Origin of the sequence: Microbulbifer weihaiensis (genome assembly GCF_048323715.1) — a bacterium.
In the GTDB taxonomy this organism is placed as follows: Bacteria; Pseudomonadota; Gammaproteobacteria; order Pseudomonadales; family Cellvibrionaceae; genus Microbulbifer.
Genome location: NZ_JBLWFL010000004.1, coordinates 171,600 through 229,270, shown reverse-complemented (window position 1 = coordinate 229,270; position 57,671 = coordinate 171,600). Strand labels below are relative to the sequence as shown.

General features: G+C 53.7%; 43 protein-coding genes and 1 pseudogene (2 of these 44 cut by a window edge). 16 read left to right on the top strand and 28 right to left on the bottom strand.

The genetic code is table 11. The features are described 5' to 3' along the window. From ACNKU7_RS05675 to ACNKU7_RS05660, 4 genes are all read left to right on the top strand, one after another. Positions 1-1,341 carry the 3' end of a UvrD-helicase domain-containing protein gene (locus tag ACNKU7_RS05675; protein ID WP_418295995.1) on the top strand. Its footprint begins 1,887 nt before the window's first position, so the window shows 1,341 of its 3,228 coding nt (coding positions 1,888-3,228); its start codon lies beyond the left edge, outside the window; the stop codon is at positions 1,339-1,341. After that, complete coding sequence (locus ACNKU7_RS05670; RefSeq protein ID WP_418295994.1) at positions 1,338-2,594, top strand: exonuclease SbcCD subunit D C-terminal domain-containing protein; 1,257 nt, start codon at positions 1,338-1,340, stop codon at positions 2,592-2,594. Before ACNKU7_RS05675 ends, ACNKU7_RS05670 begins: the two co-directional genes overlap by 4 nt. Positions 2,595-2,605: 11 nt before the next feature. Beyond that, on the top strand, positions 2,606-5,881 hold the full coding sequence (locus ACNKU7_RS05665) for an AAA family ATPase (protein WP_418295993.1): 3,276 nt from the start codon (positions 2,606-2,608) through the stop codon (positions 5,879-5,881). 126 nt (positions 5,882-6,007) lie between these two features. After that, complete coding sequence (locus ACNKU7_RS05660) at positions 6,008-7,363, top strand: RWP-RK domain-containing protein (RefSeq protein ID WP_418295992.1); 1,356 nt, start codon at positions 6,008-6,010, stop codon at positions 7,361-7,363. A 48-nt stretch (positions 7,364-7,411) separates the two neighbouring features. Here ACNKU7_RS05660 and ACNKU7_RS05655 read toward each other — a convergent pair whose 3' ends face one another. The 8 genes from ACNKU7_RS05655 to ACNKU7_RS05620 form a co-directional block, all read right to left on the bottom strand. Continuing rightward, positions 7,412-8,530 carry a hypothetical protein gene (locus ACNKU7_RS05655; RefSeq protein WP_418295991.1) on the bottom strand — a complete coding sequence of 373 codons (1,119 nt, stop codon included), beginning with the start codon at positions 8,528-8,530 and terminating at the stop codon, positions 7,412-7,414. Between the two features lie 215 nt (positions 8,531-8,745). Beyond that, on the bottom strand, positions 8,746-9,117 hold the full coding sequence (locus ACNKU7_RS05650; RefSeq protein ID WP_418295990.1) for a hypothetical protein: 372 nt from the start codon (positions 9,115-9,117) through the stop codon (positions 8,746-8,748). Between the two features lie 3 nt (positions 9,118-9,120). Then, positions 9,121-10,047, bottom strand: a complete 927-nt coding sequence (locus ACNKU7_RS05645; RefSeq protein WP_418295989.1) for a hypothetical protein — start codon at positions 10,045-10,047, stop codon at positions 9,121-9,123. Beyond that, the gene (locus ACNKU7_RS05640; RefSeq protein WP_418295988.1) at positions 10,040-12,118 is read right to left on the bottom strand and encodes a tyrosine-type recombinase/integrase; all 2,079 of its coding nucleotides are present in this window, start codon (positions 12,116-12,118) and stop codon (positions 10,040-10,042) included. The genes ACNKU7_RS05645 and ACNKU7_RS05640 overlap by 8 nt, the downstream gene beginning before the upstream one ends. Beyond that, positions 12,118-13,995, bottom strand: a complete 1,878-nt coding sequence (locus ACNKU7_RS05635; protein WP_418295987.1) for a site-specific integrase — start codon at positions 13,993-13,995, stop codon at positions 12,118-12,120. Before ACNKU7_RS05635 ends, ACNKU7_RS05640 begins: the two co-directional genes overlap by 1 nt. Further along, positions 13,946-14,458, bottom strand: coding sequence for a phage integrase SAM-like domain-containing protein (locus tag ACNKU7_RS05630; RefSeq protein ID WP_418295986.1), 513 nt, complete (start codon positions 14,456-14,458; stop codon positions 13,946-13,948). Before ACNKU7_RS05630 ends, ACNKU7_RS05635 begins: the two co-directional genes overlap by 50 nt. Positions 14,459-14,749: 291 nt before the next feature. Continuing rightward, positions 14,750-15,043: a hypothetical protein gene (locus ACNKU7_RS05625; protein ID WP_418295985.1), complete on the bottom strand. Its 294-nt coding sequence runs from the start codon at positions 15,041-15,043 to the stop codon at positions 14,750-14,752. Between the two features lie 114 nt (positions 15,044-15,157). Then, entirely contained in the window at positions 15,158-16,027 is an 870-nt protein-coding gene (locus ACNKU7_RS05620) for a DUF2279 domain-containing protein (RefSeq protein WP_418295984.1), read from the bottom strand. Positions 16,028-16,436: 409 nt separating this feature from the next. Here ACNKU7_RS05620 and ACNKU7_RS05615 point away from each other — a divergent pair, with 409 nt between their 5' ends. The 3 genes from ACNKU7_RS05615 to ACNKU7_RS05605 all read left to right on the top strand — a co-directional run bounded on the left by ACNKU7_RS05615 (position 16,437) and on the right by ACNKU7_RS05605 (position 20,461). Further along, positions 16,437-17,387 (top strand): phospholipase A, encoded by a 951-nt coding sequence (locus ACNKU7_RS05615; protein ID WP_418295983.1) that lies wholly within the window; start codon positions 16,437-16,439, stop codon positions 17,385-17,387. 262 nt (positions 17,388-17,649) lie between these two features. Beyond that, positions 17,650-19,188: an FMN-binding glutamate synthase family protein gene (locus tag ACNKU7_RS05610; RefSeq protein ID WP_418295982.1), complete on the top strand. Its 1,539-nt coding sequence runs from the start codon at positions 17,650-17,652 to the stop codon at positions 19,186-19,188. A 31-nt stretch (positions 19,189-19,219) separates the two neighbouring features. Continuing rightward, positions 19,220-20,461 carry a cation:proton antiporter gene (locus ACNKU7_RS05605; RefSeq protein ID WP_418295981.1) on the top strand — a complete coding sequence of 414 codons (1,242 nt, stop codon included), beginning with the start codon at positions 19,220-19,222 and terminating at the stop codon, positions 20,459-20,461. A 347-nt stretch (positions 20,462-20,808) separates the two neighbouring features. Here ACNKU7_RS05605 and tdh read toward each other — a convergent pair whose 3' ends face one another. The 5 genes from tdh to ACNKU7_RS05580 form a co-directional block, all read right to left on the bottom strand. After that, positions 20,809-21,834, bottom strand: a complete 1,026-nt coding sequence (gene tdh, locus ACNKU7_RS05600) for an L-threonine 3-dehydrogenase (RefSeq protein WP_418295980.1) — start codon at positions 21,832-21,834, stop codon at positions 20,809-20,811. Between the two features lie 71 nt (positions 21,835-21,905). After that, on the bottom strand, positions 21,906-23,105 hold the full coding sequence (locus ACNKU7_RS05595; RefSeq protein ID WP_418295979.1) for a glycine C-acetyltransferase: 1,200 nt from the start codon (positions 23,103-23,105) through the stop codon (positions 21,906-21,908). A gap of 149 nt (positions 23,106-23,254) precedes the next feature. Next, positions 23,255-23,470, bottom strand: coding sequence for a hypothetical protein (locus tag ACNKU7_RS05590; RefSeq protein WP_418295978.1), 216 nt, complete (start codon positions 23,468-23,470; stop codon positions 23,255-23,257). Positions 23,471-23,754: 284 nt separating this feature from the next. Beyond that, the gene (locus ACNKU7_RS05585) at positions 23,755-25,188 is read right to left on the bottom strand and encodes an aldehyde dehydrogenase family protein (RefSeq protein ID WP_418295977.1); all 1,434 of its coding nucleotides are present in this window, start codon (positions 25,186-25,188) and stop codon (positions 23,755-23,757) included. Between the two features lie 27 nt (positions 25,189-25,215). After that, positions 25,216-26,838, bottom strand: coding sequence for a 5-guanidino-2-oxopentanoate decarboxylase (locus ACNKU7_RS05580; protein ID WP_418295976.1), 1,623 nt, complete (start codon positions 26,836-26,838; stop codon positions 25,216-25,218). A 230-nt stretch (positions 26,839-27,068) separates the two neighbouring features. On the opposite strand from ACNKU7_RS05580, the gene pdxH reads away from it, so the two are divergent. From pdxH to ACNKU7_RS05565, 3 genes are all read left to right on the top strand, one after another. Beyond that, positions 27,069-27,707, top strand: a complete 639-nt coding sequence (pdxH, locus tag ACNKU7_RS05575) for a pyridoxamine 5'-phosphate oxidase (RefSeq protein ID WP_418295975.1) — start codon at positions 27,069-27,071, stop codon at positions 27,705-27,707. Between the two features lie 347 nt (positions 27,708-28,054). Then, positions 28,055-30,349 carry a TonB-dependent receptor gene (locus tag ACNKU7_RS05570; RefSeq protein WP_418295974.1) on the top strand — a complete coding sequence of 765 codons (2,295 nt, stop codon included), beginning with the start codon at positions 28,055-28,057 and terminating at the stop codon, positions 30,347-30,349. A gap of 66 nt (positions 30,350-30,415) precedes the next feature. After that, positions 30,416-31,399 (top strand): NAD(P)H-quinone oxidoreductase, encoded by a 984-nt coding sequence (locus ACNKU7_RS05565; RefSeq protein WP_418295973.1) that lies wholly within the window; start codon positions 30,416-30,418, stop codon positions 31,397-31,399. Positions 31,400-31,649: 250 nt separating this feature from the next. On the opposite strand, the pseudogene ACNKU7_RS05560 reads toward ACNKU7_RS05565, so the two are convergent. The 3 genes and pseudogenes from ACNKU7_RS05560 to xseA form a co-directional block, all read right to left on the bottom strand. After that, positions 31,650-33,542: pseudogene (locus tag ACNKU7_RS05560) on the bottom strand (transporter substrate-binding domain-containing protein); the annotation flags it as partial. A gap of 234 nt (positions 33,543-33,776) precedes the next feature. Then, positions 33,777-36,350, bottom strand: a complete 2,574-nt coding sequence (locus ACNKU7_RS05555; RefSeq protein ID WP_418295972.1) for an MltF family protein — start codon at positions 36,348-36,350, stop codon at positions 33,777-33,779. 114 nt (positions 36,351-36,464) lie between these two features. Beyond that, positions 36,465-37,820 carry an exodeoxyribonuclease VII large subunit gene (gene xseA / locus ACNKU7_RS05550; RefSeq protein WP_418295971.1) on the bottom strand — a complete coding sequence of 452 codons (1,356 nt, stop codon included), beginning with the start codon at positions 37,818-37,820 and terminating at the stop codon, positions 36,465-36,467. Positions 37,821-37,980: 160 nt separating this feature from the next. Between xseA and guaB the strand changes: the two genes are divergently transcribed. The 4 genes from guaB (at position 37,981) to xrtE (ending at position 44,065) form a co-directional block, all read left to right on the top strand. Next, positions 37,981-39,465 (top strand): IMP dehydrogenase, encoded by a 1,485-nt coding sequence (guaB, locus tag ACNKU7_RS05545; RefSeq protein WP_418295970.1) that lies wholly within the window; start codon positions 37,981-37,983, stop codon positions 39,463-39,465. A 120-nt stretch (positions 39,466-39,585) separates the two neighbouring features. Further along, entirely contained in the window at positions 39,586-41,163 is a 1,578-nt protein-coding gene (guaA, locus tag ACNKU7_RS05540) for a glutamine-hydrolyzing GMP synthase (protein ID WP_418295969.1), read from the top strand. Between the two features lie 817 nt (positions 41,164-41,980). Then, positions 41,981-42,316: a hypothetical protein gene (locus tag ACNKU7_RS05535; protein WP_418295968.1), complete on the top strand. Its 336-nt coding sequence runs from the start codon at positions 41,981-41,983 to the stop codon at positions 42,314-42,316. Between the two features lie 105 nt (positions 42,317-42,421). Then, entirely contained in the window at positions 42,422-44,065 is a 1,644-nt protein-coding gene (xrtE, locus tag ACNKU7_RS05530; protein WP_418295967.1) for an exosortase E/protease, VPEID-CTERM system, read from the top strand. A 109-nt stretch (positions 44,066-44,174) separates the two neighbouring features. Here the strand turns inward: xrtE and ACNKU7_RS05525 are convergent, their stop codons facing one another. From ACNKU7_RS05525 to ACNKU7_RS05470, 12 genes are all read right to left on the bottom strand, one after another. Beyond that, complete coding sequence (locus ACNKU7_RS05525; RefSeq protein WP_418295966.1) at positions 44,175-45,203, bottom strand: tetratricopeptide repeat protein; 1,029 nt, start codon at positions 45,201-45,203, stop codon at positions 44,175-44,177. A gap of 64 nt (positions 45,204-45,267) precedes the next feature. After that, the gene (locus ACNKU7_RS05520) at positions 45,268-46,740 is read right to left on the bottom strand and encodes an adenylate/guanylate cyclase domain-containing protein (protein ID WP_418295965.1); all 1,473 of its coding nucleotides are present in this window, start codon (positions 46,738-46,740) and stop codon (positions 45,268-45,270) included. Between the two features lie 693 nt (positions 46,741-47,433). Continuing rightward, positions 47,434-48,537 (bottom strand): OmpA family protein, encoded by a 1,104-nt coding sequence (locus ACNKU7_RS05515; protein WP_418295964.1) that lies wholly within the window; start codon positions 48,535-48,537, stop codon positions 47,434-47,436. Positions 48,538-48,792: 255 nt separating this feature from the next. Beyond that, a complete protein-coding gene (locus ACNKU7_RS05510; protein ID WP_418295963.1) occupies positions 48,793-49,563 on the bottom strand; it encodes a hypothetical protein in 771 nt (256 codons plus the stop codon). Continuing rightward, on the bottom strand, positions 49,563-50,642 hold the full coding sequence (locus ACNKU7_RS05505; protein ID WP_418295962.1) for a hypothetical protein: 1,080 nt from the start codon (positions 50,640-50,642) through the stop codon (positions 49,563-49,565). Before ACNKU7_RS05505 ends, ACNKU7_RS05510 begins: the two co-directional genes overlap by 1 nt. A gap of 370 nt (positions 50,643-51,012) precedes the next feature. After that, positions 51,013-51,783 (bottom strand): TrmH family RNA methyltransferase, encoded by a 771-nt coding sequence (locus tag ACNKU7_RS05500; protein WP_418295961.1) that lies wholly within the window; start codon positions 51,781-51,783, stop codon positions 51,013-51,015. Then, positions 51,780-52,688: a Rossmann-like and DUF2520 domain-containing protein gene (locus ACNKU7_RS05495; RefSeq protein WP_418295960.1), complete on the bottom strand. Its 909-nt coding sequence runs from the start codon at positions 52,686-52,688 to the stop codon at positions 51,780-51,782. The genes ACNKU7_RS05500 and ACNKU7_RS05495 overlap by 4 nt, the downstream gene beginning before the upstream one ends. Then, complete coding sequence (locus ACNKU7_RS05490) at positions 52,689-53,444, bottom strand: pyridoxine 5'-phosphate synthase (RefSeq protein ID WP_418295959.1); 756 nt, start codon at positions 53,442-53,444, stop codon at positions 52,689-52,691. Beyond that, positions 53,441-54,061, bottom strand: a complete 621-nt coding sequence (locus ACNKU7_RS05485) for a peptidylprolyl isomerase (RefSeq protein ID WP_418295958.1) — start codon at positions 54,059-54,061, stop codon at positions 53,441-53,443. Before ACNKU7_RS05485 ends, ACNKU7_RS05490 begins: the two co-directional genes overlap by 4 nt. A 136-nt stretch (positions 54,062-54,197) precedes the next feature. Continuing rightward, positions 54,198-54,869 (bottom strand): TIGR04211 family SH3 domain-containing protein, encoded by a 672-nt coding sequence (locus ACNKU7_RS05480; RefSeq protein ID WP_418295957.1) that lies wholly within the window; start codon positions 54,867-54,869, stop codon positions 54,198-54,200. A gap of 56 nt (positions 54,870-54,925) precedes the next feature. After that, the gene (locus tag ACNKU7_RS05475) at positions 54,926-55,225 is read right to left on the bottom strand and encodes a YciI family protein (protein ID WP_418295956.1); all 300 of its coding nucleotides are present in this window, start codon (positions 55,223-55,225) and stop codon (positions 54,926-54,928) included. 44 nt (positions 55,226-55,269) lie between these two features. Beyond that, positions 55,270-56,049 carry a VC0807 family protein gene (locus tag ACNKU7_RS05470; RefSeq protein WP_418295955.1) on the bottom strand — a complete coding sequence of 260 codons (780 nt, stop codon included), beginning with the start codon at positions 56,047-56,049 and terminating at the stop codon, positions 55,270-55,272. Positions 56,050-56,307: 258 nt separating this feature from the next. Between ACNKU7_RS05470 and ACNKU7_RS05465 the strand changes: the two genes are divergently transcribed. Both ACNKU7_RS05465 and ACNKU7_RS05460 read left to right on the top strand, forming a co-directional pair. Next, positions 56,308-57,222, top strand: a complete 915-nt coding sequence (locus tag ACNKU7_RS05465) for a PHP domain-containing protein (RefSeq protein ID WP_418295954.1) — start codon at positions 56,308-56,310, stop codon at positions 57,220-57,222. 127 nt (positions 57,223-57,349) lie between these two features. Continuing rightward, on the top strand, positions 57,350-57,671 hold the 5' portion of the coding sequence (locus ACNKU7_RS05460) for an L-threonylcarbamoyladenylate synthase (RefSeq protein ID WP_418295953.1). Its footprint extends 302 nt past the window's final position; 322 of the gene's 624 nt are visible here — the first part of the coding sequence; it begins with the start codon at positions 57,350-57,352; its stop codon lies off the right edge, out of view.

The following is a 57,671-nucleotide window of genomic DNA, read 5'->3' as shown; positions in this document are numbered from 1 at the left end:
GATCAGGCTCGCGCAAACTTGCTTCGCCTACAGGCCGAGGCGGGCGAATACATGGATGCCAATCGTGAGGCACTTGCCAGCGGTGGCTACTACGGTTCCGGTATTCAGAGCTTCCTGGCCTGGCTGAATGCCAAGGTTGAGCAGAAGGATAAAAACCATCAGCCCGATCCTCGGGTGATTGACGAAGATGCCATTCAGCTAGTGACCTGGCACAGCTCCAAAGGCCGGGAGTGGCCAGTGGTGTTTGTGTGTGGCATGGATAGGAGTCTGAGCCCGGGATTGCCCAACATGGCGCTGGGATACAGCACGTTTGAGGATCTCTCCCGGCTGATCGAAAAGGCGCAGATTGAATATTCCCCCAAGTTTGCTGCCTCCGAGTCTGACGATAAGTTCCTCGGGGATCTGGGGCTGGCCACTGAGCTCGAATCGCGGCGATTGATCTATGTGGCGATGACCAGAGCGCGAGAAAAGCTGGTGCTGGAATGGCCGAGCTATTTGGCCGGTAAGGACGGTCTAACGTATTGGTCAATTCTTGCATCAGGGCTCACTCCATCACGCCAAGATGCGGCAATTGCCGTCGGCGGTACTTCGTTTCCTTGTGTAATCAGGGAGGGGGGATCTGAGCTTCCAGAGGATTTCGGTGTTCGCGACGGGACAGCCATTGATATGTTGGCCACCATCGGTCGCAGAGCCATACAGCGCGGGGGCATTTCTTGGGAATTGACCCCGGACAGCGTTGTACCTTCAAGCATGGGTAGGCTCCAGAACATGGACGCTATCGGGAAGCCACTGGAGTCAATCCGATATTGCGACGGACTGGGCCTGGACATCGATTTAACCGGTACCACCCTAGGTACCTTCCTGCACCGCTGCTTCGAGATCCTCGGCGCTAACCCGGACCATGCTTCGAACATCTCTCGCATTACTGGCATCGAGCTGAGCGACGGCACCGCGGCTAGCATCGGGGCAAGTGTGAGTCGTTTCGAGCAATGGGTGGTAGACCGCTTTTCAGCAAAAGCCATTCATCGGGAACTCCCGCTATTGGGAATTGATGATTACGGCTCCGTGGTATCTGGCACCGCCGACCTGGTTCTGGAAACAGATGATGGAGTATGGATCATTGACCACAAGTCAGACCAGATTGAGGACCCGGAAGCGGCGTTTGATAGCTATCGTCCCCAGCTTGAATGTTACGCAACATTGCTCCGGAGCATGGGGTATGGGGTGTTGGGGTTGGGAATTAACTGGATTCGGCGAGGGGAGGTGGTGTTGTATCACTCCGGCAAATTGTTAGAAGAGGTGTCTATTGAAGAGCCACAGTCAGCGGTGGAGGTTCAATGAAAATCCTTCACACATCTGACTGGCATATCGGCCGAACTCTTTACGGCAGAAAACGCTATGAGGAGTTCGAGGGCTTTCTGATCTGGCTGGCTGAGACGATTCAGAAAAATTCAATTGATGTGCTGGTAGTTGCTGGTGATGTATTTGATACCAGTGCTCCGAGCAACCGTGCCCAGGAGCTCTATTACCGTTTCCTGTGTCGGGTGGCTGCGTCATCTTGTCGGCATGTGGTCGTCGTTGCGGGCAATCATGATTCACCATCCTTTCTCAATGCTCCCAGGGAGTTGCTTAAGGCCCTTGATGTCCACGTGGTCGGTAGTATGAGTACTTCCCCGGAAGATGACGTGCTGGTGCTCTGTGATGAGCAAGACGCTCCAGAATTGATTGTCTGCGCAGTGCCCTACCTTCGTGACAGGGATATTCGCGTGGCGGAAGCCGGTGAGAGCGTCGAGGACAAGGAGCGAAAACTGATGGATGGCATCCGCACTCATTACGCTGCTGTCGCCACCTTGGCCGAACAGAAGCGAGAGGAACTTGGGGTTGATATTCCCATCGTCGCCACGGGGCATCTGTTCACCGCTGGCGGACAAACTATTGATGGCGATGGTGTACGCGATCTCTATGTTGGCTCATTGGCTCACGTGACAGCCGGAATTTTTCCCGCGAGCTTTGATTACGTGGCGCTTGGGCACTTGCACGTACCGCAAAAAGTGAACGGCTCCGAAACTATACGGTACAGTGGCTCACCGCTGCCCATGGGATTTGGTGAGGCGAAGCAGCAGAAGAGTGTGTGCCAGGTTGTCTTTGATCAGGCTCAGGGGCACAGCAAGACAGAATCGGTCCAACTGATCGATGTGCCGGTGTTCCAGAAGCTTGAGCGCATCAAGGGAGACTGGGACGGCATTTCTCGCCGTATCCTCGATTTATCGATAATGGACTCTCCAAATGGATCAGGAGTCTGGCTCGAAGTTATCTACGAAGGTGAGGAGGTCATTGGCGACCTGCGTGAGCGTCTGGAATCTGCGATTTCCGACACGCAAGTGGAGATTCTCCGGATAAAGAACAACCGAGTCATCGACCGCGTGTTGGGACGAATCCACGAGGAAGAAACTCTTGACGATCTGAACGTGAACGATGTGTTCGAACGTTGTCTCGCCGTTCATTGCGTACCTGAAGACCAGCGGCCGGAATTGCTTCGCGCCTACCAGGAAACGGTTTCGTCTCTCTATGAAGACGATGTAAAGGCAGAATAGAGAGGCTGTTGATGAGAATACTGCAAGTCCGCTTCAAGAACCTGAATTCACTGGTCGGCGAATGGCAAGTTGACCTGACGCACCCGGCCTTTGTGTCCGACGGTATATTCGCCATCACCGGCCCCACCGGCGCAGGGAAAACCACGATCCTCGATGCTATTTGTCTCGCCCTTTATGGGCGGACACCTCGCCTGAGTAAGGTCACCAAGAGTGGAAATGAAATCATGTCCCGCCAGACCGGCGATTGTTTTGCCGAGGTGACCTTTGAAACCCAGTCTGGGCGTTACCGTTGTCACTGGAGCCAGCGCCGTGCACGCAAGAAGCTGGATGGTGAACTCCAGCCCCCGAAACACGAAATTGCCAATGCTGATTCCGGCGAGATTTTCGAATCCAAGATCCGAGGGGTAGCCGACCAGATAGAGTCGGCTACCGGTATGGACTTTGATCGCTTTACCCGTTCCATGTTGCTGGCCCAAGGGGGCTTCGCCGCCTTCCTGCAGGCGGCGCCGGATGATCGGGCTCCCATTCTGGAGCAGATAACGGGCACAGAGATTTATAGTCTGATATCCATCCGTGTCCATGAACGCCAGCGTGAGGAGAGGGAAAAACAAAACCTACTCCAGGCTGAAACCGCAGGCATTGTGATTCTTGAGCCGGAGCAGGAGCAAGAGATTGGGCAGGTACTGGAGACAAGGCAGAAGGAAGAGGCAGACCTTGCAGCTAGATTTTCTGAGATCGGAAAATCTATTACTTGGCTCACCACCATCGATGGGCTGAAGAAGGAAATCGTCAACCTTGCCGATGAAGCGAGCAAGCTGCAGAGCGATATTGAGGTGTTCAAACCGAATCGTGAAAAGCTGGGTCGGGCTTTGGGCGCTGCTTCGCTGGATGGCGCCTACGCAACGCTCACCGCCACCCGCAAACAGCAGACGGATGACAGTGCAGGCTTGAAATCCGAGGAAGAGGCGCTTCCGGGGCTGGAATCCTCCGCCAAGGAACAGGCCGAGGCACTGAAATCAGCTGAGCAACAAACTGCTCGGGCCAAAGAAGAGTTGAAAGCGACTGCGCCTACATTGCAGAAGGTTCGCTCCCTGGATCAGAAACTTGCCGATCAGAAAAAGGCTGTATCGGAAGAGGATGAGGGCTGCAAGAAGTCTACGGCAAAAATTGATGCAGACAAAAAAGTCCGGCTCGAAGAGCAGAACAAACGATCCAAGGCTCATGAGACACGGGATCTCGGGGATGTCTATTTCAAGGAGCATGCACAGGACGAATGGCTGATCAGCGGTCTGGCTGGCGTTGAAGAGCAGATCGCTAGTCTGCTCTCCAAGCAAAATGAAATCGTTCAAAAAGATGCTGCTCAAGAAGCCGCCACGAAGGCTCTTGAATTGGCGACAAAGTCACTCGACGACTGTCAGAAACAATCCGGCATTCGGAAGCAGGAACTGGAGGACGCCTCAAAGCGGCTTCAGCAGGGCAAGGATGTATTGAGCCAGTTGCTGGGAGATCGCTTGTTGCGGGAATTTCGTACCGAGAAGGAAACCCTGCTGCGAGAAATGGCCTTACTTACGAAAATTGCGGAGCTTGAAAATCATCGGGAAAAATTGGAAGACGGCAAGCCCTGTCCACTCTGCGGTGCGACCGAACATCCCTACGCGGAAGGGAATGTCCCGGTTCCCGATGAAACTGAAAAGAAGATCGACGCCTTGGCCAGGCTGATCAGCAAAGCCGAGGATCAGGAAGCTGCCATCAAGAAATTCGACGAGGCAGAAGGCCTGGTCCGAAAAAACCTGGCGGAGGCCGAAAAGCTGGAGTCAGCAGCGGCGAATGACAAGAAGGCTGCCGAGAAAGCCCTCGCCGAGGTGAAGGACGACCTGGCGAATCTCCGTGCCGATTTTGCCGAACGCAGGCAGGCTGTTGCTAACAAACTCCAGCCGCTTGGTATTGCAGACATCCCAGAAACGGACATTTCATCACTGATCGAAACACTCAAGGCGCGGCTGACGGCGTGGCAGGCCCAGGTAAAGAAAAAGGCGGACATCGAGAAACAGATTGCCGACATCGACAGCGAGGTGAAGCGGTTGGATGCGGTTATCGAAACTCAAGGCACCGCCCTGGCCGAAAGGCTGGATCGTCTTGAAACATTGAAGAAGGAACTCGCCACCGGAAGTGATGAGCGTAATGAACTGTACGGCGACACGAATCCCGACGATGAGGAGCGCCGTTTAAACAAGACGATTTCTGATGCCGAAGGTGGAGAGAAGCAGGTCAGAGAGCGGCACAAAGAGCTCCAACAAAAATGGATTACTGCGAAGGCTCATGTCGAATCTCTGATGAAACGAATCAACCTACGAGGGCCGGAACTGAGAAGGCTTGAAACAGAATTCTCCGCAGCGCTCGCGCCGGTTGGCTTTTCAAATGAAGAACAGTTCCTGGCGGCCATGCTGCCCTCTGAAGCTCGGGCGGAGCTGGCAGCCACGGCCAAGGATCTGGATGAGCGTCAAACAGATCTGAAGGCCAGACAGAAGGATCGGGAAGCGCGTCTTGCTACGGAAGTTTCCCGCAAGGTCACCGATAAGTCGCTGGAGGAGCTTGAGCCTCAATTCAAAGAGCAAGAGGATTCTCTGAAAGAGCTGCGTGACATCATTGCCGGTCTTAAACACAAGCTTAGTGAGAATGCAGCAGCAAAAGAGCGGATAGAGGAAAAGCAGGCAGCTATCGACGCCCAGAAAAATGAGTGCAGTAGGTGGGACAACCTACACGATTTGATCGGTTCTTCAGACGGTAAGAAGTACCGAAATTTTGCACAGGGGCTGACTTTCGAAATGATGATTGGCCATGCCAATCGGGAGTTGCAGAAAATGACTGACCGCTATTTGTTGATTCGCGATGAGTCTCAGCCACTTGAACTCAACGTGGTCGACAGCTACCAGGCCGGAGAGATTCGCTCCACGAAAAACCTTTCTGGTGGTGAGAGTTTTATTGTCAGCTTGTCCCTGGCACTGGGTTTGTCCCACATGGCCAGTAAGAATGTACGGGTAGACTCACTGTTCCTAGATGAAGGTTTCGGAACCTTGGATGAGGAAGCGCTCGATACAGCACTAGAAACGCTCGCGGGGCTGCAGCAGGATGGTAAGTTGATCGGCGTGATTTCACATGTCGCTGCATTGAAAGAGCGAATTAGTACGCAAATTCAGGTGACTCCCCAAACCGGTGGCAGAAGCCAGATTTTTGGGCCTGGATGCGACAGGTTGGATGCTACAGCGTTGGCGGCAGACGCTGACTGACTCAATAGTGTCGGATGAGTTCAAAATAGCCTATAACACTTGATAAACCATCAAGGCATGGATGCAGTACGTTTACCTACTATCCAGTGAGACATATCGAGCTTAGCCATTGTTTGGTGTGGGAAATTGAAAAATAGTGCATTGTCACGTGAAGAACTGTTTGCTCTGGTTTGGGATCGTCCTTCCAAAGAGGTAGCCCGTGAACTGGGGATTTCCGACGTCGCGCTGGGAAAGCTTTGCAAACGACTGCAAGTACCAAAACCACCGAGGGGCTATTGGGCCAAGATTGCTGCCGGCCGTAAACCAAGAAAGCCGCCTCTTCAAGCCTACCGTACGGAAGTCGAGAAACGGTTAAATAAGCAGGCCACATCAACTACTCCTATACGGCTCTCCAAGCTGCAGTTGGAGTTTCTCAAATTGGCTTTTGATGAATTAGCCGCGACTGGAGTAGAGCTCGGAGAGCTTCTGCTGGCCTATGATGGTATTCGATCCATCCCCTCGGAGCTAGCTGCGCAGGTTTTGATCGTTCTTCAGACTCGGTATGAAACATGGGTTAAAGCGAGATCGACAGCTTCAAGTATGAATGGAGCCATTAGCAGTCTGAGTAATCTTGTCGGTAAATTGCTTCCTTATGCGAAGGAGCAGCTGTTAGTTTTCCATAGACAACCGGACGAGCGGTATTCTCGTTCAATGGGACCTAGCATCTCTATCCGGGCGACAGAAGATTTCCTGGGGCGAATTGCTCATCTTTCTCGGTTGGCGCGAACCAACGGCTGTGCCTATGTTGCGGTCGACATGTCGGCCTTGGAGTATGCGTGGTCTGTAAATCAGATATCTTCTCCCCGAGCGTATTCGAAAGCGAAGGCGGAGCTGTGCGTATCCTCTAATGAGGTCTGGATCAGAGTCCAGTTGGACAACTCCTGGTCCCATGATCAGTTCGAGACCGTTCGATTACCCCTAAGAGAAATTTGCCCAATTGATCTTGTACCGGCACAAGAACAGCGACTAGCAGGAAAGATTTCACGGTCCGGTATACAACGCCCTTACGCCGAACGTCTGCAAATATTACAGGAAGCTCAGGTATTTTATGAGGGCTTGATGGATGCGGCCTATGATATGGATAAAGCGATACCGAACGAGCGGCTCGCGCTATTCGATAGGTTGTGTTTCTCTAAAGGTGAGGCTGGCCCATTTGTGAATGCGCGGCGCGCCTGGCGGAGCCTGGAGACCGATCTGGAACAATGGGGGGAGGAGCTCGAAAGTGAGGCTGTAGTCCTATGTCAGGATATACTAGGCATCCGAATTGGCGACATAGTGTTGGTTGAGTCCGGTAAAAGCACTGTGCGACTTCAAGTCGAAAGAATGAGTGTATATTCATCTGATGGACGTGTCATATTCGGAGTGTGGGGGGCGAGATTCCGCAAAGATGGCCTACCAGGGAAGCGCTCTGAGCATTTTTCCATTGTTGTAGAGAATGACTAAAACCCGTTAGGGGGACCGGGAGATATACCGGTTATCCAGCAGGCTTAATTAAACTGTTTCCATCAATTGATCTGTGTCTTCTTCAAAGTATTTGTGGTTGTCCAAAATTACATTCAAACCAGAATCTACTCGAGAGCGATGAAGGTCACTTAGCAAATTGTCATGCACATATCTATTCACAAGGTGAACGTAATACTCTAGTGTGGTTTTTATGTCGTTATGACCTAGAAGCTTACGGAGGTCCTCGTCGAGCGCTGCATCATAGACAAAATGTCTGCCGAGTCTATTTTGCTTTTCTAGTGCTTCATATACAAAGTATGTTGCACAGGTGTGTCGCAGCATTCGGGCGTTGAATCGCGTTGCTCCAAACTCTTCTGATAGATGACTTGAGTGTATCTTCTCGACAACCTTATTAAAGTTATTGTGGAGCATTCCATATGATACGATATCACCTCGGTTACTAAGGAAGAGGCGGTTATTTCTAGGTGGGATCCCGTGCTTTAATTCATATAAGTGGGCCCGTTTCCTCCTAATAGGGATGTATAGTTCGCAAATAACCCGCCAAAGTTTTCCTGGAAACTGAATTGAGCGACGTTTACCTTTTGAATTAAACTCAAAATAAATTGATTGATTCTCCAGTTTGTCAGGAATGTCATCAATATCGTATGGTATGAATCCTGCGTTGCATCCAGTCCCTCTGTAAGGTATTTGGAAAAGGTCTTTTGGGCGTAGTCCGGTAATTCTTATTATCACAGCAATAACTTTGTATACTGCGTCGTCCATTTCGCTAACTGCAATTTCGAAGTCCGACTGTTTGACGAATTTTTGAATTTCCTTTTCATGGATGGCAGGCCGACCACAGGGGAGGTTGAAGCCAAGTCTACTTATAGTAACTGTGGAATTTATGTGAGCCAGCAGTTTCTGCTGTGAAATATTAATTTTAACCTCGTCAGCATCTAGATCTAGAAAGTGTCTGTACCCATTTTTTCTGGCCCACTGGTAGAAACTCCATATTCTATAGGCTATATGAGAGATGGTTCCATGGGTGGGTCCATATATGTTTTTCGGAGTGGGCTTGGAAATATGATTAATAAAACTGATAAATACGTCTTCATCCACCATTTGCCAGTTTTCAGCCCCAAATCGACAGTCTGTACCTTCAATCAAACTGTCATCCAGCCACTGAAGGAATCGCTGGAGTATATTTCCATAGTTTCTAGCTGTTTCATCACTCCGTGATCGGACTTTGGCGATATGCATGAGCCAATTAGTAGGCCCCTCTAGAACTTGGTAATCTTCACTAAATAAAATACCAACACGCTTTCGCATATATGCTTGGTGGTTTACGAGACCATTAGCAAAATGGAGGAAACACATATACTTTATCCTGGCAAGTCATAATCGGAAATTGTGGCCACAGCTGAGTCAATCTCGGTGGAAAATTCGAGAATTTTATCGTCTAGAGCACCAATAATTTTTTGTATTTCAAGAAGGCAGGTTTTGTCGTCTAGAGTCGAGATACATTTGTCTTTTTCATGGGTTTTTAATATGCCACGTTTGTGAAGTGCTTTTTCAATTTCTGCAAAGCGAAGAGAGACTTTAGCGTTTTGGTACAGTGCGCTGCGATTCAGTCCGCATGAATTGATAATTTTAATTTTCGATAGCTTTGACTTATCGTTTGAAAGATACAATGACCAATCTTCACAGTGCTCTCTATCATTAACAAATTTTTCAAATATTCTAATATTTTTCATGTTTCATACGATAATTATAGAGTTGAAGCCTTCATTTAAATGAACTTCTTCGAAGTTTGACGACTCATCTTCAATTTGCTGTATGATGAGGGTTTGCGCTGCGCCACTTATTTGCATCTCTGCGCGCTTTATGCATGTATTTTTCTCTGATCTTATTCGTACACAGTGGATGTCTGCGGAAAACTCTTTTCGTATGATTGCTAGGAAAACTTTTCGTATGTTTTCAGTTGTTACTGAAAAATCTATATAAAGTGAAATTCCAGGGTTTGCCGGGCTGTGTTTTTCAATCCAATCTGAAGTTCCCGACATCGGGAGCCCACAAAGTAAAAATATATCAACTACGCGTGCACCATTATTTTTGTTCAAGAACTCGTGAATTTTTTCTAAAAAATCAATTGTTATCTCTGTTTGCTTTACTGCATTCTTTGATTCAATTATGCGTTTGGCCGTGAAGGCTGATGTTGCCAGTGTTGAATTATTTGCAATGGCTAGTTCTAATTGACTTTTTAGCTCTTGAGTATATTTTTTTTGGCTAGTGAGCTCCTTAATTAATTTACTTTTTTCCGATCGCATCTTGGGTGTTTCTTGAGAAATCGCGTAGTAATACTGCACTCTATCTACGAGTTGGTTGAACATCTCAGCGGCGCGTTTACGCATGACATCGACTTGATCCTCTAGTTCTAACAATCGTCGACGTAGCTCTCTATAGGATGATTGTGAATTTTTTTGCTCAGTAGAGTCTCTAGTTATCGACCGCTCTCTTAACGTATCTCGAAATTTACTCCAGTCCGAATCAGAGGTCTGATTGATAGTTGCTCTTCCTATACCGGCGCGCCTTGCGACAGCGGAAATGCTGACTGTAGCATTTTCATCGGAGGCGAGTTCTTCCAGAGCTCTGTAGGCTCTTTCCAGAGTACATTTTCTAGCCATTTGATACTTTCTTCAAAAATGTGTTCGCTGCGTCGCCGATAATTTCTTCAAGGCGCTTATGGGCATCTTTAATTCTTTCTTGGGAGAACGATTTCTGTCTGTTCCCGCAATAGTGATGATTTATGATGTTATTGTGAAATATAATTTCGTTTTCAAGTGCGGGGATATTGTCTTCCACAAATACGGCAAATCGGCAATTGAAGGGATCGCATGCAAATATGTTCGGGTGAAGCTTGGACTGGTATTCATCTTCCAAAGGATCGCAAGGAGTAGGACTTGCTAGTCCCGGTGTTTTCAGGCAGATGGCCATATTGGTCCTGTGAAGCAGTTTCACTCCCTCGTCTAAAAAAGACGCTATATACTGTGATAGACTTTCCTTTCCGTCATTCTGAAGCTTTGCACGAAGTATTGGGGATTCTTCCGAGGTTTTTAGTATTCGCATTCCCCCGATCCCTCCAATTTTGTTATCTAGAACTGCTTTCAATACTGTCGCTAGAATTTCAGAATTTTCTTCAACCAATGTTTTCTTTACTTCTTCATGAACACCGGGGAGGGATAATATATATTTCAATGTCATACGAAGACTTGTATGAGAAAACAGATTCCTGATGATATCCAAATTTTTGGGGTCTTGATGTATTAAATATAAAGCTAATGATTTTCTAAATCTATGCGGGTGAATTTTTTCGTCAATTCCCAAACTGCCTGCTACTCTATTGCAGCTACGCTCCGCTGATGTTATGGAAGCTGGGTTTCCGAAACTAGATTTATAAAATTTTGATAGTAAATAACAGTGATTTCCATAAGTTCTGGATTCATGGCCAATTATTTTTAGTATCTCTATCGCTTTTGCAGCACAATTTGGTATTGGGATTTTCTTTAAATCACCCTGTGATGCCTGTGAGGTTTTAAAAACTGTGTAGGTGATCCAGGGATCATTTTCATAAGTCAAGCAGTCAGATTTCAAGGTTACAAGTTCAGATCTTCGCATTCCTGTGACACATAATATTAAAAGGCAGCACGCATCTGTTAAAGAAGTAATGACTTTGGCTATGTGGGATATACAGATATACTCGCCTTGATTGTGCTTTGAGATTCTTTGGCGAGTTGATAGCGGCCACCAAGGGGTACCATCTGGAAGTAAAACTGGGTTGAAAGATTTGAAAGTTGCTACACCCTCAATTGAACTTGGAGAGAGTGAGTTAAAATTATTGCTAATTTTCGATGGAGTGCTGTATGCACCAACCAAACTATGTTTAAATGTCTCGTAAAGCCATAGGCAATCTTGGCTATATTTTTCGATCATATCTAAGCAATAATTGAAGATTGTAGCGTAGTCGTCCATCGGCAGAGGGAGAAAAGGATTCGATTGTTCGTCGTATTCAGTTCGTAATTCTCTAACTCTCTCTTTACTTATTAGGTTTCCTGTCAGTGCCAATTCTTTTGGAAGAAGGCCTTGGCTAGAAACTTCACCCCAGAAGCGAAGCATGTAGCCAAATTCCCAACGTTGGCAGGCTGTATCTAGGTCATTTATATAGTTTTCAATTGTATGCTGGGAAATTTCGTTTATTGAGACTCCATTCTCACTTTCAAAAAGTCGATGTTCGATACTGAATGCTGAAATTCGCATTATTTTTTTGGAGTCGGTTAGGAGTGTTGAATATGAATTAACTTGTCCGGAGAGGTTAACATGGGGGATTCTATAAAAAAGCAGTGCTTGTGTTAGTCGCAGTGGGAGAAGGTGTACTGGCGCTGCTAAATTAAAACCTCTTTTGTAGGAGTAATTGAAATGAACTCTTATTGGTTTGTTCCCTGCTGACGGATAATCCGAAAAGTCCCATGTTGAATCTGCAAGATTACTTTTCGGGCTGACTTTTATATAGTCCCATTCACTCATTGGATGATCTGATAGGCGGAGTGAACTCGTGTAAGATTCGTTTTCATCCTCAGTTTCAAATTCGTTGGTGTCAGCGTTTGAATCGAAATCTGAGGGGGAGTCTTGATCTTCTTCATTTCTTGTTGCTATCCACTCATTAATTATTTTTTTTATTTCGATGTTTTCGTCATTCATTAAATTTTACCTCGCATAGTTAGTGGTAGCGAAAACTTATCTTGCATACATGAATCGCGAGCGAGGTTGATCTCTTCCTGGTTTCCCCAGTTTCCCAAGATCTCATTTAGTGCCTGAAACTCATCGCCGTAATTTTTTTCCCATTCTATATAATTGATTTTAGCGCTTAGGTTTTCCAGATCATTGATTCTTCGTGCTATAAACGGAAGTGATTCTTTGAATATTACGCATTTGGTACAAAGTGGACATTTATTGAAGTAGCTACACTTTGTGCCAGGGTTGATGAAGCGATTTGCACCCGGCCAATCTGGGTTCTCAGGGTCAAGGCAGCTTGCTATATAGGTTTGCCCTTCTGGTGAGAGCATATGTACTACTTGACGTTTGTCGACATCAAGGTCTTTGGAAATTTCATCGATGATTTTATTTTTGGTTTTATCTATGTTATCTGTTGCTTTTTTTAGCTCGATGAGTGAAGTGTCAGATAGAATTCGTGCGGAATAGTTTCGCAGGTCTGATACGTGTTTATTTTGTAGGCTACGCAATCGCGCTCCGTAAACTCTATTTGACCCTGATTCACTATCGTAGTGTTTGATTGTGGTGTCGATATCTGTATGACCTAGTCCAACCGAGATCTCATCCAAATCTAATCCTTGCTCTCTTCGCCTTGTTTCATAGGTTGTGCGAAGTCTGCGGATCTCTATCTTAGATTTTTTTTCGTTTCTATCCAGAGTAATTTGGTGCCGCTTCAAGAAATTGGCAGATATGTTCCAAAAATTTACTGCATCGATATCACCGGTGATTTCTCCATGTAGCGCCCATACGTTTTTTTTGTTTACAATTTTAAAGAGATTTTGATTTTTTATGTGCGGAGAGTGTTTAAATTTTATAACAATTGAGTGTATGAAATTGAGGAGTCTATACACACCATATCTATCTCTTTTGTTTGACCGGTGGATCTGGGATTTGTTGGATCGGTTTTTAAATCCGTAAATTATTGCATAGTCTTTGTCTATTAGATCATCTTCTATATGATCTTCAATGTTGATGCTGATAGAAGCGATCGTTTCAAAATTCCAGCCAGTTTGAATTAGAATCAATAAAACAAACGGAAATATAGTTTCTTGCGTAAACATCAGTGAACTGATGTATGCCATTTGGCCGCATTCCACTTCGCGTTCGTCAATAGTTAACTTCATTCTTTGAATCAGAATGTATAAATTTATTTCTTTTTCTTTATATTTTTTAGGAGATCTGAAGTTTTTAGCCCACTCAATTGAAAACAGGTAGTTGGCTTCTTCAAATGGAGTGTGCATAGGCCAATCAGGGTACCATCTTCTTGTTGTGGCGAGAGCTACGAGTGCTGACTGAGTTTCATTTTTGCCGTGAACTATACCCTTAGAGCTTACTTCTGTTCCGATTACGGGACGCCCGAGCTTAGATATTTCAATTCCTTTCTTTCGATAGATTTCTAAAAAATTATCTATAGTTATTTTTTCCTTTTCTATTAATTCATTTACGTTACTTTTTCTTCTTATGACCCATTCGAACCACTTTATATATTTTTTGTTAATGTCTCCTTTCGCTTCTTTGTCTTCCTTTTCCTTTATTAGGTCATGCATCACATTGTTAAGGGTGAGCTCTCGGCCCTCAAGCGGATCAATCGCGTGAAGTATTTCCTCTTGGTTCATCCAGCTTTTTATTACTTTTATTTCTCTCAGACATGCATCAACTATGGCGTTATAAATTTCATTGTTATATCCCTCTGTGGGCATTTCATTCTGAGATGGTCCCTTTGGCCAGTGGAAAGCCCTGCCAGCCCACGCCATTTCATTGTATTTTTTTTTGTGTTTTCTGGATAATATTTTTAAGCGCCCCAAACCGTTTCCGGTTTACTGTTCTCGCAGGGTAAGTTCGTATCAGAAATGCTCGGAAATGGAGGCATAGTTGCCAATCAATATCACCAATATTGATAACTGATTTATTCTTAGGTTCATTGCTATTAACGAATTCGATAAATTCTTTAATTACGTAGTATGTGTCTTGATGAGTTTGATACGCGACTATTCGTTTACCAACGTGAAGCTCTGCGCCGAGTAGTAGCTGCTGAATCAATGCTTTATTTGCGGGAAAGCGTAAAGCTAGCGGGGAAAAGTCATCGATAAATGGGCGGCCGCTGGTCTGATTTTTTACCGAGAAAGATTTATCGTTAAAATCCTCCAGCTTCTTCCTTCTTTGCCTTGCTTTTATGTCTTCTGGAGCGTTTGAAGGGAGAGTGTGTTTAGGCGCTGGGCGGTTTTTTTGGGCTAGTGCGGCTGGTGTGAAAGGATTCTTAGGAGACATGGTGGACCCAACTTTATCAAGATATAAATTTGGTCTCCAACCGTCAACAATCCTACCACGAGTAATCTATGCGTAGGAAATACTTCCTACAGCAGGGTCCATATTTGTCCCGCGCTAAGGAAAATTTTTCGCCTGTTCGTCTACGTGTTTTGTCGTTGATCAAACAAAACCTGATTTATCTGCTCAGTGAGATGCAGTCACAACCCGCAGACTTGACGGCCGCGGCACGATTTGCACCTGCATTGCTTTGGCTCTCAGCTTTAGGGAGGGCAACTACAGCAACAAGCAGGCTTACATTTTGTACAAACTGGCCATACTCGGAAAATCAAAGATAACATGTTCACAGCCCCGATAAGGGTTGATCGACTGGCTGAAGGGCAGGTCTGGCGAGCTGTTGGTGGCAATGATGCTCTTGGCTTTTTCCGCAAGCGCTACGGTGGCCACAGGTTCCTGTAGCTCCGCCTCCAGCAGCCAGCCGTCATTCTCTCGCGTAGAATTTTGCTCGACAAAGCGCCCCGCTAGGTTACTGACGGCGCCGCGGCCTTTGTGTTTTTGCGTGGGTGTGCAGGCGCTGTCGTTAGCCAATTTTTGCCACCATAATTACTGTATGTATGCACAGTTTAGTGGTGAGGCCAGTATTGGCGCAAGGCTATGGGGCGACTCACTATTCAGCCGCCATCAGGTGCATCCGTCAGTCGCTTACTCTGCACGCTCATGTAGAGGGCTTTTGAGATAACTGCCACGTGGTTGGTAATAGTGCGACAGGGTGGATCCATATTTACCCACCGCGCCAAGCTGCCGGGCGAACGGCTTGAAGATGAGCTCGTCGAGATTAAGGCTGATACCGACAAACAGCTCTGTTTCCCTTTCGGGGAAATAGGGTGCATCTGCCGCTTTAAAGCCCTGTGCCGAATAACCCAGGTTGAGTTCCAGATACCTGAGTGGGGTCTTTTTAAGCTTGGGTACCCCGGCGGCCTTGAACGCCAGCAGATAGCGCATCCCGGTGTAGTCCGTCACCGGGTGGAATCCTTTCATGGCTTTCGAGGGGATATAGTCGAGCCGATAGTCCACCAGCTGCTTTAGTTCGGGGTAGCGGGTTCTGAAATAGGAGAGTGCGATGCCGGTGGAGTTGAATACCACATCTTCATAGGAAAAACCGTGGTCGGCGGAGTAGCCGTCAAATAATTCAACGTACAGCATCAGGCTACTGGCCCAAAGCGCACTATAGGTTGCGGCAAAGTCCGCCTCATTATTTCGGGAAAGCCCGTGACCGATGGCCTCGGTGATCAGGTAAGAGGAGTACATGTGCCCGAGCTTGTCGACACCGCCGCTGCCGGTATCCATGCCAAACCACCCTTCCTCATTGAACTTGAAGGATGAGCTTCCCCAGTTCCATTCCTTGGCCCCCAGGTAGGTGATGCCGCCCGCAATAGCGCCAATTTCCCACTTGGCGTCCGCCAGTGATTTCCCGGTGTCGGCCCAGGTTATGCTGCCGGCCTTCGCGAGTGGCGAAATAAACAGCACCAGAATCAGTGCCAAAGGCTTCAGAAGATTGGTCGTGCGTTGCATCGGTGAATCCTTGCGAGGAAATATCCAGTGGCAGGTAAATGACGATCAAGCATCCGCAGAGCGTGCATCTTGAGTGCGGGTCGGGGCAGCTGGGTCAAGAGGAGTCTGGCGACCGCTTGACGCTTGATTCTTCGGCGGCGAAAGGATACAGATTTGAGAATTGGATCACAATTAAAGTCTTTGAGCCGATCCGGGTGCACTGGGCCGCTGCAGGAGCCGCCGTTTAACCTGCGCTGGCACCAGAATATTGTTAAAGGCCTCGATAGAGCACAGTTGGTTTTTCGCGCAGCTAAACTTTTCCCGTCTTTGGCTTCAAGGAGTGAGAGCCATGTACGTAGTTCTGCGACCGTATATTGCTTGTGTGTTTCTGCAATGCATCCTGGCTCCCGCGTCTGTAGCGGAGACACTGATGCCAGACTTATCGACGGCGGGAGCTCTGGATGGGAACCCGGCAGCAAGCAGTTGCACAGGACAATGCGCCAGCAATGAGGTGCTGGCGGTCGAGTCGGTGTATGCAGAAGCCAATGTTGATGGTGATGGCGATGGCGATCAGGACGGTGGATTGTCCGAGCCTTCTATCAGTCGGCATATCCTTGCGATATCGGAGGCGGTCGACAATCCCTTTTCGTTCATTTCCCACCGGGCGAATTATTTACTGCCAGTCGCGTATCGAGCGCTATCGCCAGAAGACAGCTTGACGGCCAGTGAGCGATATGGATTGCCAAGCGTTGACCCCGTAGAGGTGCAGTTTCAGCTCTCTATGCAGGTGCCTGTCTGGCATGGATTTATGGGGGAGTATTCCTTTCTCAGCGTGGCCTATACCAATCACAGCTTCTGGCAGGCGTACACTGGCTCTGGTGTATTTCGTGAGACCAATCATGAGGCCGAGCTTATTGCCACATGGCTTGGTGATTGGGGATTTTGGGGGGCTCGCCAGGTGGTAACCCAAGTGGGGCTCAGCCATCAGTCCAACGGCCGGGGTGGTGCTTTTTCCCGCGGATGGAATCGCGTATACACCAATTTTCTGTTTGAAAAGGACGACTATTTTCTCTCTTTCAAGCCCTGGTACCGGCTGGCTACCGAGCGGGATCAAGGCCACGGTCCCGAGCTTGATGCCAGCCTCGGGTTCTTTGAGTTGGCCGGCGGTTATCGCTCGGATGGCTACATTACGTCGATCATGCTTCGCAATAACCTGCGTTCAAAAAACAGGGGGGCGTTCGAATTAAGTTGGAGCTTCCCCATTGCCAATCGGCTTCGCGGCATAGTCAAGTATTTCGATGGTTATGGCGAAAGCCTGATTGACTATCCCGTTCGGGTACAAACCCTGGGGGTCGGCGTAGAGCTGGCTCCAGGGTTCTGACAGTCATTTTACGCGAGGAGCCGTTCCCGGCAGTTGGGACAGCCACAGTCTGGGGTAGACCCGCTGGTACTTTCTGGCCGCGCATTCCTTCCCGAGTAAGCTTGCCGGGCTCGTGCTATGGCGACCGCTTTCTCTTCACTGTGTCTCGATAAGGGTGAACTTGCGACATAGGGAGCGCTGTTCCCTTTTGTGTCTCTGCGCATACAATTGGCTCCATAATCGACAGAAAACGCGATTGCTCGCGCAATACAGGGACGCTGGGATGGATCTTCAGGCGGTAGCCGCTATTCAGGGATTTGCGGTAAAGGTACTGCAGCTTTTTGCATTGTTTTTTGCTTTTGGGCTGGTGCTGCTGGTGCTGTATGTGGTGTACATGTACCTGTCCGACATTCGCCAGTCCAAACAGGCCATACGGAGGAATTTCCCGGTACTGGGGCGGTTTCGTTACCAGTTTGAACATCTGGGTGAGTTCTTTCGCCAGTACTTTTTCGCCCTCGACCGCGAGGAGATGCCGTTCAATCGCGCCCAGCGCAACTGGGTATACCGGGCCGCGAAAAACGTGGATTCCACCGTTGCCTTTGGATCCACCCGGCCACTCAACCAGCCCGGTGATATCGTCTTTCTCAATCATCCGTTTCCGACTCTGGCCAAGGACGCCGTTCCGGCCCGTGAAATCACCGTTGGGGAAGGGGTGGCACGCAAGCCCTATAGCACCCGATCCATTTTCAACATTTCCGGGATGAGTTTTGGCGCCCTGTCTGTGCCTGCGGTGACGGCTCTGTCCAAGGGCGCCAAGAAAGCCGGGATCTGGCTGAACACGGGCGAGGGCGGCCTGTCGTCCCATCACCTGTCTGGCGGTTGCGACATCGTATTCCAGATAGGTACGGCCAAATATGGAGTACGTGACAAGGAGGGCAACCTCTCGGACAAGAAGCTGGCAGAAGTGGCTGCGTACGAGCAGGTGAAAATGTTTGAGCTGAAGCTCTCGCAGGGGGCCAAGCCGGGAAAAGGGGGCATACTCCCGGGCGTCAAGGTCACTCCTGAGATCGCCGCCGTGCGCGGTATCCCGGTAGGTGAGGATTCCATCAGCCCAAACGGTCACCCCGAATTCCGCGATGTGGGTGGGCTGCTGGATATGATCGGGCATATCCGCGACGTCACCGGCAAGCCGACCGGATTCAAGTGTGTTGTTGGCAGCAGCAACTGGCTGCACGAGCTGTGCGAAACCATCCAGCGGCGCGGGTACGAATCCGCCCCGGACTTCATCACAATCGACAGCGCTGATGGCGGCAGCGGCGCGGCGCCCCAGAGCCTGATGGATTATATGGGCCTGCCGTTAAACCGCAGTCTGCCTTTGGTGGTGGATCTGCTGGATCAATACGGGCTGCGCGACCGGATCAAGATTATCTGTGCCGGCAAATTGCTGACACCCTCCATGGTGGCCTGGGCGCTCGCCATGGGTGCAGACTTCGTCAACTGTGGGCGCGGATTCATGTTTGCGCTGGGTTGTATCCAGGCGATGCAATGCAACCGGAATACCTGCCCCACAGGCGTGACCACACACAATCCGGATTTACAGCAGGGCCTGGATCCGATGGACAAGGCGGAGCGGGTCTACAACTATGCGCGCAATATGGAATATGAAGTGGGCACTATTGCGCACTCCTGTGGAGTAGCGGAACCGCGGCAGTTACGCCGTTCCGACGTGGAAGTGATTAATGAACGCGGTGTGCCGATACCGCTCTCGGAAACGGTGCAGGATGTAAAACCGAAATCCGTAATCGCGTCCGACCGTGACTAGACCCTGGCTGTAAGAAATACAGGAACCTTCTATGGATGGAGTAACCACCCTTGTTGGCCAGGGACTGTACATGGCCGTGGCGGCCGTCTTCGGATTGGCCATTGCGCGTGTCCTGGGGCGCGACAATACACTCGGTTGCCTGATTGCCGGTGTACTGGCCGGCATGCTGCTGCCAGTGCTGGATTACGATACCGGACTGCGCGCGGAGAACCTGCACCAGCTGGTGTTTTTTGTCATTCTGCCTGTGCTGATTTTTGGTTCTGCCTGGAAGATAGATCCGCAAACACTTGTTCGCTGGCTCGGCCCGATCATCCTTCTGGCCACGCTCGGTGTCGTGATATGCATGCTGCTTACCGCGGTGCTGGTGTACTTCGGTATCAATCATCCGGAGGGCTTTCCCTGGCTGGCGGCTCTGCTAACCGGTGCGATTCTGGCGGCCACGGATCCGGTTGCGGTGGTGACGCGATTGCGCGCAGGGCATGCCAATGAAGGGCTGTTGACGCTGGTGGAAGGGGAGAGCCTGTTTAACGATGCCGCGGCGATCGTGCTGTTTTCCTTCGTACTGGGTATTGCGACGCACAGTGTCATGGAGGGGTCGAATCCTACCGGTGAACCCATTGCCGGCGCGTGGGCATTTGTCGTGTATTTTTCTGCGGTATTTTTTGGCGGGCTCGCCATAGGGGCTATATGTGGCCTGCTTACGGCGATTGTGATTTTGTTCATCGCTTCTGCCGGGGCAGCGCTGATGCTGCTGGTACTTGCGGCGTTCGGCAGTTTTTATCTGGCGGAGCACGTGGTGGGTGTTTCGGGCATTTTATCGGTGATGGTATGCGCGATCGTTGCGCGTGCGTGCCTGCGTGAGCAGCACGAAACTTTCCTTGTGCATGCGGAGCCTACGTGGGAGTGGCTTGAGCTTCTGTTTAACGCACTGATCTTTGTGATCATGGGGCTGGTGATCACGTTTGAAATGTTTTCTCACCAGTGGCTGGCGATAGTGATTGGTATCGCGGCGGCATTGGGTGCGCGCGCTTTGGCTATTTCCATGCTGGCGCCACTGGCCCGCTTTGTCGGGCCGCCCGTTCCCAAAAGCTGGCGACTGGTACTGAGCTGGGGCGGATTGCGCGGTGTGATAGCGGTGGCGCTGGTGCTGTCATTGCCAACGGAGCTGCCCTACTGGTGGACAGTACAATCGATCGTATTCGGGGTGGTGTTGTTTTCGCTGCTGGTGCAGGGTACGTCCAGCACACGTTTGATCAGGAAACTGGGCCTGTGATTTCCAGCGCCGCGATATGCCATAGCGGTTGACTGGAACTATGGCTGGTTTCGTTTTCGCCCTTGTTTTTGTAGTAGATGGTACCTGCAAGCCAGAGCAGTAACAGGGCGAATAATAGTACACCGATGACTCTTATCATGGATGTTGCTCCTTGGCCTTTCCCGTAAAGAAATTTTTACCGGCTGTGGTGGCGGCCAAGCACCGGGTGGAGCATTTCGAAACCGCTTTCGAAATACTCCACCCAGTATTTAGCCTTCAATTCGCCGTTTGCACTTCGTCAGCTGAAAACATTCATTATTCAGCCACAGTAATACAACTTCAAAAACCGGCGATGGCAGCGGGCTAGCTCACTGCCAGTTGAGAATCACCTTGCCGGATTCACCGGAGCCCATGGTATCGAAGCCTTTCTGGAAATCTTCGATCGGGAACTGGTGGGTAATGATCGGAGACAGGTCGAGGCCGGACTGAATCAGGCTCGCCATCTTGTACCAGGTCTCGAACATCTCGCGGCCGTAAATACCCTTGATGATCAGGCCCTTGAAAATGACCTGGCTCCAGTCGATCGCCATTTCGCCCGGGGGAATCCCCAGCATCGCGATTTTGCCGCCGTGGTTCATGGCCGACAGCATGTCGCGGAAGGCGACGGAAACACCGGACATTTCCAGGCCGACGTCAAAGCCCTCGGTCATGCCGATTTCTTTCATCACGTCGGAAAGCTTCTCGCGGCTCACATTCACGGTGCGGGTTGCACCCATTTTCTTTGCCAGGTCCAGGCGGTAATCGTTGATGTCGGTAATCACCACGTGGCGTGCGCCTACGTGGCGCGCTACCGCCGCGGCCATAATGCCGATGGGGCCGGCGCCGGTAATCAGTACGTCTTCACCCACCAGATCAAAGGACAGTGCGGTGTGCACCGCATTGCCGAACGGATCAAAAATTGAGGCGAGCTCGTCGGGGATGTTGTCCGGGATCTTGAACGCATTCAGGGCCGGAATGACCAGGTATTCAGCAAATGCGCCCTGGCGGTCAACGCCCACGCCGTAGGTGTTGCGACACAGGTGGCGGCGGCCGGCGCGGCAGTTGCGGCAGTGACCGCAGGTGATATGGCCTTCGCCGGAAACCCGGTCGCCGATATTGAAACCAGCGACTTCCTGGCCCATGCCGACCACTTCGCCCACATATTCGTGGCCCACAATCATCGGTACCGGAATGGTCTTCTGGGACCACTCATCCCAGTGGTAGATGTGCATGTCGGTGCCGCAAATGGCGGTCTTGCGGATCTTGATCAGCAGGTCATTGTGGCCCGGCTCCGGAATTTCGGCATCGGTCATCCAGATACCGGGTTCGGATTTCAGTTTTGATAAAGCTTTCATAAATCTTGCAGTACTTCTCAGCTTGCAGTCCCGGGGACGGCAACGCGGAGCCGCGGGGCTCCGCGTCGGGATTAGATGATGTTCAGTTCTTTGCCGACTTCCACGAAGGCGTCGATGCAGCGATCGAGCTGTTCGCGGGTGTGTGCAGCGGACATCTGGGTGCGGATGCGGGCCTGTCCCTTCGGCACAACCGGGTAGAAGAAGCCCACAACATAAATGCCTTTTTCCAGCATCTTGTCGGCCATCTGCTGGGCCAGGGCTGCGTCGCCGATCATCACCGGGATAATGGCGTGGTCGGCGCCGGCCAGGGTGAACCCGGCTTCGGTCATGCGCTTGCGGAAATACGCGGAGTTTTCCTGCAGCTGGGTACGCAGCTCGCCACCTTCCACCAGCATGTCCAGCACCTTCAGCGAGGCGGTGACAATCGCCGGCGCCACGGAGTTGGAGAACAGGTAGGGGCGTGAGCGCTGGCGCAGCAGGTCGATGATTTCCTTGCGGCCGGAAGTGAAGCCGCCAGAGGCACCGCCCAGGGCCTTGCCCAGGGTGCCGGTGATGATGTCGACACGTTCGACAACATCACAGTATTCGTGGGTACCACGCCCGTGTTCGCCGAGGAAGCCGACGGCGTGGGAGTCGTCGACCATGACCAGGGCGTTGTACTTGTCTGCCAGATCGCAGATGCCTTTCAGGTTGGCGATGACACCGTCCATGGAGAACACACCGTCGGTGGCGATCAGCTTGGTTTTGGCGCCGGCCGCGTCGGCGGCTTTCAGCTGCTCTTCCAGATCCGCCAGGTCGTTGTTGGCGTAGCGGAAACGTTTTGCTTTACACAGGCGCACGCCGTCGATGATGGAGGCGTGGTTCAGGGCGTCGGAGATGATGGCATCTTCCGGGCCGAGCAGGGTTTCGAACAGGCCGCCATTGGCGTCGAAACAGGAGGTGTAAAGGATGGTGTCTTCGGTCTGCAGGAAGTCGGACAGGCGGGATTCCAACGCCTTGTGAATGTCCTGGGTACCGCAGATGAAGCGCACGGAAGCCATGCCGAAACCGTATTGATCCAGGCCGTCTTTGGCCGCCTGGATCAGGTCGGGGTGATTGGCCAGCCCGAGGTAGTTGTTGGCGCAGAAGTTGAGAACCTGGGTGTCATTGTTGACCTGGATCTCGGCGCTCTGCTGGGAAGTGATGATGCGCTCGCGCTTGTAGAGGCCATCCGCTTCAATCTGCTGCAGTTCATTGCGCAGGTGCTGGAAAAAGTGCTCGGGCTTGGACATAAGTTGTTATTGGCTCCTTCAGTGTGCTTTTGGCACTGCGTTGGCATTGAGATGGACGCAAAAAGGGGATCTCGTCGCAGTTGCGTCCATCGGCCGGGTTCTGGATACCGGGTATTGTAGGTTGCTCGGCGCGCAAAGCGCGGCTCGAATTATCCCACCAATTCACAGGCCTTGTGGGCCGTGACCGGTACGTCGCTGGCGCGGCAGTGGGTGGCGAACGCCAGCGCATCTTCCGTCGAGTCGAACAGTAACTGCCACAGCAGCTGGCGATCGCCGCGTTTGACTGCCCTGACGGCCGTTCGGCTGCGTTGGGGAGCAATCTGGATTTCGATAACGTCGGTGCTGGATAACTGTAATTCGGACATGTTCCCTCCAATAAAAATCTGGAGGGCTGACGGCGGAAGAGGCGATGCCCTGGATTTCCAGAATCATCGCGACCCGGTTGGATTGCGTCGCTGGTAAAAGTACCAGCAAGAGCCCCATCCCCGACGCAGCGTGCAAAAACCATGCAGTTAGCGAAGGGAAACCACCTTGCCCCGGTAGGCAGGTTGGCGTTGGCGTCAGCCACTCTCTTGATGTCGCGGGCAAAGATAGCGGGGAGAGAATTATCAGTCAACAGCGCCGCCAATTGTGGCGGCGCTGCAGGATTTTATGCGGGCAGCTGGACGGATTTCAGTTCAATAAACTCGTCCAGGCCGGCCTGGCCAAATTCGCGCCCGTTGCCCGAACGCTTGTAGCCGCCGAATGGCGCATCGTAATTGAACTCGCCGCCATTGACGAAGCACAGGCCGGCTTCGATACGTCTGACGACGGGCATGGCGCTTTCCGCGTCTTTCGCCCATACGCCACTGGAAAGCCCGTACTCGGTATCGTTGGCGATGGCGATGGCCTCGTCCAGGTCGCGGTAGGGGATCAGGCAGGTGACCGGGCCAAAGATCTCTTCGCGGGCGATGCTCATGTCGTTGCTGACATCGGCAAACACGGTGGGTTTGACGTAGAACCCCTGCGGGAACTCCTCGGGTACCTCGCTGCCGCCGGTGACCAGTCGCGCACCCTCCGCTACGCCTTTGTCGATATAGCTGCGCACGATCTCACGCTGGCGGGCGGAGGCGAGCGGCCCCATAAAGGCCTCTTTGCCCGTGCCCATGGCGACGCCCTCCGCCACTGACCTGGCGATGGCGACGGCTTCCTCGTAGCGCTCTGCCGGTACCAGCATGCGGGTGAGTGCGGTACAGGTCTGGCCGCTGTTGATGAATACGTCCTCGCAGCCCCAGCGCACGGCCTGTTCCAGATCCGCGTCCGGGGTGATGATCAGGGGTGACTTGCCACCCAGCTCCTGGGTCACGCGCTTGACCGTGGGCGCCGCGGCCTTGGCCACTTCGACACCTGCACGGGTCGAACCGGTAAAGGAGACCATGTCGATGTCCGGGTGCGAGGACAGGGCTGCGCCAACAATCGGTCCCGCGCCCGGTACCAGGTTGAAGACACCCGCTGGCAGGCCCACCGCATCAATGATCTCTGCCATCACATAGTCTTGCAGTGGCGTCATCTCGGAGGGCTTCTGGATCATGGTGCAACCTGCGGCCAGCGCCGGGGCGACCTTGCCCACGAACTGGTGCAAGGGATAGTTCCACGGCGTGATAAAACCGCACACGCCCACCGGCTCGCGCAGTACTACCGAGTGGCCAGCCTGCTCGGTTTCTTCCATATGCTGCGCGCGATCCGCGTAATAGCGCATGGCGTAAATCGGGCCATCCACATGCAGCCATTCGGTGATATGGGCAGGGCAGCCCAGGGCCTGGGAGATCGCTTCGATCAGATCCTGTTTGCGCGCTTCCATGCCGTCGGCAATCGCGTGCATCAGTGCCTGGCGTTTAGCCGCGCGGCTGTGTCGCCACTCCCTGAACGCCTTGCGTGCGGCAATAACAGCCGCATCCACATCCTCGACTGTTCCCTGAACAACCTGGCAAATTTCCGCTTCCGTGGCAGGGTTAACCACTGAATGCAGGGTGCCGGCGGTGGAGTCCCGCCAGGCGCCGTCAATGTACAGTTTGTCGGTAGGTAGTTTGGTCAGATCCGTCATGGGGGCTCCTGAGGTCATGTCTTGTAATTACGGCGCAGTGATTTCAATCAGGGTCGGGCCCTTGCGTGCGAATGCCTGCGCAATCGCGGGCGCCAGCTCTTCCGCCTGCGAAATTCGGCAGCCGGCGGCGCCAAAGGATTCGGCCAGTGCGACAAAATCCGGTGCGCGCAGGTTTACGCCCTCCTGAGGTACAGCGGCCTCATCCATAAAGTCGCGTATTTCCCCGTAGCCGCTGTTATTCCAGACCAGTATGGGCAGCGCCAGTTGCTGCTCGACGGCGGCAGCGAGCTCCCCGAGGGTAAACATCAAGCCGCCGTCGCCGATCAGGCCAATGACCGGTCGCGGACTGGCGAGCGCCGCGCCTATGGCGGCGGGCAGGGCAAAGCCCAATGTGCCGTAGCCTGTGGTGCAGGTGATATGGCTGCGGGGCTGGTACAGCGGCAGCGCGTGGTTGGTGTTGTAGGCAAGCTGTGTGGAGTCGGTTACCAATATGCCGTCATCCGGCAGTGCCTGGCGCAGGGCTTGTACCCAGGGGAAACGGCTTTCGGAACCGGGCCACCATTCATTGCGGCAGTTGGCGACCAGTTCCCCGGTTTCCGCGCCGGCCAGCTGCACACGCTGTTTGTCCGCCTCCGGCAGGAGTGCGTTTAGCTGTGCAAGGGTTGCCTGCGCATCCGCGCACAGGGCGAGATCCGGGTTGGCATTGCAGACCAGCTGTGCTGGGTCTATATCTACGCGGATCAATTTGCCGTTGAAATGGTAATTTTCGCGCATCAGGTTGCGGTCGGTCTCCGCCAGCTCAGTAGCGACGGCGAGAACCACGTCGGCCTGCTCCACGCGCTCGCGCACCGCCATAAACGACAGATTGGCGCCGCCGCACAGTGGGTGCCGTTCGTCTACGATGCCTTTTGCCGCGAGTGACAGAAATACCGGAGCGGCGATTTTTTCTGCAAGTTCAGTGGCTTCTGCGGCGCAGTGTTGCGCGCCGCCACCGAGCAGGATCACCGGCGCTTTGGCTTCGCGCAGCCACTGCGCCGCGGTTTCCAGTGCGCGTGGCTCTGCGGCCGGCAGTGCGGCCAGGGGGGCTGCGCGGTAATGTTCAAGAGTGCCGGGCATTGGGGCCGGGAACAGGTCGATAGGTATTTCGATATGCACGGGGCCTGGGCGGCTGGAGTGCATCATCTGAAACGCGCGTGCCAGAACCTCGGGGAGCTGGGTGGCACTGGTCACCGCGTGCTGCCAGATGCAGAAGCCGCGGGAAACATCCTGCTGGCGCGGCAGTTCGTGCAGGCGGCCGCGGCCAAGCCCCAGGTCTTCGCGTCGATTGACCGCACTGATCACCAGCATCGGGATGGAATCGGAATAAGCCTGGGCCATGGCGGTGGCGGCATTGGTGACACCGGGGCCGGTAATCAGGAAGCACACACCCGGCTTGCCACTGGCACGTGCATAGCCGTCGGCCATGAAGGCCGCACCCTGTTCGTGGCGCGGCGTGATATGGGTCAAGCCGCTGCCGGGGAGGCCGCGGTAAAGTTCGATGGTGTGTACTCCGGGAATGCCGAAAACAGTATCCACACCGTACTGGCGTAACAAGTACATCAGAGTCTGGGCACAGCTGGGCCCCTGGGGGCGCTGATCGGATGCGTGCATAAAATTCCCCGAAACAGTTATAGAGTTTGGGTCGGAGCCTAGCCGCCCGGGGAACGCCCTGCAAGCGTCCGCAGAGTCTGCGCTCTGGCGGGGAAATACGCCGGATAATTGAGTGTAGTCCGCGTGAGAATTGCGGAATATTGCGTGTTTTGGGAATTGGCATGCAACTGCGTAAACTTGCGCACAGTAAAGAATTGAAACTGAAACACTGAAGTAAGGAAGTGACAGCGATGGAAATTGATCAGTGGCGCCGCGAGTACCTGCAGGGCGGGCTTGAGCGCAGTGACCTGGACACCGATCCGGTTGTGCAGTTTGAAAAATGGCTGGCCGAGGCGGTGAAAGCGGATCTTACCGATCCGAGTGCAGTGTGCCTAAGTACCGCAGATGCCAGTGGCCAGCCGTCACAGCGCATTGTGTTACTCAAGGGCTTGGATGCCCGCGGATTTGTGTTTTACACCAACCTGAAAAGCCACAAAGCTTGGGACATAGCGGCCAATCCGAAAGTCAGCCTGCTGTTTCCATGGCATATGCTGGAGCGCCAGGTCATTGTCGGTGGCACCGCGGAGATGCTGAGCGAGCAGGAAGCCGATGACTATTTTCGCACCCGCCCACGTGACAGCCAGATTGCTGCCTGGGCTTCGCACCAAAGTGATGCAATCCTGAGCCGTGCCCAACTCGAAGAACAGTTCAGCGGGTTCCGTGAACGGTTTGCGGATCAGGATGTGCCGCGCCCCGAATTCTGGGGTGGCTATCGCGTGCGTCCGCACACGGTGGAATTCTGGCAGGGCAGGGCATCGCGCCTCCATGATCGCTTTGTGTATCGCGCACTGGATGCTGGCGTATGGCAAATTGAGCGCTTGTCTCCCTGAAGACTTTTTTCCGGTATTTTAATCCTGATGTGTTGCGCGGGCCGGTGTTTCCATCGGCCCCATCTTCCTTCTCAATGCTCCCCAATCATCTACTAGTCTGTTAGCTCTCTGTTTAAAGGTGGGGTGTGGCGAGACCGGCGGTTTGGTTCTGGCGACAAATAGGCTTTTGCATTTGCATCGCCTGAGGTAGTCTCACGGTTATTGGTCGTGAGTGAATTTGACCAATGTTTGCAAGGACTGGTCGGCATCTGAAAATGATGAATTAAGGAAGAAGCAGTACCGGCCGCAGTGTTCTGTTGCTATATAAAGACTGAATAACAATAAATCAGCGCAATGGAGAGAAAACAATGAGAGCCCCTTTCACGCTTGCCAGTAACACTGGCGCTATTATCCGTAGAAACCGAATCCTTGCCTCCGCGTGTTCAGCCGTCGCCCTGGCCCTGGCTGGCGGTGCCACGCCTGTTTGGGCGGCAGACAAGGAGGGATCGATCAGTACCATCCTTGAGGAAGTTCAGGTTACGGCCCGCAAACGGGCAGAGGCGGAGCGGTTGCAGGATGTCCCGGTGGCAGCTACTGCTTACTCGGACGCGCAGCTCGAGGCATTGCAGGTGCGAGACCTGTCAAGCCTGTCTTTTAAAATGCCCAATGTGCAGCTGGACGATGTCGGTACCGTTAAGAATACCGCGAATTTCACCGTGCGCGGCCTTGGGGTAAACAGCTCGATTCCTTCCATCGACCCTACTGTCGGCGTGTTTGTCGATGGCATGTATATGGGGATCAATGCCGGTGTGGTTACCGACCTGTTTGATCTGGAGGGTATTGAAGTGCTGCGCGGTCCGCAGGGGCTGCTGTTTGGCCGCAACGTGACCGGCGGTGCCGTGGTCATCAAGACGGCGCGGCCGACAGAAGAATTCTCCAGCAAGTTCAAATTATCCACCACTGACAATCTGGATACCGTTGGCGCCGTCAGTATCAATGGTGCCATCAGCGACTCCGTTAACGGCCGCCTGACCGCTTACTACAACAACGATCAGGGCTGGTTCGAGAATATTTATACCGGTAACGACAATGCGGGTGCTTCCGATACCTGGTTCATCCGTCCCAGCGTCAGCTTTGCGCTGAGTGAAACGGCCGAGCTGCTGGTACGCCTCGAGTCTGGCCGCATGGATTCCGATGGCGTGGTGGCACAAAACCGCGGCGCATTGGCGGTCAATTTCCCGGCCTATCCGCTATTTGGTGTCGATGTCTCGGACTGGGATAACAGCGATGACTCTTTCGAGGTTGCCCAGAACGAAGAGGGCTTCCAGAAAGATGAGTGGAACCAGGTAATCACCGAGTACAATCAGGACGTTGCCTTCGGTAACGGTACCATCACCAACATACTCGCCTGGCGTGAGTATTCGGCAAACGGTATCGGTGATATCGACTCCCTCCCCATCACTGCTTTCCATGCACGCACCCGTGTCGATCAGAGTCAGCTGAGTAACGAGCTGCGCTATGCCGGCCGTTTCGGTGCTACTTCGATCACCACCGGGCTTTACTGGTTCAGCCAGGATCTGGAGTACTACGAAAATCGTATACTGCCTCTGTCTGCGCCCGGTGGCCTCGACTGGACCGGTGGCGGCGTGCAGGATCATCGCGCGATGGGGGTGTTTACCCAGGCGGATGTGGATTTGAACGATTCCTGGGTTTTGACTTTGGGTGGCCGCTACTCCACAGAGGAAAAGGACGCGCAGATCGCTACTATTCCGTTGAATCTGTGTGACCTGGACGGCTGTGCCGCTTACGATTTCGAGGACAAGGAGTCCTGGAATGCGTTCACGCCCAAAGTGGGAGTGCAGTGGAATCTGGCCGATAACGCGCAGGTTTACAGCTTCTGGACCAAGGGCTTCCGCAGCGGTGGCTACAATATGCGCAACACCGGCATTGACCCGACGACCGGTTTCCCATACCAGCCCGGCCCGACTGATCAGGAGGAGCAGACCAGCTTCGAGATCGGCGCCAAAGCTGAGTGGTTTGATGGGCGCGTGCGCGCGAACATGGCGGTATTCCACAACACCATCGACGATATGCAGCGCGAAGAAAACCTGAGCGATGTGATCAGTGGTGTGGTGCAGATCATTCGCAATACGGCCGATGCAACGATCGATGGTGCCGAGCTTGAAGCCATGGCCGCGCTCACGGATAACCTGCTGTTCACCCTGAATGTCGGCTATGTCGATGGCAGTTATGACCGGGTATTTGGTGATATCAGTGGCGATGGCATCGTGGACGGCACTGACCTGGGGCTGGAAATCCCGCGTCTTGCGCCCTGGACTTACGGCGTGGGACTGGTGCATGACCTGCAGCTTGGTGCTCTGGGCACACTGACTTCACGTTTCAACTTCAACCACCGCGACGAGGCGCCTTACACCGATACCAATATCGGTATGCTCTCGGAAGTAGATATGCTGGATATCAGTTTCGGCTTCTCGCCGGATTCCGGCAATTATCGCGTGGCACTATTCGGCAAGAACATGCTGGATCAGGTGACCGAGGGCAACAACACCCAGTTGCCGCCAACGCTGGGCGGTGCGGGAGCCAGCTTCACGCCGCTCAACAAAGGCCGTGTGATGGGCGTGGAATTGACCTACGACCTCTAAACAGGCCTAAAATGAAAGCCCGGCACTGCCGGGCTTTTTTTATTGTTCAGAATTGTCGAGGGAACTATGCGATATATCGAACTGCGGGAACACGGTGACCCGGAAGTAATGCAGGTCGCTGAAGGTGACAGGCCCGAGCCCGCGGCAGATGAGGTGTTGATACGGGTAGAAGCAGCCGGTGTTAACCGTCCGGATATTGTGCAACGACAGGGCTTCTACCCACCGCCGCCAGGTGCCTCCCCAATACTGGGGCTGGAGGTTGCAGGCGAAATCAGTGCGGTGGGCGCAAGTGTGCAGCGCTGGAAGGTAGGGGATCGTGTCTGTGCGCTGACCAACGGCGGCGGTTATGCTGAATATGCCGTGGCACCCGCTGCTCAATGCCTGCCAGTGCCGCAAGGGCTCTCGATGGTAGAAGCCGCCGCGCTTCCCGAGACGTTTTTCACGGTCTGGAGCAACCTGGTACATCGCGCCCACCTTAAAGCCGGTGAGGTGCTGCTGGTACACGGCGGTTCGTCTGGCATTGGTACCACCGCAATCCAAATTGCCCGCAGCCTCGGTGCGCGCGTTTTTGTCACTGCGGGGTCGGAAGAAAAGTGCCGGGCCTGTGTAGCGCTCGGTGCAGAGCGCGCGATCAACTACCGCAGTGAGGACTTTGTTGCTGTCGTCCGCGAGGCGACCGACGGCCATGGGGCCGATGTCATTTTCGACATGGTGGGTGGCCAATACGTCGATCGCAATATCCAGCTGGCGGCCCGGGACGGACGTATCATCAATATTGCATTTCTCGCCGGCGCAAAAGTGGAAGTCAATATGCTGCCGGTGATGTTGAAGCGCCTGGTGCTAACGGGATCCACCCTGCGGCCACAGCCGCCGGAGGAGAAGGCCCGGATCGCTCGTGACCTGGAAGCGCAGATGTGGCCAGAGATTGCCGCGGGCAAAGTGGCTCCCCTGATTGCGGCCACCTTTGCGTTAGAAGCTGTCGCAGAAGCGCACCGATTGATGGAGTCGAGCGAGCATATTGGCAAGATAGTACTGACGGTTGCACACTAGCCGCTGCTGAATCGCGCTGTGTGGTCGCTTGCGGTATCCGCGGAAGCAGCAGAGAGGAAAGGTCGCCGCTGCGGATATCCGTGTAGGCGCGGTAAAGCCGGCTGATATTTGCCACATAGTTCACGGGTTCGGATCCACGGACATAGCCATAGCGCGCATTTTTGAAATAGCGCGGCTCGGAAAGTTTCAGCATGGCTGTTTCAACGTTGTCGAACCATATATTGGTATCCAGGTTCAACTGTTCAGCCAGCCGCTGGGCATCTTGCAGGTGGCCGATACCCGCATTGTATGCAGCAAGGGAAAACCATAACTGGTTCTCCAGGCTGATCCCGGGCTCAAAGCGATCGCGTACCCAGTCCAGATATTTTACACCCGCGTTTATGCCCTTTTCGGGCTCAAACAGCGGGGGAGGGTATCCCATTTCTGCCGCTGTCTTCGGCATCACCTGCAATAGCCCCTGAGCGCCGACCGGGGATTCCGCTTTCGGGTCAAAGCCGCTCTCTTGCCACATCTGGGCGACGATAAGCCGCCAGTCAAATTCGTATTTGCGCGCAACCTGTTTGACCTTCCTGTCAAAAGGCGAGAGGGCTTCGCCCGGTTTCAGCTGATCTTCATGAATTTCGAGCAGTCGCTGGTTGGGCTTCAGATACTGATCCACCTTTTTTGCATATGCATCGGTTTTTTTAAAGGTGTCAATAAAGTTGTCGATGGCGTCCAGCAGGCGGCGGTTATCTGCAGTCACCATCCAGCCCTGTGGACGGGCCTTGGTGATCTTCACGCCGGGCACAAGTGTATCGCGAAGGGAGGCTTCAATCTGGGCCGTACTCGCGTCTGCGATGGTCGCGTCGGCCTGCCCGGCAGCGACCATGTTGATGATCCGTTGATAGCTGGTATCCGCGTCGGCAATTTCCAGTTTCAAATCAATGCCGTCATTTCGGAGTTTTTTCGCAGTCTCGATAAAAGAGGAGTACTGGCGTAGGAGCAGGGTGCGCCCGTTCAGGTCTGCGATGGTTTTTATTTCCGGCCTGTTGCTGTTGCTCAGCACCTGTTCGCGCTCGGTAGTGAGAGGCTGGCTGAAGGCAATGCCCCTGGTTTTGCGCTCTTGCGTTATCGTTGTTGCAGCGCCGGCGATGTCGCCTTTACCGGCTTTCAGCCATTCGACCAGTTCTTCGTCGTAGGGTACCACGATGAGTTCCAGTTGCAGGTCGTGCTTATCGGCGAAGGCCTGCGCGAGGTCAAAGTCGAATCCCATTAATTCGCCTTTCCACATGAAATAACTGGTTGGGCCGTTATAGGTGAGAAAGCGGATAACGCCGGATTTCTTGATGGATGCCCAATCGGTTCCGCGTTTTGGTGGTTCTTCGATCAGGTTGCGGGTAAGGAAGTTATCGATGCGCGCGCGGAGATCCGGCGAACCCTTGCGAACTGCCCAGACGATATCCTCTACGTCGCTTACAAAGGCGCCGGCTTTGATGTCCTCACGGTAGCTCAGAATGCCATCTACAGTGTTGCTGTCGAGAATGGTGATCAGGCGTGGGTTTTTGTTGATCCCGTCAATCAGTCGGTCGATGGTGTCTGCGCGGGACAGTCTTCTCGTGCGGACCTTTGCATTTGGGATTTTCTCGGCCAGTGTTTCCGCCGTCGCGATAAACACGCTCTCGGCCATGACCACCAGCTCGACGTCATTAAGGTCATTGGGATTGGTTACGTCGGGCCCACCGCGCCCGCTGACCAGTTGCTGACGGGTTTTCCTGATCGGCACCGTAAGGTCGAACTGTTTCGATCGCTGTTCGGTCTTGGTCAGGTTGCCGGCGAGAAGGTCTGCGCGTCCTTCCCTGAGCATTTCCAGGGCTTGTTCCGGTGTGGATGCGGCCAGCCAATGCGGCTCCAGTTGCAGGCGCGCGGCAAGTTTTTTGGCGAGATTGAAGTGGCGCTGACCGACGATGGTGGCGCGGGGTAATAAGTCGTCATCGTCTGCGGCCAAGCTGACAATGCGGATCACCCCGCGCTTTTTCAGCGCCTCCAGATCGCCGGTTTCGACGTAATTTTTGAAGGTCTTGGGGGCTTCGCTTGGGGCCTTTTCATCGCTCTGATGCGGTGTTTGATGGCCTTTATCGCACCCGCCACTCGCAAGGATTGTCATAGCCAGGGCGAGAGCAGGCAGCATGCGGCGGATCTGTCCCCATAGCTTGCGGTATGGTGGTAGATGAAACCCGGCAAGGATGAACGATGGGTACACCGATTGGATCTTCTGCTCGAGTGCGCGAGGTGTCAGCATACACGGCTCCGCGTTTGGGTCACTCGCGTAGTCTAGGGTGAACCTTGCACCGGTGGTCATAGGGTCGCTTGCTACAGCTGGTGCAGGCACGTCTCTTAACTAATTGTGCGATCCTGCGGCCGGCTTTACCGGAGGGGAAAGCGGCCACAGCCAGTGACCGGGAAAAGACAGTTTGCCCGCTGTTGGGTGAGGGCAAGATCCGCTCCATGACTGCGGAGACATTGACTCTGGAAAATCAAGCGCAGTTTCACCGGTTGGCGAGGCTGAATACTCGTAAAGGCAAGATTGTGCCGAAACTGCGATAAGAAGCTGTTGCTCGCGTGCACCAGTCTCCGCTCTCCGGGTAATATCGCCGCTGGCTACGTTGGTGTAGGCCTTGTACAGGTTGCTGATTTTACGGACATAAGCGACCGGTTCTGCACCACGTACATAGCCATAGCGCGCTTTCTCGAAATAACGCGGTTCCTGCAGCTTGAGCATTGCGACCTCGACATTGTCGAACCACTTCTTGGGATCAAGCCCCAGTTTTTCCGCAAGTCGCTGTGCGTCGAACAGATGACCAAGGCCCGCATTGTAGGATGCCAGCGTGAACCAGAGTTCATCGTTTACTGGTAGGGGCTCTTTAAAGCGGTTGCGTACCCACTCCATATATTTGACGCCTGCTTTGACGTTTTTTTCCGGATCGAACAATGGCGGCGGGTATCCCATATCCTCACCGGTTCGCGGCATAACCTGCAGCAGGCCCTGGGCGCCCACCGGTGAAACCGCCTTGGGATTGAAGTTGCTTTCCTGCCACATCTGCGCCACGATCAGTCGCCAGTCAAATTCATGCTCCAGGGCCGATTTCTGCACGAGCTCGTCGTAGGGCGAAAGCGGCTTTCCCGGAACGATGCGGGCGTTGATTTTCTGTATCAGGTGTTTGTCCGGCTTGAAGTACGCATTGAAGAGGGTATCGAATTCCTTGGAGTCAACAAACCGCTTGATGAAACGGTCAACCTGTTTCAACAGGTCGTTGTTTCCCTGTTTGATCATCCAACCTTGTGGGCGGCCTTCATGTACCGTCAGGCCAATCTCCAAATTGGGTCGCAGTGCCGCCTGGAAATCCGCAATATAGCCATCTTCGATGGTCGCTTCGAATACGCCTTCGGCAACTTTGTTCAGGATCTCTTCAAACGACATAGTTGACGGTGCAACCTCCAGGTTGACATCAATTCCGTGCTCTCGAAGTGTGCGCGCAGTTTCGATGAATGACGAATAGGCTCGCAGGGTTATGGTTCGTCCATTCAGATCTTCAAGCGAATCGATTTTGGGGAGGTTGCGATTGCTGATGATTTTCTCGGGCGTTTCGATGAATGGTGTGCTGAATGCTACGCCCCGATCAATGCGTTCCTGCGTGATCGTAGTAGAGGCACCGGCGATGTCCGCGCGCCCATCTACCACCCAGTCCACAAGGTCATCCTCGTTGGGAACAACGACAATCTTTAACTGCAGTTTGTGTTTATCCGCAAATGCCTGGGCCATCTTATAGTCGAAGCCACGCAGGATACCTTTCCAGAGGTAATAACTGGTCGGGCCGTTATAGGTTGCAAAGCGCAGTACGCCGGATTTTTTGATCGCGTACCAGTGCGAAGTGCGCTCTGGCACGGAAGTTACCAGGATCCGTGTGAGGAAGTTATTTATGCGGTTTTTAAGTCGTGTCGAATCCTGGCGAATTGCCCAGGCAATACTTAACGGTTCCCCCAAAGTTGCACCCATTTTTAAATCATCGCGATACTTCAATGTCTCTTCCGCCAAGTTTTTATGCATGATGGTAACGGCGTTATCGACATTGCTTATCATGTCGAACAGCGTATCCCGTTCGCTGGTCAGGTAGACTTCGCGCACTGACAAATTGGCATCTGGGTGTTCTGCGACGATGGCGTGTGCTCGTTGCGCATAGGTACTGCCCGCAAGCACTATAAATTCTGTGCCGCGAAGGTTCTCGACGTTGCTGATATCCGGGCCATTCTTACCGGTTAGCAATATGTCCTGGGCTTGCAGTATTGGAATGCTGAAGCTGACAGTTTTCTCGCGTTCCGGTGTTATGCTGATGTTTTCGGCAACGATATCCGCTTCGCCGTCTTGCACCATTTTCAGGGCCTGATCCGGGGTTTGCGCGATAAACCAGCGCGGTGTAAGTCCGATCCGCTCGGCAAACTGTTCTGCCATTTGCCGGTGTGTCTGGTTGATGATGGCATCCCGCGGCAAGATGGGCTGATTGTCGCCGGTCATGCTGACGAAGCGGATCACGCCGCGCTTCTTGATGGCCTCAAGGTCGCCTTGCTCAATGTAGGTTCCTGTTTCGGCAACTTCCTCGGCTTCAATGCCTTTTTCCTCTGCGCCACGATTGCCGGCGCGGTGGGGCTCATCCGCTGAGTCGCCTTGCTTCTTTTCCAGAACGGATTCCTGTGCAGGAGCTGTGGAGTAGGACGCTGTATCCTTGCGATCACAACCCCCGATACAAATTGCCAGGAACAATGTCAGTACAAATGTGAGGAGCAGGAATCTCGGTCGCGTCGCTGCCGATGGAGATATTAAGAAGCCTTCCACCATAGTCACGTCCTGATACCTCTGGAGTTTCCATTTTAGGATGGTGGCGGCTGTGCCCGAAATTTGGGTTTGCCCAGGTGTCAATGTGGGGCCCGGCGGCTTTTCTCCGCGCGCTGTGGTCGGCCTGGCATGCGCGGGGAAGCCGCCGTCGGTAAGCCTGGGGCTGAATAGCCATGGCCCCCTTGAGAGGAGGCGGGGTCAGTCGACGGTTGCTGCGAATTCGCCTTTCGCCAGGCGGGCATGGACACGTTGGCCCGGGCGCAACTGGCTGGCATCGCGTATTACCCGTTGCTGTTCGTCACGCACAATGGCGTAGCCGCGATCCAGTACAGACAGGGGGCTGACCGAGTGCAGTAGTTGCGCGCCGTGCGCCGTTTGCTCGCGCTTGTGCTGCAACAGCCGAGTCGTTGCTTTCTGTAGGCGATCCCTGTACAGATCGAGTTGTCGTGCATGCTGGGCGATCCTGTGCGCCGGATGCGCCTGGGCAATTGCGCGCTCTGTGTGTAGCAGCCGCTGGCGGTTGGCGGTCATGTATTGGCGTACCAGCGCCCGCAGCTGGATTTCCAGATGATCCAGTCGCTGGGCCCGGTTCTGCAGCTGTTCGCGCGGGTGACGAATCCGGTTGCTGACCAGCTTCACTTGCTGGTCGAGGTGACGAAGCTGCAGTTGCATGGCCCTCTGCAGCCGCAGTCCTGTGCTGGTGACGTCTTCCAGCAGGGCGGCGGCATTGGCGCTGGCGATCTCCGCTGCGGCAGACGGAGTTGGTGCGCGCACGTCGGCCACGAGATCCGCCAGGGTGTTGTCTGTCTCGTGCCCTACAGCGGAAATGGTGGGTATCGGACAATTGGCCAGAGCGCGGGCGACGACCTCTTCATTGAAGGCCCACAGGTCTTCCAGGGAGCCGCCGCCGCGCCCCACGATCAGCAGGTCGTGCCGTTGCAGCCGCCCGGCAAGCTGGATGGCGCTGGCAATCTGCTGTGCTGCGCCCTGTCCCTGTACCGCTACCGGTAGCAGTTCTATTTTGGCCGCCGGATAGCGACGTCCCAGCACGTGGATCATGTCGCGGATGGCGGCCCCGGTAGGGGAGGTGATGATCCCGATGGTGGCGGGCAGGTAAGGCAGTGGCTTCTTGCGTGCGAGTTCGAACAGCCCCTCCTGCTGCAGTCGGGCCTTGAGGGCGTCGAGCTGCCGCATCAGGGCCCCGAGTCCGGCTTCCTCGAGATGTTCGATGATGAGCTGGAATTCCCCCCGGCCTTCATACAGGCTCACCCGTGCCCGGGCGATGACTTCGCGGCCATTGCTTGGGGTAAATCGCACACTGCGGTTGCGACCGCGGAACATGGCACAGCGAACCTGGGCACGCGCGTCTTTGAGGGTGAAGTACCAGTGCCCGGATGTGGGGGCGGCAAAGTTGGAGATTTCCCCGCCGACCCAGAGCAGGGGTACGCTGCCTTCCAGGAGGTGCTTCACCTCCCGGTTGAGATCGCTGACCGATAGGACACTGCGGCCCTGCATGTTGCCGGGTTGTTGGTCATTGGGGGGCGTTGGTAGCATTTTGGGCTCGTCAGACTTTGAAAAGGCGGCCAATATTGCAAGTATCGGACACGAGGTAAAGAGAATCGACTTTAAAAGCGAAATAGGCTTTTGTTTCGCGGAAAGTTACGGCTATAATCGCGCCGATACCCATTCCCGCTCCCTAGAGGTTTGAGTGTCCATGTCTGAATCTCTGCGCATCGCGCGCGAAGCCCTCACTTTCGACGACGTCCTTCTTGTGCCCGGTTATTCCGAGGTCACAGCCAAGGATGTTTCCCTGAAGACCAAACTGTCGCGCAATATTACCCTGAATATTCCGCTGGTATCCGCTGCTATGGATACGGTGACCGAGTCCCGCCTGGCCATTGCTTTGGCCCAGGAAGGCGGTATCGGCATTATCCATAAGAGCATGACCATCGAAGAGCAGGCGCTTGCGGTGCGTGCAGTGAAAAAATTCGAGGCCGGTGTTGTAAAAGACCCGATCACCATCGAGTCTGACGCTACCGTCCGCGAGCTGATCGCACTTACCAGCCACCACAACATTTCCGGCGTGCCGGTGATGGAAAAGGGCAACCTGGTCGGTATCGTCACTAGCCGCGACGTGCGCTTCCAGACCAATCTGGATGTCTCCGTTGCCAGTATCATGACGCCGAAAGAGCGTCTGGTTACTTGCGATGAAGGTGCCGCTCCGCAAGAAGTGCGCGAATTGCTGCACAAGCACCGCATTGAAAAAGTGCTGGTAGTGAACGACAAGTTCGAGCTGCGCGGCCTGATCACCGTCAAGGATTACAACAAGGCCGAGCAGTACCCCAATTCCTGTAAAGACAGCGATGGCCGCCTGCGTGTTGGCGCCTCTGTTGGCACCAGCCCGGATACCGATGACCGCGTCGCGGCACTGGTGGAAGCGGGTGTGGATGTGCTGGTGGTGGATACCGCCCACGGCCACAGTAAAAACGTGATTGACCGCGTGCGCCGTATCAAGGAAATGTACCCGCAGGTCGACGTGATCGGCGGCAATATCGCTACCGGCGAAGCAGCTCTGGCTCTCGCTGAAGCTGGTGCAGACGCCGTAAAGGTGGGTATTGGCCCTGGTTCGATCTGTACAACCCGTATCGTTACCGGTATCGGCGTTCCCCAGGTGACGGCAATTGCCGAAGTTGCCAAGGCGCTGGAAGGTACCGGGGTACCGCTCATCGCTGACGGTGGTATTCGCTTCTCCGGCGATATCTCCAAAGCCGTTGCTGCGGGTGCTTACGCGGTAATGATGGGCTCCATGTTTGCCGGTACCGAAGAGGCGCCGGGCGAGGTGGAGCTGTACCAGGGGCGAACCTACAAGTCCTACCGTGGCATGGGCTCTCTGGGTGCCATGTCCCGTACCCAGGGGTCGTCCGACCGCTACTTCCAGGATGCCAGCAAGGGCGCAGAAAAACTGGTGCCGGAAGGCATTGAGGGTCGTGTGCCATACAAAGGCCCGATCTCAGCGATCGTGCATCAGATGATGGGTGGCCTGCGCTCAGCGATGGGCTATACCGGCAGCATCGACATGGAAACCATGCGTACCAAGCCGCAGTTTGTGCGTGTCACCGCGGCGGGCATGGGCGAATCCCATGTGCATGATGTCCAGATCACCAAAGAAGCGCCCAACTATCCCGTAGGTGGCCGCTAATTAACGGAAGTTCTTGCGGGGTTGTATCCGCAAGCAGTAATGAGAAGTCACTGTAAGTGAACAGCAAACGGACCCTTAAGGGTCCGTTTGCTGTTTATAAAACCTGTTACCGAGTAAGCCATGACGCAAGATATTCACGCCAGCCGAATCCTGATTCTCGACTTCGGATCCCAGTACACCCAGCTGATCGCCCGCCGTGTGCGTGAGCTTGGGGTTTTCTCTGAAATTCGTGCCTTCGATATGACCGAAGAGGAAATTCGAGAGTACAACCCAAAAGGTATCATCCTCGCCGGTGGCCCTGAATCAGTGCCGGAAGCCGGTTCACCGCGCGCGCCGGAAGTGGTCTTCGACCTGGGTGTGCCGGTGCTCGGAATCTGCTACGGCATGCAGACTATGGCGCATCAGCTGGGCGGCGCTGTACAGGGAAGTGATGTGCGCGAATTCGGTTACGCGCAGGTGAAAGTGGAAGGCCAGTCCGCGCTGCTGCACGACATCAAGGATCACCTTGCGGAAGACGGCAAGGCGCTGCTGGATGTGTGGATGAGCCACGGTGACAAAGTAGTGAAAATGCCGGAAGGCTTCGAGCTGATGGCTTCCACCCCTTCCTGTCCGATTGCCGGTATGTACCACGCGGAAAAGAATTTCTTCGGTGTACAGTTCCATCCGGAAGTGACTCACACCCTGCAGGGCACCCGAATTTACGAACACTTCGTCATCGAGCTGTGCGGCTGTGAAAAGCTGTGGACCCCGGAGAACATTATTGAAGACTCCATCGCCAAGGTGCGTGAGCAGGTAGGCAGCTCGAAAGTACTGTTGGGCCTGTCCGGCGGTGTCGACAGCTCTGTGGTAGCGGCGCTGCTGCATAAAGCCATCGGCGACCAGCTGACCTGTGTGTTCGTGGACAACGGCCTGCTGCGTAAAAACGAAGGCGACCAGGTCATGCAGATGTTTGCTGACAACATGGGCGTACGCGTGATTCGCAGTGATGCGGAAGAGGCATTCCTGTCCCGCCTTGCTGGTGTCGACGAGCCAGAAGCCAAGCGCAAGATCATCGGCAACACCTTCATCGAAATTTTCGACAAGGAAGCCGCCGCACTGCAGGATGTGAAGTTCCTCGCCCAGGGCACTATCTATCCAGATGTGATCGAGTCTGCTGCTGCGAAAACCGGCAAGGCACACGTGATCAAGTCGCACCACAATGTGGGTGGCCTGCCGGAAGACATGCAGTTTGAGCTGGTGGAACCCCTGCGAGAACTGTTCAAGGATGAGGTGCGCAAGATCGGCCTGGAGCTGGGCCTGCCGTATGACATGGTCTACCGTCACCCGTTCCCGGGACCGGGCCTCGGCGTGCGTATTCTCGGTGAAGTGAAAAAAGAATACGCGGATATCCTGCGTGAAGCTGACGCGATTTTTATCGAAGAGCTGCACAAGGCGGACTGGTACCACAAGACCAGCCAGGCCTTTGTGGTGTTCCTGCCGGTCAAATCCGTGGGTGTCGTGGGTGATGGCCGCCGCTATGAATACGTGGTGGCACTGCGTGCGGTCGAAACCGTCGATTTCATGACCGCGCGCTGGGCGCATCTCCCATATGAGCTGATCGAGAAGGTATCCAACCGGATCATCAACGAGATCGAGCATATCTCCCGTGTGACTTACGACGTTTCCAGCAAGCCGCCAGCAACTATTGAGTGGGAGTAATCCCTCTCTGATCCCGCCGGCAGCCTGCCGGCGGGTCTTCTTTCCCCGGACTTCGTTTCTCCTCTTCTGCGCGAATTTTTCCTCGTATTTTAATCATGTGATCGAAAATCACTTTGGTGAAAGCGCTCTGTACGCTTTCGCTCCTGATATCACAGTGAGGGCAAACTCGCGGTCTTCTTGACCTGTTGCCGGTAAGCCACTGTGGCACTAATTACTGTGTTTGAATGTCTGGAAATGATCGAATGCGGAGGAACTGAGCGCTTCAAATCAATCTGCGTAGAATTCGGCGCCGATTATTGCTGTCGAGTAGTTCCCTGATGCTGCAGTCTACTAGACCGGGGTTGAAAGGGCGTTTATTCTGCCGATACAGGCTAAAGCTAGAGGCTTGTCTCACCTTTAATTTGATTTTGGTCACGTTTTCATCTTGTCTTTTGTCCACCTGTTTTCTGTTCAGGGAAGACCTAAACAACTTTAAGAGGCCGCTACTTTGCTTTTGGCGGATTCTGATTGGGTTGGTTATTGGATGGGCGGCTGGGTAACGTTCGGGGCTCAAGCACAGAGGTGTACATGGCTTGTTTTAGGAAATTAGTTCTTCGCTTACGACAGTTGCAGAGCTATGCCAAGTATTCCTACCGTTTGACGGTGCGCAGGATCTTGAAGTGCTTGTAGCGTTATAGCTGGTTGAGAAATGAACAAATATAGCAGGTGTTGTATTTGGTTACCGGTTGCTTGAAGTAAATGAGCATTGATCCGGTTCATGGAGTAGAACTTGAGTGGGTGCTCGCTGGGGAAACAGCGGTATTTAATGGAGGAGTCAATGAAAAGATATCTATACGCCACCTTGGCCTTGTTATTGATTGCGTCGCCTTTGAGCTTTGCGGGCGACGGCCCCCATGATGGAAAACGAGGCCATCATGGTGACAAGCACTGGGATGATAAGCACCGGGACGACAAGCACCGGGATGACAAGCACCGGAATGAGAAGCACCGGAATGAGAAGCACCGGAATGAAAAGCACCGGGGTGACGGTGAGCAATCGGGAGGGGAGAAGGCGCATTCTGTTCCTGAAATTGATGCAGCCGGGGCAGGTGTCGCATTTGCGCTGTTGGCGGGGCTGGTCGCTATTCGTCGAGAAAGGCGCGCTGCCAAATAGGATCTGAATCTCAAATAAATAGTGTCAACACCCCGGCGTACTGCCGGGGTTTTTTTTGCTGGAAGTATCCTTCGAGATCAATTGGTTACGGAAAGCCTTTGGTTTATGCATCGTAAAGTCGTATTACAGATTGGCCTTGTGTTTTTGCTGGTGTCGCAGTTGATGTATGTGAGCCAGCGCTTTGACGCCTATACGCTGGTGATGGAAGGGGCAGCCGATGGGTGGCGGGTATCATTCGGCTACCTGGGGCAGGTTGCCAAAATTGCCGTGCTGTTTGTTGTGCTGATGGGGCTGTTGCTAAAGCAAGATTTAACTGCGCTTTGGAAAAATATTCAGCTTGAGGCAGATTTTAGGCGTGTGGGTGTATATCTTCCGCCGCAACTGTTGAGTTACTGGCTGCTCGTACAGACCTCAATAACGATTTTTGATTTCGCTGGAAGTGCGAATCAAACGGATCCATTTGCCTTCCTGATATGGGGAGGCGCGCTGTTATCGAGTTTGTGGTGCTGGTTACTGATGTTTGCACCCGTGCGGTTTTGGTTGGGAACTTTGGCGCGATATCGGAAACCGGTGTTTGTCGCAGCGGTGATCTCGGCGTTGGTCTGGCTGTTTTCTGGTTTGGCGAGCCGGCTATGGGAGCCGTTGAACAGCCTAACATTTTCCCTCGCTTCAAGCTTGCTCGGCCTATTTGATACGGAGCTTGTGGTCGTGGCGCAGAGCGAGAAGCTTCTGGGATTGGGTGATTTTGTCGTCAGTGTGGCGCCGGCATGTTCCGGTTACGAGGGTATTGCGCTGATCACAGCGTTTTTGGCGCTATACCTGTATATCAATCGTTCCGAATTCCGCTTTCCTCGCGCATTTGCACTGTTTCCAATGGGAATTGCTGCAATTTGGCTACTGAATGCGGTACGGATTGCGGTTTTGATTGCGATCGGCTACTACTGGTCGGCGGATGTGGCTATCGGAGGGTTTCACTCTCAGGCTGGGTGGATCGCATTCATCCTGACTTCGTTGGGTCTGCTCTGGTTTGCAGGTCGCTGGCGCTTTGTGATGCAGACAGGCGTTGTTGAAACGGCTAATCTAGTACCCGGGGCCCCATATCCACTGGCGCCAGCCAATAGCGAGCAGGCTGTTGCGATGCTAATGCCCTTGGTGGCGTTGCTGGCAGCGGTATTGGTGACATCGGCGTTGTCGTCCGGGTTTATCTGGTTTTATCCCGTACGCGTGATCGCCGTATTGCTTGCGCTAATCTGGTTTTGGCCTGTTCTACGCCTGTTCCCATATCGTCTCACTCCATTGCCGGTTGTTGCCGGCATAGCCGTAGCCGGGATTTGGATAGCCATGCTATTTAATAGTGGGCCTCAAGCCGACCGGATGTTTCTCGAACACCTGCAATCCGCTCCGATGTTCTGGTCAGGCTTATGGTTGGTGTTTCGATTTTTTGGGGCGGTAATCACCGTGCCTATCGCGGAAGAATTGGCGTTTCGCGGGTATTTACTGTGCAAGCTCAACCGCTCGCCAAACTATACTCGCGGCAGTTTGGCATCGTCAGCAGTCGCCGTCCTGGTATCTTCTCTGGCCTTTGGGGCATTGCATGGTGCATGGGTGGCGGGCACGGTTGCAGGGCTTGCTTATGCCTTTGTGCGTTTGCGCTCTCAGCATATCGGTGATGCGATTCTGGCACACGCTACTACTAACTTAATCGTATTTTTGTTTGCCGCGCTCAGTGGCCAGTGGAGTTTGATTTAGCGTAGACGCAACAGGGCCGAGGAGGGGGCTGTTTTTCGATCCGGCTAGATAGGAACGTGCGCCGCGGGCTTGCAGACAGCGATGGCGTGCTGAGCCATTGGCCAACTGTTCACTGCCTCTCCGCTGCCTGTGGCTCTGAGCCCGCTGGTGCTGACAGTGCGCGGAGATTTCGCAGTACCTTCTCTGCTCTGGCGATGTTGGCCAGTAATTGAACGTTTTCCGGATCGAGAGGTTTGGCCTCTCGCCATACGGCCAAGGCGCGCTCGATATGGCCTTGGCTGTATAAATCATTGCCTCGCTTGATCGCTGCCTGTACCCGGTTTGTTACCTGCGTGTGAAATTTTGTTTGCAGGGGCTGTAATTGCGGGTGTTGTGGTGATCGTTGCTCCAGCTGATTCAGGTGCTGTCTTGCGCTCAACAAGTCACCAGCGTCCAGTGCATCTTTTAATGCTTCGACAGGAAGGGGGGCTTCACTTTTCTGGGGGCGCCTTTCGGGCTGGCGCTTCGCTGGGCGGAGGTGACTATTTGCTAGCTTAAGGTCACGATCCAATTGTTCGCGTTGACTGTTATCCTGCTCAAGGTCAATTCCGTAAAGATCCTGGGCAATCGTCAGGGCGCGGTGTGCCAGAACGTAGTCCCCCCGTTCCAGCGCCAGTTGAGCATGTTGCTGCAGTGCTTGTGCCGAGGCCCGGCGTTGGCGGTGAAAATTCTTTAATTCCAGCCAGGTCAGAAAATCCGGGCCTTGCAGCTGCTTCAGTCGCTCATAGGCGGCGACGTCTTTCTGCAGCTGTTCGCCACGATGGATCTCAAGTTCCATGCGGACGCGAGCTTCGTGCAGCTGGCGCCGTTCCGCCAACTCTCGCTGCGCACTAATTAAAGGCTGGCTTTCCGGCAGTACCCTTATCGCACCATCGAAAATCTGCTCTGCGCCATGCCAGTCTTCCTGCTGCTCCAGGCGACTCGCCACGCGAATCACGTCGTTTTCGAACTGCCGCAGGCTGCGCTGTAACTGTTTGAGCTCCTGCTGGCGAGCTGGGGTCGAGACAGCCTGATGCTGCAGGCGTTCGAGTTGCGCCGATTGCCGGCGAATCTGTTGCAATGTGTCGGGCGGAAACCCTTCCAGCGTCTGCTGTTTCATTGGCGCCAGGCTGCAGGCCGGAAGCAGGGGCAACAGCAGAAACCATACAAGCGCTATTCGGCAATCACGCATGGTCAATAGTCCGTTCGCTCCTTCGGCTGTTTCTAAAGTTCAAAACTTTGTTCAAGTTGGCGTGAAGTAGTGGTTGATCGTCGTGGTGGATATTTTCTACCGAATAAATTTGTACTGGTGCGGACTTACCGCGGATCTGCAGCTTTTGCCCGGCTCGCGCCAAGATGCGAGGCTGAAGCATGGTGAACAGTTGTTTTCGGATAATGATTTGATCTGGCTCGGCTTCACAGCACAGCCGGGAAGCCAGGTTTACCGAATCGCCAACCACGGTGTATTCCATTCGTTCATCGGAGCCCAGGTTACCGGCCAACATGGCGCCACTATTGATACCAATGCGAAAGTGTACTTCAGGCTTGCCGTCGGCGCGGCGCTTTTCGTTTAAGCGCGCTGCCAGCTGCTGGATCAGGACGGCACAGCTAACCGCATTGAATGCGTGGTCCGTGTCCTCTTCCAATACGCCAAATACAAGCATTGCACAGTCGCCGATAAATTTGTCGACCACCCCGCCATACACCGAGCAGGCGCTCGAAATATAAGAAAAATACTCGTTTAACAGTTCAGAGACCTGGCTTGGCTGAAGCTTTTCTGACATCGCGGTAAAACCGGAAATATCGGCGAACAGAACCGTAGCCTCGATTGGTCGGTCAACCAGGCGAACCTCGTCAAGATTGGCCAATACTTTGTCGGCAACGTTTTTCGACACGTAGCGGGAAAATACCTGCTCGACCTGGGACTTCTTCAGCAATCCCGCGGCCATATTGTTGAAACCTTCGAACAAAAAGCCGATTTCATCATTGCGCTGCTGGTCGATCCTCGTCGCCAGGTCTCCGCGCCCGATGGCCCGGGTCGCCTCCATCAAGTGGTGGATGGGTAAGGACAAGCGCCGGCTCAGCCAGTAAGCGAATAATGAAGCCAGCACGGTCATGGCGAGGGTGGCATAGATGATGGCATCGCGGGCCCGGGTGGCCGCCTGATCCATTAGGGACGCGGAGAGGGTGACTACCACAGAACCGACCCTAACCCCCTGATAAGAGGCCGGGGCGATAAAGCTGATTAATCGTTCTGGATCCCCATCGGCCGCATTCTGGTACCAGGAACGGGATGCCACGTCAGCTGATGACAGGGGGAGCGAGGGCAGATCGGGCTGGATACCAGTGGCAGATAACAATTCGCCGTCATGTCCGTAGATCCCTGCGCCCAGAACTTTTCCATCCTGGCCCAGGTTGGTGGTCAGCATTCGCAGGTTGAGGTTGTTCTCCGACAAAATAGGCTCGCTCGCCAGTTTTGCCAGTTGGAGAGCCATGGTAGTCCCGAAATCATCGAGCTGTGCGCGAATCAGCCGGTTCTGGCTGTCGCTGATAAACAGTCCGAGGCTCGCCATCCCCAGCACCAGTAACAGGGTCATGGTCAGCGCCAATTTGAAAGCGATCGGGACGTGACCGGGCTTGAGCCGGGTCAGGCGCAAATGCAGGCCATTGGCAATGTGCTTCAGAGTGGCTTTGGCCTTAGCGATCAACAGGGCCGTTCTCCATTAGTTGTCACCGGTGTTCGGGCGAGGGGAAAAGGGGGACTATACCAGCTATTGACCGGGGGTAAGACCAGTCCACAAGTGTTTGTCTGTCAGTCCGGGCTGGATTGATGAGCGGAATGTGCCTCCTCATCCGCGAACCCAGCGTTCACTTTACTGGCTGGATCAATAAACACGTGTATTCGCTACTGGCGATGAAAGGATCTGCCGGCTTTCAGGCACTCTGGAGCGTTTAATTCACCGCGTTCAAGGTGTATGTCAATTTGATGATCGAAATGTGCAATGACTGTACAGCCACTAATTGAGTGGCGGTGAGGCAGGAAATTAATGGCCACAAAGGACTAGGTGAAAAAGCTTTCCACAGCGTTCATTAATCTTTTTGAGTGTTGAGGTTAGCTTCGAAATTTGTCAATACTGATTTGAAGTTAATTGTAACTTATTGATTTTGATAGAAAATTTAATCTGGTCAAAAAAGATACACTCTAAGGTCGCGACGCAGCTACGGGCCTTGGCGGCGTTTTCCCGATAGTTGCTCACAGACATATCCACAGATTCTGTGGATTGTGAATAAAAAAACCCGGCGTTTGCCGGGTTTTGTGCTACTCAGGCCAAGGCTGCCCTGTTGACCCGCTAGCGGAAGCGCATTTCGACTCGTCGGTTCTGTGCGCGACCGGCATCTGTTGCATTAGAGGCTACCGGCTGAGTCTCACCGTAGCCCTGTGCACTAATACGGTTCGCGTTGACCCCATTGTTCACGAGGTAGCTGCGTACGGAATTGGCGCGTTTGTGCGACAGGCGCAGGTTGTAGTCGTCATTGCCGCGGCTGTCCGTGTGGCCCGCCACTTCAACCTGACTGTTGGGTTGGTTGCGCAGCGATTGCACAACGCTATTGAGTGCGGTTCTGGCTGAGGGGGTCAATACCGCAGAGTTGAACTCAAACTGGATGTTTTCCAGCGCGATAGCCTGATTGGCCACGACACAGCCATCGCTATCGACTTCGGCACCGGGGAGGGTGCCGGGGCAGCGATCGTTACGATCAAGGATGCCATCGCCGTCGCCGTCGGTATTCACGATTTCAGGCTTTTCATCTTCCGGCTCTTTGGGAGGCTCAGCATATACCGCGGTGGCAACAGGCGGGCAATTTAGGGGGATGCTAATACCCAGCCCAAACTGCCAGTCGCTCATGTCACTAGCGAAATAATCTCGCAGGTACCGCACCTCGGCGCGCACCTTGAGGCCGCTTTCGCTGATAGCGCCGGTTGTTATGCCGGCGGCAAAGTTAAAGAACGCATTGGTTTCGTCTGCACCCCGAAACGGGTACTTCTTCTTATAGTTGTTGTGGGAAGCACCGATTCCGCCGAGCACATAGGGTGAATAGCCATTGCGGCCGGCAAAGCTGTACACCATGTCAAAGCCGAGCCCGGATAGCTCTATGTCGCCACTCGGGAGGTATGGGTTGGCCGGTGCAGGGGCGGGGCCCAGGTAGTCGAACGTCAGGTATTCCTCACTCTCAAGCTGGGCGCCAAACAGCTGGACTTCAGAAAACCAGTTGCCCCCCCATCCCCAACCGAAAGCGCTACGCGCGCCCCAGGCCTGCCGCTCGGTAAGTCGATCCTTATCGACCCTGCTTAAAAAGGGCATGATATCGACATAGCGGTCTTCCTGCGCCAGCACCTGGGTACTGGCGGCCACAGTGGTAATCAGGGTAATTCCCAGTAGTTTGCTCGGTCGCATAGAAGCCTTCCTTGACGTTATTGTTCCCGCACTAGGCAGATTATTCATATGGAGAATGCTGTTCTCTGTATGCCTGGATGTCGGGTGCAATATTGGCGAGATAGTCGAAAACAGCGTTACAGCATACTGTTTAGTTGATCGCTGCGACTTTGCCAGTGAATGCCGGCACGATTGGCGGGAGTTGCCGCAAAATGGCGGCAACATGCTCCCGGACCCGCGTAGCGGGCTGGGAGCAATAAAGCGCTTCGCCCTGGTTTAAGCGGTTTGCGCCTTTTGAAACTGCTGCTTTTGTTCCTGCAGTTGCGGTGATGGCATAAAGCGGATTCTGCGCATTGCATCGTCGGCGAGGCGGTTGGCGAACAGTTGGCGCTCTTGCTTTGTGTCGCCGAAGCCGCCTTCTTTGAGAAAGCCGTCGGGGCTTAAGCGAAACATAAGATAATGCTCAGGTGAAATGGCGAGATGGTATTCGCATACTAGTAATCCGACATCACCATCGCCGACTATTGACCGTTGAAATAGCACTCCGTTTATTTCAACTTCACTAAAATCGCTATCAAGGCAGGGGAAAATATAACCTGATCTAGTGGGAGCTGGTTTGCCCATAAAGTTGGCTGCTTCTACTGCCGACTCCAGCAATAACTTCTCTGACACTTGCCCTCGATAGATCAAACAATTACGCAAAACCTGAGGATCCAGTAAATTGCCAGAAAAAAATGGTTCGACATCGTGGGTAAGCATAATGCACAAGTTCATTGCCCCGGGCAATGGCTCACCCGGAGAGGAGGCTCGTACAAAATGATAAGCCCAGCGAGTCACCAGCAAATCTAAGCGGCGATAACCTTCCGCTGACCCCTCTGGCAGGTCACTCGGGTTAAAAATGTCTATGGTCGCAGAGGCAGTTCTGGGTGGTCTTTGGTAAATCGGGATCGGTACCCACAAATCATTGCCCGAAAGGTCGAACTGCTGCAACGATGCCTCCTCAAAGGGATCGTGGAGGCTCTGTATGAGTTTTTCTTCCCTGTCCATCAGCCCCACTTCCCGAGTTTATTGGCTTGAGTTACTGCATTAAGGAAGTAGGCATTCTGATGGTGTACTTGAGCCTTCCCTACTCTCAGAGCGGTAACGCTGTTGGCGGTAGATTCTTGTAGCTGCTTTGCATCCTGATCCCGTCCCATGGCTTTCAATTGGCTTTGCACTTTGTACTGGGTGGCGGCCAGGCTTAGTTGGCTTTTGCGAGAAGTGCTGATAATTGAGCGAGAGACGAGATTGGCGCTGACACGTTGTAATTTTGCAAGTACTGGCTGTAGATCTATGGTGGGGTCGATAAACTGAAGCTCCAGCTTGTCCATATGCCCCTTTGTTAGTTCAAGTGCGCGGGCTAATAGCTTACTCCCATCGCCCACAATTCGGAGGCGAGCGCCAGTGCCTTTTTTTACCGATATACGGTGTTTCTGCGTGGTTTCCAAGGTCTTGGCTAAATTGATAGACGCTTTTTCCGAATCAAAGGTTTTTTGCTCGGGGGTTACCCAGCAACCAAATCCATTAGCCAGTGCCTCTGGAATAAAGAAAAGGGATAATTTGCTTTTCTCCCCATATTCTCCTTTATCGATCCAGGGGGCAGCCAAATCATATAATTCTTGGGAGCTCTTTGCGGAACCTATAGCCGCTTGGTCATACTCAAAAAATGTATTCTGTGTGAATTTAGGGGTGTGGCCCGGTATCACGTTGTAAACCCCTGGCAGACTGCCATTGGCTTCGGAGCTATTGTTGATGTCGGTGATGTAAACCCCTGGCTGCAAGCTGTTGTCGCCACTTTGCTGAACTATTTTGTAGTAAACCTCAAGGTTTTCGATTTTGTCCATGTGCAGCATGGCGTTGTTGATATGCTGATGGCTTTTAATTCCACCACCAATAGCGCGCAGTTGTTCAATTTTTCTAACCGCGCTTTGTCCATTTGGTTGATCGATATTCACGAGGGACAAAAACTTGGGAAGTAGTTGAGGGTCGATTAAGACTTGGCGGCCTTCCTTGCCTTTGGTGACGGGGGAGAAGTAAACGAAGCGCTTAAAATCAATCTTGGGTGCGCCACTTAAAGCTGTCTTCATGTCGACATTCCTTATCGCATTTAACATATATTGCTGGTGTGGATTCTATAGGAGTTTTCGGAATATAAAAGATATCGCAGTAGTAATAATTTATCGCTGTGACCTTGTGGCTGTTTTGGGGCTGCATTTACGCGGAGGGCTGTTGTTTGTAGCGGAGTGGTTTATTAAGACGTAAGTTTGGTCGTGTAGAAGCTAAGTCGGACTTTAATTTATTGGTACGCAGGTGTTATGTGTGTTGTTGATATTTTTATGGGTGTCGATTTAATTGGTACATATAGGCAGGTTAGCTTGCACTACATATTTGAGCCGCTTTATTTACGATTACACTCGATGGGTAAATAAAGCGGTTTATTGATTTGGTCTGGATGGCTTAGAGCTGATTGCGAAAGCAGATCAGTGCGGCTGTCACCGCAACATTCAGACTTTCCACTCCATTTTGCATGGGGATGCGCAAGCGGTGGGTGCAGGCCTGATTGACCGCTTCGCTGACACCCTGGGTTTCATTGCCCAACACAAATATATGTGAGCGCTTATCATCAATATCGCGTAGCGTGTCTTTCGCATGGGAGGAGAGGGCGTTTACCTGGGTTCCCTTGGTAGCGAACTCACCCAGGATCGGGGCAAGGCGGTCACAGCGTAGGATGCGAGTTTTGAACAAAGTGCCGACACTGGCTTTGATTACCAGCGGGTCAATCTGTGCGCAGCCTTTGCGTGGCAGGATAATGCCATCGATGCCGCCAGCGCATGCGGAGCGGATGATCATCCCTAGGTTTTGCGGATTGGTAATGCCGTCCAGAGCCAGTAGCTGGAAGGTGCCGTCCGTCTCGTCGCGCAGAAAAGCCTCGGCGCTACCGTATTTGGGGAGCGCTAAATCGAGAGCTACTCCCTGGTCCTGCTTTGAATTCTTGGAAATACGCGAAAGGCTCTTGCGATCACAGTAGGCTACCTCTATCTGGCGCTCGCTGGCGATGGCCTCGATACGGCTGATGAGCTGGTCTTTTCTGTTGCTCTCTGCGAGGTGTAGTTTATGTACTGGAAGGTTTTTATCTTCCAGTGCTTCCAATACGGGCTTGCGGCCGTAAATGGTCAGCAGGCTGTCAAAAAATGCACGTTTTTTGCGGTATTCGGGGGAGTCGGTCACTTTGCCTGTTCTCGTAGAATGCTTTGCAGCTGATTGGCCTGGTTATCGCTGAGATCGGTTTTTTGGGCAAGCTCAACCCCGGCGAGGCCCAGCTGGCGATAGATCTCGGCGATTGCCCTGTCGGTTTTTTGCAGGGCCTGTAATTGTTTTTGGACGGTTTCAGCGTCTCCGCGAGCTACTGGGCCTGTGAGCGCGTGGGCGGGGCCCAGGGCGAAATTGTTACGCACTGTCTGGGTTACGATCGGTTCCAGAAGTTTGCGTGCAGTCTGCTCATCGATTCCGGCAGCGGCCAGTGTTTGCAGGCTCAGGTCGAGCAGTACCGTTAAATAGTTGCACGCCATGACGGAGCCGGTGTGATACAGCAGTTTCTGTTCCGGGCTGAGCGACAGTGTGTCGCAGCCAAGCATGGCAAATGCGCCGCGCAATACCTGAGTGCCTGTATCGTCGCCTTCCAAGGCTACCGTGCTGCCTTGCAGTGTTGTTAGTGATCGCTCGGGATCGGCAAAACTGTGCACCGGGTGTGCGCTGGCAATGGCTGCTGGGCGGCATGCATTCAGTGCGGCAGCGGGTAGGGCACCGCTGCAGTGGAATATCAGGGGCCGGCTCTCTGCTGTGGTACCTTTCAGGCTTCCGCGGGCACTGAATCGCTCGGCCAGCCTATGGGCGGATGTGGCTATCTCGTTATCGCCGGTAGCGATCAGCCAACAATCGGCCTCAGGCATGGACATGATGTCGCTGTATACGTCGCCTGCACCAATAAAATCAACGGCAGCCTGGGTTGATTCCCGGCTGCGATTGCACAGGCCTGCAACCGAGAATATCCCTCGATCCTGCCACAGGCGCGCAAGCGTCTTGCCCAGCCTGCCGGCGCCGATGATGTTAAGAGTAAGAGGTCGTGTCTGCAATTACTTGCCTGCCAGGCAGTTGACGTATGCGTTCACCGCATTCGACAGCCCCATGCTGATGGCGTCGACGGTGAGGGCGTGGCCGATGGACACTTCCTGCAGGCCGGGCAGTGTGCGGTAGCGGGGCAGGTTGATCAGGTTCAGATCGTGGCCGGCATTGACTCCCAGGCCGAGGGTCAGTGCATGTTCTGCCGCGGCGCAGTGGGTGGCAAAGATGCGCTCGATGTCGGGGCTTTGCTGTGTCACAGCCTCCGCGTAGGGGCCAGTGTAGAGTTCGATGCGATCCGCACCTACTTCCCGCGCTCGGGTTATCTGGTCAAGGTCTGGATCCATAAACAGGCTGACCCGGATTCCCGCATCTTTCAGTGATCGAATAATGGGCTCCAGGCGTTCGCCATCGCGGCCGAGGTCAAAGCCGTGATCGGAGGTGAGCTGATCGTTGCTGTCTGGCACCAGGGTGCACTGCTGGGGTTGGGTCTCCAGCACCAGCGGCAACAGGCCCGGATAACTCCCCATGGCATCGGCAAAGGGATTGCCCTCGACATTGAATTCCACGGCGCGGCTTTGGCAAAGTTTCGCCAGCCCGCGCACGTCATCCGGGCGGATATGGCGCTGGTCGGGGCGTGGATGCACGGTAATGCCATCGGCGCCGGCATCGAGGCATGTGCGGCCGTGGGCGACGACATCCGGGTAATTGCCTTCGCGGGAATTACGGATCAGTGCAATTTTGTTCAGGTTGACGCTTAACGCAATCACTGGTCGGAGCCTCCAGTGTCAGTGACTTTACTTCTGGCCTTCAGTATACGCACTGGGACGTTCGGGGCGTCAGGAAACGCCCGGTGCTGACCGCGTGGTTCTGCGGCAATTTGCTGCACAACGCTCATTCCCAGCAATACTTTGCCAAATACGGTGTACCCGGGTCTTTCGGTGCTGCCATCCAGGCGGCTGTTGTCCACCAGGTTGATAAAGAACTGGGCGGTCGCGCTGTCCGGGTCGTTGGTGCGGGCCATTGCGATGGTGGCGCGGGCATTGGACAGGCCGTTGGCCGATTCATTTTCGACGGGTTCGCGGGTGGTTTTTTCCTGGAAGTCGAAGGTATAACCGCCGCCTTGCGCCATGAACCCCGGAATGACGCGATGGAAAATGGTTCCGTCATAAAAACCGCTGTCCACATAGGCGAGGAAGTTTTCTACGGTTTTTGGTGCCTTGTCCGGGTAGAGCACCAGTTCAATCGTGCCGAGGTCGGTTTCCAGCTCGACCCGGGGATTATTGGTCGCGGCGTGAGCGGTCAGGGCGCTGCTCAGAACCGCCGCAACCAGCAGGGTGCTGGCGAGCGTTTTAAGCAGGGAAGAATAAAAAGCCGAGAATTTCATCGTTATGTCCATGGCCAAAGTGTCATATTGACTGTTCTTGTAATGAAAAAGCCCGGTCAATGGACCGGGCTTCAAAAGCCGGTTTGGGAATTCTAACCGGCTCGCAGTTGCAGAGGAAAGCGCTGTGCCTCCCTCTTCAGTTGGCCCACTCGGAGTTGCGCTTCCGCGGGCGGAAATGCGGGGCAATCATGGCAAGGATCGCGCCCATGAGCACGGAAAGGGCGCCATACATATACCACTTTTGGGTCTCGCTGCCGCTGAGACGCTGGATTTCCGCCTCGTTCATCGTCTGCTTTTGCTTCAGCAGCTCGTGCTGGTTGAGCAGCTTCTGGTGGCGCTGGTTGAGTGACACGGCATCGGCGGAAAGGCTTTTCAATTCTTTCAGTTCTTTTGACAGCTGTTCCGCGCGCGCTTGCTCGGTCTTGAGTGCAGCGGAGAGTTGGCCGTTCTCTTCCTCCAGCCTGCGCACTTCCACACCGAGGTTGCCCTGCAGGCTCTCGATATGACGCAGGCGCTCTTCTGCCTTTTCAAGTTTGATCTTGGCGACAGGCTCACTTTCGAGGTACTGGCGGCGAACCCAGCCTTCTTCACCACCCGGCGTGCGCACCTGCGCCCAGCCAGTATCAGGAGAGTCCTGCAGCAGCGTCAGTTTGGTGCCGCTTGGCAGGCCGCGGTGCAGGATGCGGAATTCATTGCCCTGGCCTGAGCGCATGGGGACGTGGAGTTCGTCGGTAATATAGCGCTCGGAGCTGATCGCCTGGCTGGTGGCGGCAGCAGTTAACAGGGCAAGGGCGGAAATAGATTTCAACAGTGTTTTCATCGGTCGGTTGGGCATTCGCTTATGCGTGTTTTTATGGTGGATTATCAGGGTAGAACCAGTTTGAATGGCTTTACGGCTACGGAGGCATAGACACCCGCTTCTACATAAGGATCCGCGTCCGCCCATTTTTTTGCATCTTCCAGGCTAGGGAACTCGGCTACGACGAGGCTGCCAGTAAAGCCGGCTTCGCCGGGATCTTCGCTATCGATCGCGGGGTGCGGCCCGGCAATCAGCAGGCGTCCTTCATCCTTCAATGTATTCAGACGCTCGATGTGCGCAGGGCGGGCGGATTTACGCAGCGGCAGGCTGTTTTCCACATCCTGACTGATGATGGCATACCACATAGACGGTTACTCGATCCTTTATGTTTTTGGTGGTTGGCTTGCAGCTACTGCTGAACCATGATTTCTTCGAGGGTGAGCCCGGTGAGCTTACCGATACGGCGGAAAAGGAATACCAGAACCAGCATCAGGATGATGGTGGCCGGTAATGCAATTACTGGAAAGCTCAGGGCCGTCATTTTACCCAGTTCTTCGTTAAAGGCTTCGGTTCCCGGCGGGCTCTTGAGCAGTACCTCGGCGAGAATGTAGTTCAGCGTCGAGGACAGGAAAAAGGAACCGGCGATCATCCAGGACGCCTGCTGCAGCGTGCGCTCGAACAGGTTCGTATTGCCGCGGGTTTCCAGGGCTCGGGCAATCTTTGCGGTATCCAGGATGCGCTCGTTGTACAGCAGTGTGCGCACCAGGGGCCAGCGCGTGTATAGGGAGGCGATAGTGGCGATGCCCAGCAGGCCCGGAATGGCAGCCTCTTTGATGGCAATGTATTTTGCGTCCAGCTCCAGCAGGCTCATACCGCCCGTCAGCAGGATGCTGACAATCCCGAGTGCTGAAAAAAAGTTGACCTTGCCCGAGCGGCGCAGATCCCAGAGGCCATAGACGAGAGGGAATGCCAGCGCGACCACAATGGCCCACTTGGTTCCGAGCCAGTTGTCACCGGACAGCTTGGTCAGAATAAGGGTAGGGAGGATGATATTGAGCACCAGGTTGCCCAGCAGGCTTTCTTTCTGCGGGTTTTTCTGGGCCTGGCTGTTCTGGGGCTGCGTGCCGGTTTCGGGCGTTACTGCCTCGATACCTGCTTTGTGAGAACTGCTCTGGTTGGTTTCGGTCATACTCTGTTCCGGTGATAATGCCCGCTGGCTGACACAACAGCTGTCAGCGGCGAAAATGGATCCCCGCAACCGGGGCGTTATCCCTGAAACCGCTGTGCCGGGGCCGCTCGAACTCGGAAGTTCTCAGACCGTCGGTATCGGCGAATGTTCCACGGTCAATATGACCCGCAGATTCCAAATCGGTTGCGAGCATCTCACGGTACTGCCACTGTACTGTAAGAATGGCGTCCACAACCGATCCTCAGAAAGTATGTAGCAATGAACTCAGTCCTCGAAAGACCTCCCGGCCTCAATGATCAAGCCCTGAGCGGCCAGATCGACCTGCACTGCCACAGTACTGCGTCGGACGGTATTTTAAGCCCTGCAGCGCTGGTGTCGAGGGCAAAATGCCAGGGTGTGAGCCTGTTGGCACTGACGGATCACGATACGGTTGCCGGGGTAAACGAGGCGATCCTGGCAGGGCATGGCGACGATTTGGCGGTGATCCCGGGGGTGGAATTCACGGCGTGCTGGGGGAAGCGGGTTGTACATATCGTAGGGCTGAATTTTGACCATGAGTCCACGGAAATCCTCTCAGCCGTTACGTTGCGCGATAAATTGCGTGAGGAACGGGCAGAAATAATCGCCGAAAAGCTGGAAAAGCGTGGTTTTCATGGTGCCTTGGCGGGGGCTCAGGCCCTGGCTGAAGGGGCGGTGATCGGGCGTCCGCATTTTGCCCGCTGGATGGTCGATGCTGGGCATGTGGATAGCATGGCACGCGCATTCAAGCGCTATCTGGGTGCCGGGAAAGTCGGTGACGTATCGGTCGAGTGGCCGCAACTGGATGACACTATCAGGAGTATTCGGGCCGCGGGTGGCAGCGCCATCCTGGCTCATCCGCTCAAATATGGACTGACGCGTACACGCCTATTGGCACTTTTGATGGATTTTGCTGCGGCTGGGGGGCAGGCGGTCGAAGTGGTCTGCGGGCAGCAAAACCCGGTACAGACCCGGGAAATTCTCTCTTTGCTGGAGCGGGTCTCGGTAGAGGGGTGGGATCTTCGCGCTTCGCTCGGCAGTGACTTCCATCAGCCAGATCAGCCCTGGCGCGAATTGGGTGGCGTCCGCCTGCCGGCAGGCGTCGAGCCAGTGTGGAATCTGTGGCAAACTGGCGCCAAGCAAAATTCAAACTGAAATCCGTCCGGGGTACCGGACGGTCAGTTTCGGTGTGGTTCTAATTCTTTATTCTTCAGGGAGCGGCAGCCCGTTGTGCTGGTGTGTCTTCCTAGCAGGATTGCCAGGTGGTTACAGGGGGTAAGCAGTGGCACAGTTTTTTCAAATTCACCCAGAGAATCCGCAGGCACGCCTGATCAGTCAGGCGGCCGATATCGTCGCGTCCGGTGGGATTATTGCCTTTCCCACGGACTCAGCCTATGCGCTGGGTTGTCGGCTGGGCGAAAAGCTTGCGGTAGAGCGTATCAGGGCGATGCGCCAGCTGAACAAAGACCACAACTTCACCTTGATGTGCCGGGATCTGTCCGAACTGGCCAGCTATGCGAAAGTGGACAACCAGATGTTCCGGCTGCTGAAAAACCATACGCCGGGGCCGTTCACCTTCATTATGCCGGCGACCTCGGAAGTGC

Bases quoted from the DNA above. Each gene is read 5' to 3' on its own strand.
- ACNKU7_RS05670 (WP_418295994.1), top strand. From the start codon at position 1,338: ATGAAAATCCTTCACACATCTGACTGGCATATCGGCCGAACTCTTTAC.
- ACNKU7_RS05665 (WP_418295993.1), top strand. From the start codon at position 2,606: ATGAGAATACTGCAAGTCCGCTTCAAGAACCTGAATTCACTGGTCGGC.
- ACNKU7_RS05650 (WP_418295990.1), bottom strand. From the start codon at position 9,117: ATGAAAAATATTAGAATATTTGAAAAATTTGTTAATGATAGAGAGCAC.
- ACNKU7_RS05645 (WP_418295989.1), bottom strand. From the start codon at position 10,047: ATGGCTAGAAAATGTACTCTGGAAAGAGCCTACAGAGCTCTGGAAGAA.
- ACNKU7_RS05640 (WP_418295988.1), bottom strand. From the start codon at position 12,118: ATGAATGACGAAAACATCGAAATAAAAAAAATAATTAATGAGTGGATA.
- ACNKU7_RS05630 (WP_418295986.1), bottom strand. From the start codon at position 14,458: ATGTCTCCTAAGAATCCTTTCACACCAGCCGCACTAGCCCAAAAAAAC.
- ACNKU7_RS05620 (WP_418295984.1), bottom strand. From the start codon at position 16,027: ATGCAACGCACGACCAATCTTCTGAAGCCTTTGGCACTGATTCTGGTG.
- ACNKU7_RS05615 (WP_418295983.1), top strand. From the start codon at position 16,437: ATGCCAGACTTATCGACGGCGGGAGCTCTGGATGGGAACCCGGCAGCA.
- ACNKU7_RS05610 (WP_418295982.1), top strand. From the start codon at position 17,650: ATGGATCTTCAGGCGGTAGCCGCTATTCAGGGATTTGCGGTAAAGGTA.
- ACNKU7_RS05605 (WP_418295981.1), top strand. From the start codon at position 19,220: ATGGATGGAGTAACCACCCTTGTTGGCCAGGGACTGTACATGGCCGTG.
- tdh (WP_418295980.1), bottom strand. From the start codon at position 21,834: ATGAAAGCTTTATCAAAACTGAAATCCGAACCCGGTATCTGGATGACC.
- ACNKU7_RS05595 (WP_418295979.1), bottom strand. From the start codon at position 23,105: ATGTCCAAGCCCGAGCACTTTTTCCAGCACCTGCGCAATGAACTGCAG.
- ACNKU7_RS05590 (WP_418295978.1), bottom strand. From the start codon at position 23,470: ATGTCCGAATTACAGTTATCCAGCACCGACGTTATCGAAATCCAGATT.
- ACNKU7_RS05585 (WP_418295977.1), bottom strand. From the start codon at position 25,188: ATGACGGATCTGACCAAACTACCTACCGACAAACTGTACATTGACGGC.
- ACNKU7_RS05580 (WP_418295976.1), bottom strand. From the start codon at position 26,838: ATGCACGCATCCGATCAGCGCCCCCAGGGGCCCAGCTGTGCCCAGACT.
- pdxH (WP_418295975.1), top strand. From the start codon at position 27,069: ATGGAAATTGATCAGTGGCGCCGCGAGTACCTGCAGGGCGGGCTTGAG.
- ACNKU7_RS05570 (WP_418295974.1), top strand. From the start codon at position 28,055: ATGAGAGCCCCTTTCACGCTTGCCAGTAACACTGGCGCTATTATCCGT.
- ACNKU7_RS05565 (WP_418295973.1), top strand. From the start codon at position 30,416: ATGCGATATATCGAACTGCGGGAACACGGTGACCCGGAAGTAATGCAG.
- xseA (WP_418295971.1), bottom strand. From the start codon at position 37,820: ATGCTACCAACGCCCCCCAATGACCAACAACCCGGCAACATGCAGGGC.
- guaB (WP_418295970.1), top strand. From the start codon at position 37,981: ATGTCTGAATCTCTGCGCATCGCGCGCGAAGCCCTCACTTTCGACGAC.
- guaA (WP_418295969.1), top strand. From the start codon at position 39,586: ATGACGCAAGATATTCACGCCAGCCGAATCCTGATTCTCGACTTCGGA.
- ACNKU7_RS05535 (WP_418295968.1), top strand. From the start codon at position 41,981: ATGAAAAGATATCTATACGCCACCTTGGCCTTGTTATTGATTGCGTCG.
- xrtE (WP_418295967.1), top strand. From the start codon at position 42,422: ATGCATCGTAAAGTCGTATTACAGATTGGCCTTGTGTTTTTGCTGGTG.
- ACNKU7_RS05525 (WP_418295966.1), bottom strand. From the start codon at position 45,203: ATGAAACAGCAGACGCTGGAAGGGTTTCCGCCCGACACATTGCAACAG.
- ACNKU7_RS05515 (WP_418295964.1), bottom strand. From the start codon at position 48,537: ATGCGACCGAGCAAACTACTGGGAATTACCCTGATTACCACTGTGGCC.
- ACNKU7_RS05510 (WP_418295963.1), bottom strand. From the start codon at position 49,563: ATGGACAGGGAAGAAAAACTCATACAGAGCCTCCACGATCCCTTTGAG.
- ACNKU7_RS05505 (WP_418295962.1), bottom strand. From the start codon at position 50,642: ATGAAGACAGCTTTAAGTGGCGCACCCAAGATTGATTTTAAGCGCTTC.
- ACNKU7_RS05485 (WP_418295958.1), bottom strand. From the start codon at position 54,061: ATGAAATTCTCGGCTTTTTATTCTTCCCTGCTTAAAACGCTCGCCAGC.
- ACNKU7_RS05475 (WP_418295956.1), bottom strand. From the start codon at position 55,225: ATGTGGTATGCCATCATCAGTCAGGATGTGGAAAACAGCCTGCCGCTG.
- ACNKU7_RS05470 (WP_418295955.1), bottom strand. From the start codon at position 56,049: ATGACCGAAACCAACCAGAGCAGTTCTCACAAAGCAGGTATCGAGGCA.
- ACNKU7_RS05465 (WP_418295954.1), top strand. From the start codon at position 56,308: ATGAACTCAGTCCTCGAAAGACCTCCCGGCCTCAATGATCAAGCCCTG.